Source organism: Marinomonas sp. ef1, assembly GCF_002806845.1.
Lineage (GTDB): Bacteria > Pseudomonadota > Gammaproteobacteria > Pseudomonadales > Marinomonadaceae > Marinomonas > Marinomonas polaris.
Genome location: NZ_NHTT01000003.1, coordinates 288,180 through 344,741 on the forward strand (window position 1 = coordinate 288,180; position 56,562 = coordinate 344,741).

The 56,562-nt window shown below is 42.9% G+C and carries 58 protein-coding genes and 1 tRNA gene (1 of these 59 cut by a window edge); 25 read left to right on the top strand and 34 right to left on the bottom strand.

What is annotated here, in order from left to right; translation table 11 throughout:
• Positions 1-24: 24 nt before the first annotated feature.
• The 4 genes from arfA to uraH form a co-directional block, all read right to left on the bottom strand.
• Positions 25-1,533 carry an arabinosylfuranosidase ArfA gene (gene arfA / locus CCS02_RS06020; RefSeq protein WP_100636096.1) on the bottom strand — a complete coding sequence of 503 codons (1,509 nt, stop codon included), beginning with the start codon at positions 1,531-1,533 and terminating at the stop codon, positions 25-27.
• A 299-nt stretch (positions 1,534-1,832) separates the two neighbouring features.
• Complete coding sequence (locus CCS02_RS06025; protein ID WP_100636097.1) at positions 1,833-2,753, bottom strand: ArsR/SmtB family transcription factor; 921 nt, start codon at positions 2,751-2,753, stop codon at positions 1,833-1,835.
• Between the two features lie 185 nt (positions 2,754-2,938).
• Positions 2,939-4,117 (bottom strand): FAD-dependent urate hydroxylase HpxO, encoded by a 1,179-nt coding sequence (hpxO, locus tag CCS02_RS06030; protein ID WP_100636098.1) that lies wholly within the window; start codon positions 4,115-4,117, stop codon positions 2,939-2,941.
• 293 nt (positions 4,118-4,410) lie between these two features.
• Positions 4,411-4,782: a hydroxyisourate hydrolase gene (gene uraH, locus CCS02_RS06035; protein WP_072840491.1), complete on the bottom strand. Its 372-nt coding sequence runs from the start codon at positions 4,780-4,782 to the stop codon at positions 4,411-4,413.
• Positions 4,783-4,975: 193 nt separating this feature from the next.
• Between uraH and uraD the strand changes: the two genes are divergently transcribed.
• Positions 4,976-5,497, top strand: a complete 522-nt coding sequence (uraD, locus tag CCS02_RS06040; protein WP_100185625.1) for a 2-oxo-4-hydroxy-4-carboxy-5-ureidoimidazoline decarboxylase — start codon at positions 4,976-4,978, stop codon at positions 5,495-5,497.
• A gap of 101 nt (positions 5,498-5,598) precedes the next feature.
• On the opposite strand, the gene CCS02_RS06045 is transcribed toward uraD, so the two are convergent.
• The 10 genes from CCS02_RS06045 to CCS02_RS06090 all read right to left on the bottom strand — a co-directional run bounded on the left by CCS02_RS06045 (position 5,599) and on the right by CCS02_RS06090 (position 12,166).
• The gene (locus tag CCS02_RS06045) at positions 5,599-6,006 is read right to left on the bottom strand and encodes a type II toxin-antitoxin system HicB family antitoxin (protein ID WP_100636099.1); all 408 of its coding nucleotides are present in this window, start codon (positions 6,004-6,006) and stop codon (positions 5,599-5,601) included.
• A 42-nt stretch (positions 6,007-6,048) separates the two neighbouring features.
• Positions 6,049-6,228 (bottom strand): type II toxin-antitoxin system HicA family toxin, encoded by a 180-nt coding sequence (locus CCS02_RS06050; protein WP_012070395.1) that lies wholly within the window; start codon positions 6,226-6,228, stop codon positions 6,049-6,051.
• 183 nt (positions 6,229-6,411) lie between these two features.
• The gene (locus CCS02_RS06055) at positions 6,412-7,398 is read right to left on the bottom strand and encodes an isopenicillin N synthase family dioxygenase (protein ID WP_100636100.1); all 987 of its coding nucleotides are present in this window, start codon (positions 7,396-7,398) and stop codon (positions 6,412-6,414) included.
• A gap of 153 nt (positions 7,399-7,551) precedes the next feature.
• Entirely contained in the window at positions 7,552-8,028 is a 477-nt protein-coding gene (locus CCS02_RS06060) for a nucleoside deaminase (RefSeq protein ID WP_100636101.1), read from the bottom strand.
• Between the two features lie 49 nt (positions 8,029-8,077).
• Positions 8,078-8,869, bottom strand: a complete 792-nt coding sequence (locus CCS02_RS06065) for an ABC transporter permease (protein ID WP_100636102.1) — start codon at positions 8,867-8,869, stop codon at positions 8,078-8,080.
• Complete coding sequence (locus CCS02_RS06070) at positions 8,847-9,689, bottom strand: ABC transporter ATP-binding protein (protein WP_232728831.1); 843 nt, start codon at positions 9,687-9,689, stop codon at positions 8,847-8,849. The genes CCS02_RS06065 and CCS02_RS06070 overlap by 23 nt, the downstream gene beginning before the upstream one ends.
• Positions 9,690-9,693: 4 nt before the next feature.
• A complete protein-coding gene (locus tag CCS02_RS06075) occupies positions 9,694-10,689 on the bottom strand; it encodes an ABC transporter substrate-binding protein (RefSeq protein WP_100636103.1) in 996 nt (331 codons plus the stop codon).
• 312 nt (positions 10,690-11,001) lie between these two features.
• The gene (locus CCS02_RS06080; protein ID WP_100636104.1) at positions 11,002-11,463 is read right to left on the bottom strand and encodes a DUF2127 domain-containing protein; all 462 of its coding nucleotides are present in this window, start codon (positions 11,461-11,463) and stop codon (positions 11,002-11,004) included.
• Positions 11,464-11,637: 174 nt separating this feature from the next.
• The gene (locus CCS02_RS06085; RefSeq protein ID WP_100185618.1) at positions 11,638-11,925 is read right to left on the bottom strand and encodes a type II toxin-antitoxin system RelE family toxin; all 288 of its coding nucleotides are present in this window, start codon (positions 11,923-11,925) and stop codon (positions 11,638-11,640) included.
• Positions 11,915-12,166 carry a type II toxin-antitoxin system Phd/YefM family antitoxin gene (locus CCS02_RS06090; protein ID WP_072840500.1) on the bottom strand — a complete coding sequence of 84 codons (252 nt, stop codon included), beginning with the start codon at positions 12,164-12,166 and terminating at the stop codon, positions 11,915-11,917. The genes CCS02_RS06085 and CCS02_RS06090 overlap by 11 nt, the downstream gene beginning before the upstream one ends.
• Before the next feature lie 300 nt (positions 12,167-12,466).
• On the opposite strand from CCS02_RS06090, the gene xdhA reads away from it, so the two are divergent.
• The 7 genes from xdhA to CCS02_RS06125 all read left to right on the top strand — a co-directional run bounded on the left by xdhA (position 12,467) and on the right by CCS02_RS06125 (position 19,542).
• On the top strand, positions 12,467-13,966 hold the full coding sequence (gene xdhA / locus CCS02_RS06095; RefSeq protein WP_232728833.1) for a xanthine dehydrogenase small subunit: 1,500 nt from the start codon (positions 12,467-12,469) through the stop codon (positions 13,964-13,966).
• Positions 13,959-16,289: a xanthine dehydrogenase molybdopterin binding subunit gene (gene xdhB, locus CCS02_RS06100; RefSeq protein WP_100636106.1), complete on the top strand. Its 2,331-nt coding sequence runs from the start codon at positions 13,959-13,961 to the stop codon at positions 16,287-16,289. The genes xdhA and xdhB overlap by 8 nt, the downstream gene beginning before the upstream one ends.
• Complete coding sequence (gene xdhC, locus CCS02_RS06105; protein WP_100636107.1) at positions 16,286-17,152, top strand: xanthine dehydrogenase accessory protein XdhC; 867 nt, start codon at positions 16,286-16,288, stop codon at positions 17,150-17,152. Before xdhB ends, xdhC begins: the two co-directional genes overlap by 4 nt.
• A 242-nt stretch (positions 17,153-17,394) precedes the next feature.
• Positions 17,395-17,628 (top strand): CopG family transcriptional regulator, encoded by a 234-nt coding sequence (locus tag CCS02_RS06110; protein WP_100636108.1) that lies wholly within the window; start codon positions 17,395-17,397, stop codon positions 17,626-17,628.
• A gap of 201 nt (positions 17,629-17,829) precedes the next feature.
• Positions 17,830-18,099 (top strand): type II toxin-antitoxin system Phd/YefM family antitoxin, encoded by a 270-nt coding sequence (locus CCS02_RS06115; protein ID WP_012070385.1) that lies wholly within the window; start codon positions 17,830-17,832, stop codon positions 18,097-18,099.
• Positions 18,100-18,399 (top strand): type II toxin-antitoxin system RelE/ParE family toxin, encoded by a 300-nt coding sequence (locus CCS02_RS06120; RefSeq protein WP_100636109.1) that lies wholly within the window; start codon positions 18,100-18,102, stop codon positions 18,397-18,399. It abuts the gene before it with no gap.
• A 663-nt stretch (positions 18,400-19,062) separates the two neighbouring features.
• Positions 19,063-19,542, top strand: coding sequence for a hypothetical protein (locus CCS02_RS06125; protein WP_100636110.1), 480 nt, complete (start codon positions 19,063-19,065; stop codon positions 19,540-19,542).
• A 56-nt stretch (positions 19,543-19,598) separates the two neighbouring features.
• On the opposite strand, the gene CCS02_RS06130 is transcribed toward CCS02_RS06125, so the two are convergent.
• A complete protein-coding gene (locus CCS02_RS06130) occupies positions 19,599-21,461 on the bottom strand; it encodes a hypothetical protein (RefSeq protein ID WP_100636111.1) in 1,863 nt (620 codons plus the stop codon).
• Between the two features lie 307 nt (positions 21,462-21,768).
• Positions 21,769-22,011 carry a DUF1127 domain-containing protein gene (locus CCS02_RS06135; protein ID WP_100636112.1) on the bottom strand — a complete coding sequence of 81 codons (243 nt, stop codon included), beginning with the start codon at positions 22,009-22,011 and terminating at the stop codon, positions 21,769-21,771.
• 130 nt (positions 22,012-22,141) lie between these two features.
• Here CCS02_RS06135 and CCS02_RS06140 point away from each other — a divergent pair, with 130 nt between their 5' ends.
• Together CCS02_RS06140 and pssA are read left to right on the top strand one after the other, a co-directional pair.
• Positions 22,142-23,095, top strand: coding sequence for a LysR substrate-binding domain-containing protein (locus CCS02_RS06140; protein ID WP_100636113.1), 954 nt, complete (start codon positions 22,142-22,144; stop codon positions 23,093-23,095).
• 129 nt (positions 23,096-23,224) lie between these two features.
• Positions 23,225-24,562 (top strand): CDP-diacylglycerol--serine O-phosphatidyltransferase, encoded by a 1,338-nt coding sequence (pssA, locus tag CCS02_RS06145; protein ID WP_100636114.1) that lies wholly within the window; start codon positions 23,225-23,227, stop codon positions 24,560-24,562.
• A 66-nt stretch (positions 24,563-24,628) separates the two neighbouring features.
• On the opposite strand, the gene CCS02_RS06150 is transcribed toward pssA, so the two are convergent.
• The 9 genes from CCS02_RS06150 to CCS02_RS06190 all read right to left on the bottom strand — a co-directional run bounded on the left by CCS02_RS06150 (position 24,629) and on the right by CCS02_RS06190 (position 33,363).
• Positions 24,629-25,333, bottom strand: coding sequence for a fumarylacetoacetate hydrolase family protein (locus tag CCS02_RS06150; protein WP_100636115.1), 705 nt, complete (start codon positions 25,331-25,333; stop codon positions 24,629-24,631).
• Between the two features lie 44 nt (positions 25,334-25,377).
• Entirely contained in the window at positions 25,378-26,409 is a 1,032-nt protein-coding gene (locus tag CCS02_RS06155) for a cupin domain-containing protein (protein WP_100636116.1), read from the bottom strand.
• 60 nt (positions 26,410-26,469) lie between these two features.
• Positions 26,470-27,111: a maleylacetoacetate isomerase gene (gene maiA, locus CCS02_RS06160; RefSeq protein WP_100636117.1), complete on the bottom strand. Its 642-nt coding sequence runs from the start codon at positions 27,109-27,111 to the stop codon at positions 26,470-26,472.
• Positions 27,112-27,120: 9 nt separating this feature from the next.
• Positions 27,121-29,064, bottom strand: coding sequence for a TRAP transporter permease (locus tag CCS02_RS06165; RefSeq protein ID WP_100636118.1), 1,944 nt, complete (start codon positions 29,062-29,064; stop codon positions 27,121-27,123).
• Between the two features lie 55 nt (positions 29,065-29,119).
• Complete coding sequence (locus CCS02_RS06170) at positions 29,120-30,082, bottom strand: TAXI family TRAP transporter solute-binding subunit (protein ID WP_072840526.1); 963 nt, start codon at positions 30,080-30,082, stop codon at positions 29,120-29,122.
• A gap of 89 nt (positions 30,083-30,171) precedes the next feature.
• The gene (locus tag CCS02_RS06175) at positions 30,172-30,486 is read right to left on the bottom strand and encodes a non-heme iron oxygenase ferredoxin subunit (RefSeq protein ID WP_072840527.1); all 315 of its coding nucleotides are present in this window, start codon (positions 30,484-30,486) and stop codon (positions 30,172-30,174) included.
• 35 nt (positions 30,487-30,521) lie between these two features.
• Positions 30,522-31,010, bottom strand: a complete 489-nt coding sequence (locus tag CCS02_RS06180) for an aromatic-ring-hydroxylating dioxygenase subunit beta (protein ID WP_100636119.1) — start codon at positions 31,008-31,010, stop codon at positions 30,522-30,524.
• Between the two features lie 2 nt (positions 31,011-31,012).
• Positions 31,013-32,269, bottom strand: coding sequence for an aromatic ring-hydroxylating dioxygenase subunit alpha (locus CCS02_RS06185; protein ID WP_072840529.1), 1,257 nt, complete (start codon positions 32,267-32,269; stop codon positions 31,013-31,015).
• Positions 32,270-32,376: 107 nt separating this feature from the next.
• Positions 32,377-33,363 (bottom strand): 2Fe-2S iron-sulfur cluster-binding protein, encoded by a 987-nt coding sequence (locus CCS02_RS06190; RefSeq protein ID WP_100636120.1) that lies wholly within the window; start codon positions 33,361-33,363, stop codon positions 32,377-32,379.
• Between the two features lie 129 nt (positions 33,364-33,492).
• On the opposite strand from CCS02_RS06190, the gene CCS02_RS06195 reads away from it, so the two are divergent.
• Positions 33,493-34,398 carry a LysR family transcriptional regulator gene (locus tag CCS02_RS06195; protein ID WP_100636160.1) on the top strand — a complete coding sequence of 302 codons (906 nt, stop codon included), beginning with the start codon at positions 33,493-33,495 and terminating at the stop codon, positions 34,396-34,398.
• A 100-nt stretch (positions 34,399-34,498) separates the two neighbouring features.
• On the opposite strand, the gene CCS02_RS06200 is transcribed toward CCS02_RS06195, so the two are convergent.
• Positions 34,499-35,773, bottom strand: coding sequence for an aromatic ring-hydroxylating oxygenase subunit alpha (locus CCS02_RS06200; protein WP_100636121.1), 1,275 nt, complete (start codon positions 35,771-35,773; stop codon positions 34,499-34,501).
• 318 nt (positions 35,774-36,091) lie between these two features.
• Between CCS02_RS06200 and CCS02_RS06205 the strand changes: the two genes are divergently transcribed.
• Positions 36,092-37,216: a hybrid-cluster NAD(P)-dependent oxidoreductase gene (locus CCS02_RS06205; protein WP_269800423.1), complete on the top strand. Its 1,125-nt coding sequence runs from the start codon at positions 36,092-36,094 to the stop codon at positions 37,214-37,216.
• Between the two features lie 277 nt (positions 37,217-37,493).
• A complete protein-coding gene (locus tag CCS02_RS06210; protein ID WP_072840532.1) occupies positions 37,494-38,606 on the top strand; it encodes a GlxA family transcriptional regulator in 1,113 nt (370 codons plus the stop codon).
• Between the two features lie 92 nt (positions 38,607-38,698).
• Here CCS02_RS06210 and CCS02_RS06215 read toward each other — a convergent pair whose 3' ends face one another.
• Both CCS02_RS06215 and CCS02_RS06220 read right to left on the bottom strand, forming a co-directional pair.
• Complete coding sequence (locus CCS02_RS06215) at positions 38,699-40,129, bottom strand: ArnT family glycosyltransferase (RefSeq protein WP_100636122.1); 1,431 nt, start codon at positions 40,127-40,129, stop codon at positions 38,699-38,701.
• The gene (locus tag CCS02_RS06220) at positions 40,129-41,154 is read right to left on the bottom strand and encodes a glycosyltransferase family 2 protein (protein ID WP_100636123.1); all 1,026 of its coding nucleotides are present in this window, start codon (positions 41,152-41,154) and stop codon (positions 40,129-40,131) included. The genes CCS02_RS06215 and CCS02_RS06220 overlap by 1 nt, the downstream gene beginning before the upstream one ends.
• 156 nt (positions 41,155-41,310) lie before the next feature.
• Between CCS02_RS06220 and CCS02_RS06225 the strand changes: the two genes are divergently transcribed.
• From CCS02_RS06225 to CCS02_RS06235, 3 genes are all read left to right on the top strand, one after another.
• On the top strand, positions 41,311-41,991 hold the full coding sequence (locus CCS02_RS06225; RefSeq protein WP_072840535.1) for a response regulator transcription factor: 681 nt from the start codon (positions 41,311-41,313) through the stop codon (positions 41,989-41,991).
• Positions 41,988-43,277, top strand: a complete 1,290-nt coding sequence (locus CCS02_RS06230) for a sensor histidine kinase (protein WP_072840536.1) — start codon at positions 41,988-41,990, stop codon at positions 43,275-43,277. The genes CCS02_RS06225 and CCS02_RS06230 overlap by 4 nt, the downstream gene beginning before the upstream one ends.
• Before the next feature lie 112 nt (positions 43,278-43,389).
• Positions 43,390-44,400 carry a pirin family protein gene (locus CCS02_RS06235; RefSeq protein WP_100636124.1) on the top strand — a complete coding sequence of 337 codons (1,011 nt, stop codon included), beginning with the start codon at positions 43,390-43,392 and terminating at the stop codon, positions 44,398-44,400.
• A gap of 22 nt (positions 44,401-44,422) precedes the next feature.
• Here CCS02_RS06235 and CCS02_RS06240 read toward each other — a convergent pair whose 3' ends face one another.
• The gene (locus tag CCS02_RS06240; RefSeq protein ID WP_100636125.1) at positions 44,423-44,863 is read right to left on the bottom strand and encodes a GtrA family protein; all 441 of its coding nucleotides are present in this window, start codon (positions 44,861-44,863) and stop codon (positions 44,423-44,425) included.
• Positions 44,864-44,953: 90 nt separating this feature from the next.
• Between CCS02_RS06240 and CCS02_RS06245 the strand changes: the two genes are divergently transcribed.
• From CCS02_RS06245 to CCS02_RS06260, 4 genes are all read left to right on the top strand, one after another.
• Positions 44,954-45,469 carry an NADPH-dependent FMN reductase gene (locus CCS02_RS06245; RefSeq protein WP_072840539.1) on the top strand — a complete coding sequence of 172 codons (516 nt, stop codon included), beginning with the start codon at positions 44,954-44,956 and terminating at the stop codon, positions 45,467-45,469.
• 29 nt (positions 45,470-45,498) lie between these two features.
• The gene (locus CCS02_RS06250) at positions 45,499-46,557 is read left to right on the top strand and encodes an NAD(P)H-dependent flavin oxidoreductase (protein ID WP_100185584.1); all 1,059 of its coding nucleotides are present in this window, start codon (positions 45,499-45,501) and stop codon (positions 46,555-46,557) included.
• A gap of 101 nt (positions 46,558-46,658) precedes the next feature.
• Positions 46,659-47,546, top strand: coding sequence for an EamA family transporter (locus tag CCS02_RS06255; RefSeq protein ID WP_100636126.1), 888 nt, complete (start codon positions 46,659-46,661; stop codon positions 47,544-47,546).
• 7 nt (positions 47,547-47,553) lie between these two features.
• Complete coding sequence (locus tag CCS02_RS06260) at positions 47,554-47,907, top strand: VOC family protein (protein WP_072840542.1); 354 nt, start codon at positions 47,554-47,556, stop codon at positions 47,905-47,907.
• Positions 47,908-48,014: 107 nt separating this feature from the next.
• Here the strand turns inward: CCS02_RS06260 and CCS02_RS06265 are convergent, their stop codons facing one another.
• The 3 genes from CCS02_RS06265 to CCS02_RS06275 are packed head-to-tail and all read right to left on the bottom strand — an operon-like array spanning position 48,015 to position 51,927.
• Entirely contained in the window at positions 48,015-49,046 is a 1,032-nt protein-coding gene (locus CCS02_RS06265) for an asparaginase (protein WP_072840543.1), read from the bottom strand.
• Positions 49,043-50,446, bottom strand: coding sequence for an aspartate ammonia-lyase (locus CCS02_RS06270; protein ID WP_100185582.1), 1,404 nt, complete (start codon positions 50,444-50,446; stop codon positions 49,043-49,045). Before CCS02_RS06270 ends, CCS02_RS06265 begins: the two co-directional genes overlap by 4 nt.
• A 53-nt stretch (positions 50,447-50,499) precedes the next feature.
• Complete coding sequence (locus CCS02_RS06275) at positions 50,500-51,927, bottom strand: alanine/glycine:cation symporter family protein (RefSeq protein WP_100636127.1); 1,428 nt, start codon at positions 51,925-51,927, stop codon at positions 50,500-50,502.
• A gap of 234 nt (positions 51,928-52,161) precedes the next feature.
• On the opposite strand from CCS02_RS06275, the gene CCS02_RS06280 reads away from it, so the two are divergent.
• Positions 52,162-52,977, top strand: coding sequence for a helix-turn-helix domain-containing protein (locus CCS02_RS06280; RefSeq protein WP_072840546.1), 816 nt, complete (start codon positions 52,162-52,164; stop codon positions 52,975-52,977).
• On the opposite strand, the gene CCS02_RS06285 is transcribed toward CCS02_RS06280, so the two are convergent.
• Positions 52,974-53,171: a DUF2986 domain-containing protein gene (locus CCS02_RS06285; RefSeq protein ID WP_100636128.1), complete on the bottom strand. Its 198-nt coding sequence runs from the start codon at positions 53,169-53,171 to the stop codon at positions 52,974-52,976. The genes CCS02_RS06280 and CCS02_RS06285 overlap by 4 nt on opposite strands.
• Positions 53,172-53,259: 88 nt before the next feature.
• Positions 53,260-53,344, bottom strand: a tRNA-Leu gene (locus CCS02_RS06290).
• Positions 53,345-53,502: 158 nt separating this feature from the next.
• Between CCS02_RS06290 and queA the strand changes: the two genes are divergently transcribed.
• From queA to secD, 4 genes are all read left to right on the top strand, one after another.
• Entirely contained in the window at positions 53,503-54,564 is a 1,062-nt protein-coding gene (gene queA / locus CCS02_RS06295; protein ID WP_100185572.1) for a tRNA preQ1(34) S-adenosylmethionine ribosyltransferase-isomerase QueA, read from the top strand.
• A 32-nt stretch (positions 54,565-54,596) separates the two neighbouring features.
• Positions 54,597-55,715, top strand: a complete 1,119-nt coding sequence (tgt, locus tag CCS02_RS06300) for a tRNA guanosine(34) transglycosylase Tgt (RefSeq protein ID WP_072840603.1) — start codon at positions 54,597-54,599, stop codon at positions 55,713-55,715.
• A gap of 72 nt (positions 55,716-55,787) precedes the next feature.
• A complete protein-coding gene (gene yajC, locus CCS02_RS06305) occupies positions 55,788-56,114 on the top strand; it encodes a preprotein translocase subunit YajC (protein WP_072840549.1) in 327 nt (108 codons plus the stop codon).
• 78 nt (positions 56,115-56,192) lie between these two features.
• A protein-coding gene (gene secD / locus CCS02_RS06310) for a protein translocase subunit SecD (RefSeq protein ID WP_100636129.1) crosses the window boundary here: on the top strand, positions 56,193-56,562 show its beginning. 1,481 nt of this gene lie beyond the right edge of the window; the window shows 370 of its 1,851 coding nt (coding positions 1-370); the start codon lies at positions 56,193-56,195; its stop codon lies off the right edge, out of view.

Sequence of the window (56,562 nt, forward strand, 5' to 3'; positions counted from 1 at the left end):
TTTTAAACGGAAAATCTTGGGGTATTACACCCCAAGTCGAATCATGCGATAGCTCATAGGAGCAATGCTTGCCGTTAATTGTTGCTGTTTGACTGCTGCGCCTTGGCCATCTTTTGGTGCTACTTGCTCTGCATCTGGACCATTTTTTGCGTCAAGTGCATGGCCCGCCATGACTTTATCCATAATGACTTTCTGATGTGTAAATCCTTGCAGAGACAGATCCAATTCAATGCTTTCGTCTGGGTGACGGTTAACAATAAAGAAAGTTAGTGCGCCATCTTTATCGGATTCCACGGCAGAAATATCCAGATAGGAAACATTACTGGCGAACTCTGTATCGTAGCCTTGGCATTGCACCGCAAGATTGAGTGCTGTGCCGCGGCCGTATTGGGACGCATACAAATATGGATAGTAAGTCGACTGACGCCACGCTGGACCGTCTTTGACTGTCATAATCGGCGCGATAACGTTGACCAATTGCGCCAAACAGCCAATTTTGACCACATCACTATGGCGAATAAAGGTGTTCAGAATACAGCCAACTTGTAGCGTATCGGCAAAGTCATAAATGTCTTCTAACAAAGCTGGAGCATGTGGCCAACCGTCATTGCCACCGAGAATTTTTTTGTCTTGTTCATTGGAGTGATACCAGACGTTCCATTCATCGAAGGAAATATACACATCGTGTTTGGAGCGTTTTTTAGCTTTAGTGGCTTTAATTACCGCCGCGATGGTGTCGATATAGTTATCAAGTAAGCTGGCTTTGGCTAAATAATTGGCGGTGTTTTTTTCGTGATTATCGAAATACATATGCAGTGAAATGTAGTCGACTGTGTCGTAGGTATAATCTAGTACTGTGCTTTCCCATTCAGGGTAAGTTGGCATTTTAGGGGAAGAAGAACCACATACGACTAACTCGATATTTTTATCGAAAGCGCGCATGGCTTTCGCGGTTTCAAATGCTACTCGACCATATTCAGCGGCGGTTTTTTGTCCGATTTGCCAAGGTCCATCCATTTCATTACCCAGACACCAAAGCTTAACGTCCCAAGGTTCTTCACGGCCGTTTTGCTTGCGAAGGTCAGACCAATATGAGCCGCCAGGGTGGTTCACATATTCAAGAAAAGCACGCGCTTCGTCTAAACCTCGTGAGCCAAGATTCACCGCTAGCATCATTTCTGTACCGGCTTGTTCTGCCCATTCAGCGAATTCATGAATACCAATTTCATTACTTTCTGATGTGTGCCAAGCAAGATCTAGGCGAGTTGGGCGATCTTCTTTTGGCCCAATGCCATCTTCCCAGTTATAAGCAGAAACGAAGTTACCACCGGGGTAGCGAGTAACGGGAACATCGATATCTTTGATGAGTTCGATAACATCTTGACGGAAACCATGTTCATCAGCAGTTGCATGACCTGGTTCGTAGATACCGCTGTAAACAGCGCGTCCTAAATGCTCGATGAAAGAGCCATAAAGGCGAGGGTCTATTTTGGCAATCACATAATCTTTATGTGCGGTTACGTTAGCGCGCATGCTTACTCCTTTCTTATTTTTGTAGGATATTAAGATATATTAAGTATCTGAATTTTTGTTTCTTATCTGATAAGTGGATATTAAAAGCATGTTTGACCTAAGGTCAATCAATAAGACGTTTATTTTTTGTGCAACCAAATACCAAAATTGGTATGTATAAGTGTGATTTGTAACGAAAAAAGAAAGGGGTAGGTATTTGGAAAGTTACTAAGATAATGAAATTTATAGATTTTTTAAATTTTGATTTATTAGAGCAGGCTTACTGGTATTTACATCAGAAAATAAGATGCTGTGTGAGATTAAGATTGAAGGCGTAATACAATATCTTGGTCGTAATTGCCAAATTGCTTGCCAAAAATATTGATGCCGCCAGGGTGTTCAGCATCATCGGGAACAGAGATTCGCACACGAATGGATCTATGGTCTTCCAGTGCAAGATCTTTCAAAGAGATATCAGAAACCCGTACACCATCGACGTAAGTGCCATCTTTTGTGACACGAAAGCTTTTTAAATGGCCGTATTGGCTGCCAGCAAGCTTCCACCAATCGGGAGTATGTTTACCACGACGATCGCCGTAATCGCCGGGAGCAGTCCAGATCGCAGCCTTTTTGCCGTTGATAGAGATATGAATATCAGAAGGCCAATTTTCTGACGTGCCAGGCACTTCGGATGACAGCTCCATCACCAGCTCTAGCTCTTTCACTGTCTGACCTGCAATACGAGCATTGTTGGGGAACTGATATTCCACATAGCCTTTGGTAAACCACAACAAACTGGCACGCATACGATCAGGAGAAAGATAAGTATCTGGACTGTCTAAGAAGCCAACAATGCCAGATTCCGAACACAAACCACAAGGCGCCATCACATCAAACTCAGAATATAGGCCCACAGGCATAGCGACTTCGATGACGTTGTTTTGATTTTGTTTGGTGTTACAGAAAGATAAGACGATTTCTTCGTGTGTTGCACGGCAAATTTTCTGGCTGCCTTTACGGCCTTTTTGGCTTTCGGTGGTAATTAAACCGGCACTTTCGAGGGAATTAATATGACTGGAAGTTGATGATTGGGGCAGTTCGAGAAGGTCTGCAATGTCATTGACATTCATCGGCCCTTTTTCATGTAACAAGGACAATATTGCCAATCGTGCAGGCGCTGCTAGGCTTTTTAGAACATCTGCTCCATCTTCGGGGGTTAGCAATAAGAACTTTTTACTCATCGTCATCTCCAGTTGAAGGTGACTTTATATCGAGATTTATGATTCTTATCAAGTTTTAGTTGTTGATTAATTGTTACTAAAAGTAAGTGATGATCGCTTTATTAATACAAGAAAACGATCATCAACCTTTAGTTTTAAATAGCTTTTTTAAATGTTTTTTAGTGATTTCTAAAGAGTTTTTTGAATTAAGCCAACGGTCCACCAATAATAGTAGTACGCAATCCTGCAATAATGTTTTCGCCTGTTTCATGTCTTAGTTCGTCGTACCAAGCTTGGGTTTCTTGCATGTCTTTACCATGGGTAACATCACAACGTTTACGAGCTTTTAGTACAAGATCTTTGACGCGGAAGCGACGAGCTTCTTCGTAGTTTTTCAATGCAGCGATAACACCTGAAACGGTTTTGCCTTTCTCTTTAAATTGATCAGCAAAGCACTGTCCGAGAACAACAGCATCTTCCAGTGCAGAGCATCCGCCTTGGCCTATGTCTGGAGTTGTACTGTGGGCAGCATCGCCGAGTAGGGCAATATTGCCTTTTACCAAGGTATCGAATGGTTCTATGTCATGAATTTCGATGCGGTTGGTGGTTTCAGGATCAATGGCTGCAATCAGTTTTTGAACGGGTTCAGCCCAACCTGCAAAATAACCCGTTAGATCGGCAATCACTGTTGTTCTATCTTCTGCTAGGCCTTTTGGTAATGGCACATCAAAGAAGAAGTAAAAACGACCGTCGGCAATAGGCATAATAGAAACGCGTTTGCCTTCGCCAACAAAGGTTGTCCATTGATTGGCAGGGGCAATACTTTCATCGATTTCTACCAAGCCATTCCAGTTTACATAATTAGCGTAGCGGCGCTCGGTTTGATAACCAATGACATCAGCACGTACGGCAGAATGTGTGCCGTCGGCCGCAATCATAAAATCACCTACAGCACTGGTACCATCGGTAAAATACGCGGTTACACCTGTGTCACTTTGCTCGACTTTCTCAATGCGTTTGCCAAACTGAACTTTATCACGTCCCCACCAATCGATCATTTGGCTTTGTAGGTCTGCTCTAGATACAGGGCAAGGGCGTTCGCCAACAGCGTCAACTAATGGGGCAAGACTGAACTGCGTCATCACGCTTCCGGTTATACCGTCGTGGTACGCCATGTTGTGCATCGGGCCGCCGAGTTTGTCCATAATGCTGCCCATACCTAAATGGTTCATGCATTTTACGCCGTTAGACCAAATAGAGAGCGCGGCACCAACAGGTTTGATTTCTTTTACCGCTTCAAAAATATCGCATTCGATGCCTTGTTGTTTTAATGCTGCTGCCGCTGACATGCCACCGATACCAGCGCCTATAATAAGTGCTTTCATATGATTCCCCTTTAATCTATCGCTCGTTTTCGCGTTGTCTTAGCGAACTTTTAATTTCTTGTTAAAGGAGTAAATGGCAATAAATATGCCATGAAACAAATGAACCTATATTTTAGTGTGTGAAACCTTTGTTTTAGGGCGATACGTAATCAGTGGTGATAGGTCAAAGAAGAAAGAGGCTTATTTTCTTCTTTGACCAACAGGGCAGAAAATGATTTATCTTGGTGCGGATTTTGTAATATTTGCTTCATTCTGGCTCATTAAGCCTTGGGCTGAAGCCTAATTACATAAGACTAGCTGCCACGATAAGTGCTGTAAGAATAAGGCGAGACAAGCAGTGGAATGTGATAATGGGCGTTTTCATCATTGATGCCGAAGCGAATGATGACCGTGTTTAAGAAACTAGGAGCGGTAGGTTTGTTATTGTCTGAGTCTTCGAGAGAGTCAGCGAAGTACTCGTCAATGCCAAACTCTAGTTCGTACACACCCACAGAGAAGCTATCAGCTTGCAGCAAGGGTTGATCACAGCGGCCATCGTTATTGGACACAGTGCTATGAATAAGCTGTCGTTGGCCGTCTGCAGAATGCTGGTAAAGATGTATTTTTACGCCAGCCGCAGCAACGCCTTTTGTTGTATCTAAAATGTGAGTGGTTAAGTATCCCATTGTTTTACCTCAATCTAATGTGAAAGCTTGCCTGATTTTTGCAGTAAGCGTCTTTATAAGTGAAATGGATCTGAAAATATTGTTTCATAGAGATCAATATTTGTGCCATGTGTTTCTGTATAGCGTATTTTGTTATTCATACAGATCTTTTTTATAAGAATTTTTTAGAGCCGTCAGAATTTGGAGTCCTATTATGCAAGACCCGTTAGCTGCGATTAGTCAAATGGAAGAAGTGGATTTTATCGCTTTATTTAGCAGTATTTATGAGCATTCCACTTGGGTTGCAGAAGAATTATGGCGACAAAAAGTCGAGCATCCAAGTGAGTATTTCGACAGTATCGACAAAATCAAAGACACCATGGCTGACATCGTAGAGCAAAGTACTGACGAACAAAAACTCATACTGCTTCGCGCTCATCCAGATTTAGCAGGCAAAGCGGCTTTAGCGGGTGAACTCACTCATGCGTCAACCTCAGAACAGTCAGGAGCAGGGCTGGATCAATGCTCTGAAGAAGAGCTAGCGCATTTTCTACAGCTGAACGATACCTATCGAGAGAAGTTTGGTTTTCCCTTCATTATGGCTGTGAAAGGCGCTACCAAGGATCAGATACTTGCAGGGTTTGAAGCCAGAACGCCCAATGACTGGCAAACAGAGTTTGACCGAGCCATGAGTGAAGTGCATAAGATTGCAAGTTTTAGATTAGCGGACCTCTAAAATCGTTCTGAGTTGTTAAGATAGAAAACGCCATCGGTTTGTATTAATCGATGGCGGTTTGTTGTTTATCTTTCTATTTTTTCTTTGGATAAACAATAAGTTTAAACAACAGAGAAGCTGATTTTTTTTCCTAGTGCCTCTAAGGCAGAGACTAACGTATCGATTTTTGTATTATGGCCAAGGTTGATAATACGTTGCATTTCTTGCTTCTTTTTACCAATACGTTTTGCCAGTTCTGCTTGTGATACATGCTTTTCAAGCATGGTATTCAGCAACAGGACTTTGCTCCAAATACTTAGCGGTACACTGACAGATTCGCCTTTTACTTTAGATGGTAAGGGAACTGAGCGCTCATCTTCAAAATAGAACTCAAAAGCTGTAACCAAGGCGTCTGCAGCTTCGGCTAATGCTTCTTCGTAGGTGTCTGCACAGGTTAGCGCCTCAGGGATATCTGGAAAGCTGACGCTGTAGCCATTTCCGTCTTTTTTAATAATGACTGGGTATTTCATATTCTTCTCCAGCTGTTGGAAAGAGTACCTTTAAGATTGGTTTCAATCGTCTATTCCTAGTTGTTTGAGAATTGCTTTTCTTGTGCCTTCGGCTATTTCTTTACTTGGATGTCTTGGCATAACAGATCGCTTACCTTTGTAATAAAGTTTTAAATGGTTGGTACCTTGTTTGACCTCTACGCCCATTTTTTCCAAATATCGTCTGAATTCACTTTGCTTCATCTTGCCTCCGTGCTGATGAACTGAATATAGAGTAATCAAAAATGTTTACTAAGTAAAATGTAAGGTAAGCTTTTTTGTTTACTAATTGATGCCTTAAAGGTTAATTTTATATTGAGTGAGGCATAAAAAACCGCCATCGTTTTGTAATAATCGATGGCGGTTTTCTTTGTGTAGTATGAAAGATTATTTATCTACAAAATTAGCCTGAATACGTTGGGTCAAAAAGTCTGCCGCACTGATGGGGTGGTAGCGTTTGGCTGGGCCTTCGATGATCTGCGTTTTATTGGCTTGGCAAAAGAAGGCAATGGAATGACGACTGCCACAGTATTCGTCGACACGTGGTTGACGTACTCGGTGCAGGTTGGATTTAAGTTGGTCGTCGCTCCAGCGCATGAGCATATCGCCGATGTTGCAGGTGATCACGCCGCCAAGGGGCGGAATGCTTGTCCAACGTTGAGTTTCAGCTTCCGCACCCGGGCAAACTTGTAAACCGCCGTGGCCTTCGTGTTGAAATAATAAGGTTAAACAATCGAAATCCGTATGCGCGCCAGCACGCCAAATATTACCCTGTTCGGTGACACCTTCTGTGGCGTAATAATGCAACAAGCGTAAGGTACTTTGGTAGTCTGGCTGGCGAGGATCGTGTGCTTTGCTAAAGAAGTCTCGATCAAAACCTAGCTTGTCGGCAAAGCAAGACAATACCTTCATGCCCACTTCCCAACATTGTTTTTCAAAATGCAGCGTATTGGCTTGAAAGTTTGGTAACTCATCTTCGCTCGGCCACAAATTATCCATGTGGTATTGGGTAATCTGATAAGACTCTTTTTGATCTTTGGTGCCAGTAGAAGGGCGTATTTGGCTACGGCTTTCCCAGCCCGCATTGACGCTTTTTGGTCGTGGGTATTTTCCTTTAATGCTTTCTGGAAGATTAAAAAAACGCTCGGATTCTTTGAATGCGGCTTTGATTTCTTGTGGATCAATGCCGTGGTTACTTAATTGGAAAAAACCAATCTCGGTGGCCGCAAGCCAAAGTTGCTCAGTGATTTCTTCTCTGCGATTTTCAAAATCGCTCATGTCGATGATGCGAATTTCTCGTTCGTTGGTGTCTTCGCCTGCACCGCCAAACGTGGTTTCGCGTTGTAGTTCTTCAAGTGAATATGAATTAGTCATGGTTTTCTCCCATTCTCCTAGGTTTAAAATAACTAGGCGTTTTTGCCTAGTGGAAAATGGAGCAATGACCGAACGCACTCTTACTCTTACTCTTTTAATAGAGTAACAGAATAATAGAACGCGTCTGACTGCTTCTACTCCGATTATTTAGTGTTACCAAACACCCTCATGCAATTTCGCTGCCTCTTCTTCAAGGCAAGGCCCAATTACTTCCACTTGTCGTTGTCCCGATTCAAACACGGTACGACAAGGCAAAGCCAAGGTTGGGTTTTCTGGGTGATTCCCGGTGATCTGTTTCAAGCTGTCTTCACTTAATCCATACACAAGGCGTCCTAATCCTGCCCAATAGGCAGAACCTGCACACATGGCACAAGGCTCGGCGGAAACATACATGGTGCATTTCGCCAGAAAGTCAGGACGATAGGCTTTGCTAGCGCGCGTCATTAACTTGCGCTCTGCGTGCCCAGTCATATCGAAATCTGGCAAATAGCCGTTCACTTGTGTCATCAGCACATTGTCTTCATTGTCGACCAAGATCGCCGCAAACGGGTGGATGCCTTGTTGTTTGGCTTCATCTGCAAGGGCAAAGCTTTGGCGTAAAAATTCGGTGTCTTTTGTATTAAGCTTCATATTCATTCCCAGTCTTCAATACGGTATTTAACAGCACAATAATCGCAAACTATTTCTTCTTAGGAAGGCTCCACGGAAAAAACCACGCCTGAATCCACTGTATCGATTTAAATAACAACAAACTAATAACCGACAAGAAGATCAGCCCTGCAAAAGCTTGGGGGATTTTAAAGAAAGAGGTGGAGAATTGAATGAAATAGCCTAACCCTTCTTCGGCTGCGACGAACTCCGCCACTACGGCACCGATAATCGCTAAAGTGATAGAGACTCGAAGGCCACTGAAAATGTGTGGGATCGCATAAGGAATGCGAATCTGCCAGGTTTCACGATAACGCGGAGCACGCAAAGATTGGCTTAGTTCGATCATTTCAGGCGGTGTTTCCAACATGCCCGTCGTCGTTGATACTACAAGCGGGAAGAAGGTGATCAAGCAAGTGATCAGCACGCGAGATGGATCGTCTGTACCAAGCAGTACGATGATCAAAGGTGCAACCGCCACCACAGGTGTCGATTGAATCACGATCAAGGCTGGATAAAGCACTCGGTTCATTAGCTCAGAGCGCATCATGCCAATCGACAGTGGAATAGCAATCACGATAGACAAGGCAAAACCCATTAAAGCCACGCGTAACGTCGCCCAAAGATGCGTTAGCCAGCGAGAAAATTCCACATCAAAAAACGCCATGAATATCGCCGATGGTGAGGGCAGTATGTAGCTTGGCACATTGCCAAAACGACAGACTAATTCCCATAACAGCACAAGACCGATAAAGAACAAGCCAGGCGCGAAGCGATTTGCTTGCTGTGCAAGCCAAGATTTAGGCTGGTACGTTTGGTTCATAAATATAGCCTCTAATTAAATCGGTTAGCTCAGCAAAACGAGGGGAGTTAATGGTTTTCGACGAGCGTGGGCGAGGTAAGTCCACCTCGATCAAATCCAGAACCGTGCCGGGGCGTTTGCTCATCACCAAAATGCGATCCGATAGCAACACGGCTTCACTAATGGAGTGAGTGATAAACAACACTGTTTTTGGATTTTTCTTCCAAATATCCAGTAGATCAAAACCGATTTGCTCACGGGTCAACGCATCCAATGCCGAGAAGGGTTCATCCATCAAAAGAATGTCTGGGTTAAGCAACAGTGCGCGAATAATGCCAACACGTTGTTGCATGCCACCAGATAACTCGTCCGGCATCTTGTCAGCAAACTGGGTTAAGCCCGCCATTTCAAGTAGTTCATTTGCGCGTTTTTCATCTGTGGTGGAGTAGCTGCCGTATTTGTGTTTGAGCGGAAACAAGACGTTTTTACGCACGGTCAACCAAGGTAATAAATTGGCCTTTTGAAATACTATGCCAACGTCATCACGAGGTTCTGTGACTGGCAAATTAAATACAGACACTTCACCATGAGAAGGAATCAGCAGCCCTGCCACCATGCGCAATAGGGTTGATTTACCACACCCAGAAGGTCCCACCACCGCCACGAACTCGTGACGGTGGATGTCGAGATTAATACCTTGCACTACCATTGGTGTTTCTGGACGTGGATCGTATTTATGACCCACGTTTTTCATGCTGACATAAGCTGCTTTAGCGTTGTCTTCAATGGCGCTTTTGTCTTCCATAGCGTTGTTGTTTTCCATATGGCTTTTGTTTTCCATGTGGTTACTCCGGCTTAAAGCTGCTGTTTACTGCTTTTTTGGGATCAATAGCATCCATTTTTAAACCGTTTGCTTCAGCCACGTATTCCCAAGTTTTTTGAATGCGTTCGTCGGTGAAATTACCGAAGCCATCTTTTGTCGTGACATCGTTGTACACCAAATTATAAATGCTCTTAATTTGTGCAGAGACAATACTGGCATCCACTTCAGGCACCATAGCGTGCAGGTCGATACCGGCTTGATCTGGATTTGCATAAGTGAATTCAATGGACTTGGCAAAGGCTTTGATAAAGCGTTTTGCCACATCTGGACGTTCTTCTAAAAAACGTTCAGAGGCTAAAACAGATGAGCTATAAAGTGACAAACCAGAATTCGACCATGGCATTTCGATCAACTCTTTGCCTGCGCCTTTTGCTTGTGCGTCATAAAGTGCCGTGTTGGTAACCCAAGCAATAATGGCATCTGTACTGCCGGTAATCATCATCGGAGCCAAGGCACCTGGATCCGATTTCACTAATTTAATATCGTTTTCGCTCAAACCATTTTGTTTCAATACCAAAGGTAAGAAAGCATTTGATGAAGTGAAAGGCGAAGTCGCGACCTTTTTGCCTTTCAAATCTTTAATGGATTTAATACCGCTGCTTTTCAGCACAAAGAACGCATGAGGAGCTTGTGTGAAGTATGGGAAGACAGCGACTACAGGTACATCGGCTTGTGCTTTCGCTGCCATCAAAGCACCAATATCGGAACTACCAATATCAGATTGGCCCGTTGCCATCTTAGTCAACGCATCGGTAGAACCACGACCGCTGGCAATCTTGACTTCCAAGTCTTCATCAGCAAAGAAACCTTGTTGAATACCCACATAAACAGGCGCTTTATCACCGCCTGGTAGCCAATCTAATTGAAACGTCACTTGATCTGCCGCCATGGCAGAAGTGCTTGAAATGAGACTGGCCAAAAGAGTCAATCGGATTGCTGTTTTCTTTGCCGCTTTCATAAACATGCTCCATACAATTAATAGGGATTAAAGACCCGCTTGTTTCACATAAATGTAAGTTAGCAACATTTGTTCCATAATTTTATGGGAGAGTGAAAATTTCTTTAAGTGATTGAATTTATAAATGAAAATTTAAATATGAGGTTTTGAGTGATAAGGCTTGTAAGGTTCTAAGTAGAGAGAGTGAAACAAAATGGTGCATTAAAAAAGTAATATTGGGTGTAACAGTAGACGGGGAAGTAAATATGATTTGCTTGGAAATGGAGGGTAGATATCAAATCTAGTTCTATGAGGTTTTACTGGGTGTAGCAATTATGTGTCTTTTTTTCGTTTACTGTAAAGCACACTCGCCATGTAGCAAACCACTACGACATTTAGCAAAAATACGCAGACAGTCAAAATGTGTGTATGAAAAATGATTTCATAGATCTCAAATGGTAAATAGATTGCCCCACTTACCAAGGCAAACCATTCAGTCCAAACAAACGCTTTCCATAAACCATAGGCTTCAACGAATCGAACCAGAGAATAAGCTAGGGCACCCAAAGCAATCAGGCTCATATTGCTGTCTGTTATTGAACTCGCAGCATGGAGGAAAATACTTGGAAAATGGCTCGCAGGATTTAGATGAGCGTGAGAGACGATGGATTCAGCTATTTTTTGTAAATTCTCGCCAGCTAAGACATGGATTCCTAATCCTACGATAAGAGACATTAAGCCTTTTAGCGCCTCTATAAATGCGATGGCTTTCAGCCCATTTTTTGGTGATGTCATTTCGACCTCTTAACAAGCCAAATAGTATGTGTACAACAAGTGCATGCTTAGTTATACCAGTATAAAGCCAATAGATTGTTGAAAAATAAATAATATTTACGGTAACTTGAAAAGTGTTGTCTAGCTTGCTTGTCTAGCTTGCTTGTCTAGGCTTTTTTTGCGAAAGAATTAAAATCAATCAATCCGAGAGGCGAGTTTTTTATAAACTGCGTCTTTGTCTCGTTTTCCAATTGCCAGCACATAAACGACGACTTCATCGTCTATGACTTCATAAGCTAGGCGATAGCCTGAGGTTCTTAGTTTTATTTTGTAGACGCAATCATAACCGCGTAGCTTTGAAGCAGGGACATGCGGGTTTTCTAGTCGCTCCGCTAGCTTTTTTTTAAATTGTGTTTGAATTTGTGGTGCTAATTTGCGCCACTCTTTTAGTGCAGCAGGGAGGAATTTTAGTTTATAAGTCATCTAGACTAACTTCGACCGCTTTTGATAAATCAGCACGACGGTTTTCGACAAGTTTTGCCAGTTCAATATCATCTACCATCTCCATCAAAAGCTCATAGGCTTCAGCTGGGACGAGGTAAGCAGCTGGCTTATTATGGTTTAAAATAGCAATAGCAGAGCCACCAGATTCGTTAAGTAAAGCCGTTGGGTTTTTCTTTAGCTCAGAAATGCTGGCGGTGTAATTCGCTAATACTTGTCTCATGGGAACCTCAAATAAGCACTAAATTTAGGTCATATTTTAGATCTTTTTTTTGTGAGGAGCTACATTTTTTTGTGCTTCAATCCTTTCTAGCTTCTTTAGCAGAGAGTGCTTTGAGTGCTAGTCTAGAAAGAAGGTGCATTATTAAAAGAATGCTTATAAAAAGCGTCACGGCGCTTGTTCCGCCTGTATTATTAGTTTTTAATTAAAACTTTGTACGATTGGTCAGCTTTTTGCATTTCAACTACAATCATAACCACCATCATAGACACTATTTTAAATAAGGAGAGCGCTTTGAAATTTATGCTAAACGATGAGCTCATCGAAGATAACACGCTCCCTAGCGACTTTACCGCTTTGCGTTACCTAAGAGAAAAGCGTGGATTAACGGGTACAAAAGAAGGTTGTGCATCTGGCGATTGCGGTGCGTGTACGCTTCTTGTTGGTGCATTGGAAGACGGGGAGCTGACGTATTCGACGCTAAATTCGTGCATCACACCAATGCAATCCTTGACTGGCAAGCATATTGTCTCAGTTGAGTATTTGTCCAAGACGGGTGAATTGCATCCTGCTCAACAAGCCATGGTGGAATCTCATGGTTCTCAATGCGGCTTTTGTACGCCGGGTTTTGTGTTGTCCTTAGCTGGGCTTTATGAAAATAAACAGAGCAGCGAGCAGCCAATCGACCGTGAAGCGGTTTGCGATGCGATCTCTGGTAACTTATGCCGTTGCACTGGCTATCGCCCGATCATTGATGCGGGATTGTCCATGGTTAAAGAGCCGATGACTCAAGAGCCAAAAGAAACGCCTTATGTCGAGCTGATGAGTAAAAACGACAGCATCAAAAACCAGCTTGAAAGCCTACAAACAGAACCTCATGACAGCAGCAACTATTTACAACCTACCGATTTAGAACAACTCGCTCACGCATTAACCTCGAATCCAGAAGCTGTCTTGATCGCGGGTGGAACCGATTTGATGCTAGAGAATACTCAGCGCTATCGTGATTTTGATACCTTGATCGATGTGTCTCGCGTGGCCGAGCTTAAACATCTACACATTGGTGAAACGTCATTGACCATCGGCGCGTCGGTGACTTACAGCGAATTGGAAGATTTCAGTAAGACGCTTTATCCGCATATTAATGCCTTGCTAAGCCGCATTGCTTCTCGACAAATTCGTAACCGTGGCACGATTGGCGGCAACGTTGCGAACGCCTCACCAATTGCCGATTTACCGCCGCTATTATTGGCGTTTGACGCAGACATTCAATTGTTGAAAAACGACGGCAGCACAAGAGTGGTGAATATCGCGGACTTTTACCAAGGTTATAAACAAACGCAATTAGCAAAAGATGAGATGATCGCGTCGTTTGATGTGTCTCTCGATAAGCTCGCTCAATTTCATCGCTTTTATAAAGTCTCGAAACGCATGGAAGACGATATTTCCAGCGTCATGTTGGCAGTTCGCTTCGAAGTCGATAACGGCACGTTAACCGATGTGCGTTTGGCGTTTGGTGGTATGGCGGCCACGCCGATTCGCGGACTGAAAGCCGAAGCGGCGTTGACAGGTAAAGTCATCAATGATGAACAAGCGTTAAACCAAGCCATCGAAGCATTACGCAGTGAATTAACCCCATTGAGCGACATGCGAGCCAGCGCGAAATATCGCTTGGACATGGCGTGTAACCTGATCCGCAAAGCGTGGTTGGAACTGAATGGCACCAACGTGGTGACTTTCTCTGGTCACGCTGTCACTGACTCAATTTTATCGACAGGTTCGGAGGCAAGCACTCATGCGTAAACTTCCACAAGATTTCACTTTAGGCACAAAAAGCGGCGCTAATAATAGACTTTTACCTGTTCATGAATCGGCTATTAAACACGTGACAGGCCAAGCGGTTTACATCGACGATATGCCAGAATGGCCAAATGAACTGCATGTGGCGACCGGTTTATCGACCGAAGCTCACGCGGATATTGTGTCGATCAATTTGGATAAAGTTCGCGCTTATCCTGGCGTGGTCGATGTGATTGTACAGTCCGATATTCCTGGTGAAGTGGATGTGTCGCCTGTGTTAAGTGGTGATTTACTACTCGCTGGCGACTTTGTGCATTTCATTGGGCAATCGATTTTTGCTGTCGCTGCAACTAGTTTACGCGCTGCGAAACAAGCGGCTGCGCTGGCGGAGGTTGTCTATAAACCGCGAGAAGCGACCTTGCATCCTCGTCAATCGCTAGAGCGCCAAGAATTTGTTTTACCCACTCATACCATTAGCTGTGGCGATGCCAAAGGCGCACTGGAAAGCGCGCCTAATAAGCTTAAATCGGATATGTACATCAAAGGCCAAGAGCATTTTTATTTAGAAGGGCAAATAAGTGTCGCCGTTCCCAATGAAGATGGTGGCGTTCAAGTATTTGCTTCGTCTCAGCATCCTGCCGAAGTGCAAAAGCTGGTGGCGCGTGTTCTGGGTTTGCCAGTGGCGCATGTTCTTGTCGAAGTGCGACGTATGGGCGGCGGCTTTGGCGGTAAAGAATCTCAAGCGGCAGTGCTTGGTTGTATGGCGGCAGTGCTCGCCGTACGTAACCGTTGTCCGGTGAAATATCGCATGCCACGCCAAGACGACATGGTGCAAACCGGTAAACGTCATGACTTCTGGAATAGCTACGAAGTGGGATTTTCTGATGCGGGTGAAATCCTCGCGGCAGAATACGACATGGTGGGCAAATGTGGTTGTACGGCGGATTTGTCAGACGGCGTTGTCGATCGCGCCATGTTTCACGCGGACAATGCTTATTTCTTGCCAAACGCTCGAATCAGCGGTTATCGCGGTAAAACGCATACGGTGTCTAATACCGCTTTCCGAGGCTTTGGCGGACCAAAAGGTGTTTTGCTGGCAGAAAATGTCATCGAAGAAATTGCCTGCGCGGTAGGCAAAGACTCGTTGGATATTCGCAAACTCAATTGCTATCAAGCGAATAAAGACACCACACCATACGGGCAAAAAGTAGACGATGATGTGTTACTGACGCTTATCGAAGAATTGGAAACCAGCTCAGATTATCGTGCTCGTCGTGAGGCGATTAACGTCTTCAACAAACAGAATCCTTTCCTGAAAAAAGGTCTAGCGCTTACACCAGTGAAGTTTGGTATTTCCTTTACCTCGAAACACTTAAACCAAGGTGGCGCTTTGCTGCATGTTTACACGGACGGCAGCGTTCATGTGAGCCACGGCGGAACGGAAATGGGGCAGGGACTTTATACCAAGGTGGCGCAGATTGTTGCCAAAGCCTTTGGCATTGATTACCAACGCGTCAACGTTGGCTCTACTCGTACCGACAAAGTGCCAAACGCATCGCCAACCGCGGCATCAGCAGGGACGGATTTGAACGGTATGGCGGCACTGGATGCAGCGATGACGATCAAAGGTCGCTTGCAAGAATTCGCCATGGAGCATTTTGGTATCGCAGCGGATGCCTTCGCTATTGAAGACGATCAAGTGATTCTAGGCAGCGAGACAATGAGCTTTCCTGAATTCATCAAACTGGCGTACATGAACCGCGTGTCTTTGTCGTCTACTGGGTTTTATAAAACACCAAAAATCGGTTACGACCGCAAAGCGGCCAAAGGCCGACCATTTTTGTATTTTGCCAATGGCGCTGCTGTGGCAGAAGTGATCGTCGATACTTTTACCGGCGAATACAAAGTAACGCAGGTTGATATCTTGCACGATGTAGGCGATTCGATAAACGCGGATATCGACATTGGGCAAATCGAAGGCGCGTTTGTGCAAGGCATGGGCTGGCTCACCTCAGAAGAATTAAGCTGGGATGACAAAGGCCGCATTACCACCAACAGCCCTGCTAATTACAAGATTCCGACTTCAGCGGATATTCCAGAAAAATTCACTGTCAAACTGTTTGATCGTGCCAACAGTGAAGAATCGGTTTATCGTTCTAAAGCCGTTGGCGAACCACCATTAATGTTGGGTATCTCAGTTTGGTGTGCGTTAAAAGACGCCTGTGCTTCAGTTGCCGATCACAAGATCTCGCCACCATTGGCCGTGCCAGCCACGCCAGAAGCGGTATTTTACGCCATGCAAGCAGCTAAGGAAGCAAGCCTATGATGTCTTCCATGAGTTGGGTTCATGCTTTACAGGAAGTAGAAAAAGCAGGGCAAGCTTGGGTGATCGCCACCGTGATTGGCACCCAAGGTTCTGCGCCTCGGGAATCATCGAGCAAGATGATTATTACCGAGGAACACAGCTTCGACACCATCGGCGGCGGACAGCTGGAATACGCTGTCTGCCAAAAAGCCCGTGCGATGTTGCAAGATGCGTCTTCGCCTTCTCATGTGTTGGAAAACTTTCCGCTCGCCGCTAAAACCAACCAATGTTGCGGCGGCACAGTAAGCGTATTGTTAGAGTATTTTCCAGAGCCAGCCAACAAAATCACCATCTTTGGCATGGGGCACGTAGCGACCACCTTGGTAAATGTACTGGGAAACATGCAGGCGAAAATCTCATGGGTCGACAGCCGTGCAAATCTTGCTCAAGACCACAGCATCAAAGGCTTACCGAGCAACGTCACGCCGTTTTTGTACGAATCCATGTTGGATCATATCGACCACATGAGCCATAACGAAATCGCCTTGGTCATGACCCACGATCACGCGTTGGATTATCAGTTGGTGGAAGCCTTATTGGATCGAAAAGACTGCCGATTTATCGGCTTAATCGGCTCGAAAACCAAAGCACTACGCTTCAAAAAACGCCTCGTCAGCGCCTCATTTAGCCAAGCGGAAATCGACTCGGTACATTGCCCAGTGGGACTAAACGAAATCGCAGGCAAAAAGCCCTTCGAAATCGCCATCTCCATCGCAGGGCAAATCATCCAAGTCACCCAAACAAAAACACCCACGAAAAAGGGCAGCGGACTGACTTGGAAAGAAATCAACAATGCCCTCAATGATGAAAAGGAACAGGCTTAGCCCTGATTCCTGCGTAGGGCACGATTAGCGAAGCGTAATCTGCCGTTGGTCATTACAGAATAACTAATTCAAACAACGACCAATTTTCTTTGGTTTTGTAAGTCACGGTTTCAACCCGACAACGTCATTACTCCCTCCTCTTATGTCTTCCAAGGGAAGGGTTAGGGTGGGGTTGTTACTTTGGTGCTTCAACGTTATAGCGCTACAATGTAAAGGCTACAAAGGAATCGTCGAGGCATAACATGAGTAATTTATCAAAGCGTTCAATCGTTTATTTTGAACCAGACATCCTCAAAGCGTTAAAAATGCGAGCAGCATCATCGGATGTTTCTGTTTCAGAGTTAATTGATGAAGCGGTTCGTTTGCTTATTGGAGAAGACCAAGAAGACCTTGCTGCTATATCAGAACGAGTGAATGAGCCAGAAGTGTCTTATAAAGACTTTCAGAGTGAATTAAAAATTATTGGCAAATTATAAAACCTGCATCGGAATTACCTCAATAAAGCAAAGGGTCGAACCCCTTTTCCTCCAATACACTATCAGAAACAACAAGCCTTCATGGAAAAGGGCTTTGACCCTGACTTCCAAAACCAGCCTTAAATGCGAGCATTATGCTCCTTGACCGCACCTGTTAACGGGTGCTATTAATAGCACTTGATTGCTCGCTAGGAAGTCACTATGCAGATTAAATTTTCCGAGGATGTTATTCCTCTATCAGACCTTAAGATCAATCCCGGAAAGGTAGTTGGTCGAACACAGGAAACGCATCGCCCAATTTTGCTTACCAGTCGCGGCCGCGGCGTTGCGGTGGTTCAGGGGCTTGAAGATTATGAGAAAACCGCAGAGGAATTGCGATTTGTAAAAGCCGTGGCGCAGGGACTAATGGATGCTCGCGAAGGCAACACCGTATCCTTGGAGGACGCCAAGAAAACCTTGGGAATCAAGTAAATGGAATTACGCATCGCACAGTCTGCTCTTGAAGATTTACAAGCGATTCAGAAGTATTACCGAGAGGAGGGAGTGCCGCATATCGGTGAGGACTTCATCGCTACTATATTGAAGCGTTGTGGCATGCTTCAAATTCACCCTGATGCAGGTCGAATTGTCCCTGAATTCAATATGGATCATATTCGCGAATTAATTCACGCGCCATTTCGGGTTGTCTACCTCAGACAAGCTAAAGAGATTGTGCTAATACGAGTCTGGCGAAGTGAGAGACAGCTTGAACTGACAGAGAATGAAACATAAGCAAACACCACCGCTCGATGTTAATATTCAACATTACCGTTAGACCTCGCTCTTGGCGTTCGCCTTGCTTCCTGCAAGTCATCTCCAAACGTAGGGCACGATAAGCGGAGCGTAATCTGCCGCGAAAGCGAAGCTTTCTTTGTATGACTTCCGTTGGAGATGCGAGCAAGCCGAAACCATCACTCGACACTATCGTTTGACCTCGCTCTTAGTGTTCGCCTTGCTTCACATCAATCTTATAAATCATTGATCTAACATTTTTTTGTAGGTCGCGGCTTCAGCCCGACAATGTAATTAATTTCCTTCCCTTCAGTTAGGCATAAATACATTGCCTTGAAAGCGGATTAGGTCATAAGGCCTGACGGAATTGTTTGCCTCGCTGGTCAAATCGCGTTACAAAAGAGTAAATATAGAACCAACATAGCGGTGATAAAAGGCGATCTGAAGCGGCATAGTCCAAACAGACTTTGGTATTTAGCGAGTTATTTAACAGGGACGTCCCACCATGAAAAAAGCAAATCCCCTATATAGACAACGCAGCCGTTCAACAGTGGGTTATAGCCGCAGCTACGCTGCTGTATAACCCTTAATTGTTATAACACAAGATGCATAGTTCTATATTTACGCATTTCAATAGTGAATTTAGATTAAGAAAAATTTCATATGCACATAAATGAACTAACATCTTCCCCTTTTAAAGAAGCTGAATTAGACAATATTTTAAGTTTAACGGAAGAAAATGAATATCACTTATCTCAATGGAGGCTAACCTCTAAACATCGAGAAAAATTTAAGTGGAGCGCAATCATTAGCTCATTAGCAGTTAGTCAAGCTATATATATGAAGGATGCTTCAATAATAGCTCATGTATTTAATTTGAAATTTGGTATTGTTGCTGGATTTATTTTGATTTTTTATTCATTTTTTCAATGGTATACCCTCAGAAAAAACGCGTCAGAAAGCTATGAACTCGCAAATAAAATACAACGAGATACTGAAGAGAAATATGGTGTACGTCTCATTACTGCGAATTGCGTGGTTGTAGATAGCGATAAATATAGCTATTTCATCAGGCTGCCATCTTTCGAAATTTACAATCGTACAGAGCGAAAGAAGGGGGATTTAGAGTCAGATGAAAAATAGCGTTTTTTTCATCTGACCCTAAATTCGATATGGCGTTGATTTAAGTTCTAATAACTTTAAACATTCTTAGCAATTAGGTCTGCTTTTAACAGACCACCCTTTGTAAAGAGTTTTGCAGAAAAATTCGGATTTCTTCTAGATTTAAATGCATCTAATATCTGCTTAAGTCCAGCAGCTTCTAATAAGGATATATTAATCTCTGTATCCATTTCGGCTGATTCAACAAAGTCGGTAGAAAATGATGGAGCGATGATTAATACTTGAGCCACACGCTTTCCTGAAGATTCGCAACGATTAACATAAGCTTTAACTTGGCGCGAAGTTGTTGAGTATTTAGCGAAATCCCCATTCTTACAGGTTTTAGCTTCGCCGATGATTATATCGTCTTCGCTCAGTGAAAGAATAATATCTGCTTTATCTTTTGCTGTATTGATAGATCTTCTTAAATCTTCATCTACATCAAGGCCAAGTTGTTCGAAGATGGCTTTAGTTACCTCCTCGAACTTAATGCCAATATCGGCTTCTGTGATTTCTATTCCCTCATTTTTTAAACCTGCAAGATCCCTTTTTGCTAACAATGCGTAGTTTTCAATTAGCTTATCTGTAGCATCGGCAAAGCTCTCCAAAATGACTAAGCGTGGATTTCCCCGCTTGCTCACCCCCATACTGTCGCGAACAGATTTAATATCTTCATTGGACAGCATGTAAAGAATATCGTGAGGAGTGATGCTCAATGCTCTAAGTTTATCGACATCTAGTTCCTCATTATCTTCAATTTCAAAATCTTGGTGTAGGACTGATGTTAGTGTTGGGAAGTGGGTTTTTAAGGTGGAAAATAGATCTTTAAAGCCAGTAGCACTGAGTGCATTGAATTCATTTTCTGTAGAGGAGTTTAGAGATGAGATAATTAAATCTGTTCTTTCATCAAGTGTTGTACCTATTTTATCTAAACCTAAATCTAGGTCAGAAATGAGTACTTTTAAACGCTCTTTACGATCGTTAATATTTGCGTCAGGGTTGTTGATGTCTTGTTGTAGTACTAGGGATATCGGTAAGCCCATTTTAATGATTTCACTGATTTTTTCTTTTCGTTCCTTGCCTCTGATACGTTTGCCATGGGCTTTGAGAATATTTGATAGCTCAGAGTCGCTTAGAGTGCGTAATATGCGTAGTAAATGTTTATCCGCCAATTCTTTACCTTGCATTCGGTTGAGCATTGCGACTATTTCATCGGCAATGTAAACGGTTAGGTTTTTTCGGCTTACAAAAACAAGTCCGACTTCTCGTAAAGTGTTGAGGCAGTCTTGGACTCCTGTTTGAGGAATAGCATTGACTAAATGCTCAACTGCGGATTTCTGATCGGCTGTAATGTCCAGTTTGTTAGCTAAGACATTTAAAATGCTTCTTTCATCATCTGTGATTTTGGCTTCTCTATTGTTCCTCTCATCATTAGTGTATGCCTCTTTAAGGCATGAATAATAGATTTCTAAACGCTTAGCTTCATTAAATTCCTCATTATCGAGCGAAGCTTCTATTAAACTATTTATTTCCTTAGCCTTAGAATCTATGGAGGTCCATTCTTTGGTGTAGAGAGCTTCAATCCATGATAGGCGTGCAATGCAGTTTCCATCTCGGCTGACTATATTGATAAGCAAAGATGCTTGTGCTCCAAGCATAGCTAACTGTTCTTTAACACTTTTTTCAAAGTAAGGAAGAACTAACTCAAAGAGTTGAATGATCTCGCCACTGGAGGCATTTTTTATTTGTCCGTCAATATTGTTGACTCGTTTTGCCAGTTCTTTATCGTGTGTAATTGCTTCGCTACAAACACGATCTAAAAAATTTATAAACTTTGATTTTTCAACTTGATTAACTGTAGACAGTATATTTGATAGTTTTACCTTCTCATCCTTTTTCACGGTTTAATTCGAAGTTACCATCAAAAAAACAATAAATCATTGAAAAAGTATTAATAGAGAAATAAGTTTTGTTATTTTCTGTGAGAGGTTTTGATTATTATAGAAATGATTTTTATAGTTTTTTTGATGTTTTTATTAGTTTGTAGGGTGGTATAAATTTAAACTATAAAAAAACGTTGTATATGATATTGGTTATAATTTATAAATATTGTGTCGTTTTTGTTAAAACTAATGGTGTTAAGATTTTTTAACCTTCTTTTCAACAAGGGCACTCCACCAAGCGCCCTTGCTCCCACCCCAATCACATTCACTTCCAAACCGGCTTTCTCACTTCTTGATCCACGTCGGCGGCGGTTAGGCCGAGGTCTTTTAGTTGAGCGTCGTTAAGTTGGCTCAATCTGCTTCTTGTACGCCAGTTGTGGGCTATTTTGGCTAGGCGTTGTTTCCATGTGTTTGCTTCTAGTTTAGCTAATGCGTTTTTGCAGTTAGAGGTTATGTCTAGTTGGTTGTTTTCGAGGTTGTTTAATTCTTCTGATGTGCAGTTTTTCATGGCGCTATCCTTTTCTCTGTTAATTGGTTTGTTTGCTTTGTGTTCAAATAATCGCCTTTTAATTGCGGTGCGACAAATGAGAAAAAGTGTTTTATAGTTAAGAAAATCTTACTTATAAAGGGTGTCTTTCATGTCTTCTAATCGAGCTTTACCGCCGCTGAAATCTTTGCAGGCGTTTCGTTATGCGGCACAGACGTTGAGTTTTAAGAAGGCGGCGGAGTCTCTTTTTGTGACGCAGGCGGCGGTGAGTCAGCAGATTAAAACCTTGGAGCAGGCGTTGAGTGTTGAGTTGTTTGAACGACACACTCGCCAAGTGGTTCTGACATCGGAAGGGCAGTATTTATTTGACTACGTTGAGAAGGCGTTTGGTTTATTAGAAGAAGGGGTAAAAGGCATCACGGAAGATCCGAACCCCAATACCTTGGTGATTAGTTCGGTGCCATCGTTTTCGAGTCGTTGGCTGGTGTCACGTTTGGGTGGGTTTCAATCACAAGAGCCGGAGATTAACCTTCGCCTAAGTCCGAGTATTGATTTATCGACTTTTACTGATAGTGATTTGGATTTGTGTATTCGCTTAGGTCGAGGTGAATATGCGGGGCTGAAATCGCAATTGTTATTCAGGGAGCATTTGGTGCTGGTTTGCCATCCTTCGATGATTAATCTGGACCAGCCAATTAAGGCGCAGTTAATCAATATTCCGATTATTACTGATACTGGGCCAGATGTTCGGCATGTATGGCCTGTGTTGCAGCGGTTTTTGGATCTTTACGATATGCCGATGAAATCGCATTTGCATGTGGCGGATTCGACTTCCTTGGTGGAAGCGTTGTTGTCTCGACAAGGTCTTGCGATGATGCGTTATGGTTTGGTGTATGAGCAGATCGAGAAAGGTCAGCTTATTTGTCCGCTGCCTATTTATATGAAGTCGCAGTATGACTTTTACCTTGTAGCGCCAGCACCGCATTTTAAGTACCAAAAAGTGATGGCGTTCAAGCGCTGGATTGAAGATGAGGTGAAGGTGATTGATTCCTCTTGGAAGGCGTATTTGAAAAATAACCCTGATATGGAAGAGGTTAGGGTTTAAGCCGTATTTGATGTCTCCAATGTTTGTCACTTTTGCGCAGTTTGAGCACAAGTGATTCTTTTTTAGGAAAAAAGCGGCGAATTTGTTACAGTCTGTCGTTAGTTAAAAATAAGGTAGCACCTCTGTATTATGCTCATTAGAAATTTATTCGGTTCATTGCCTACTTTTGCAGTTGAACCTGACCAATTCCAAGTTCTGCAATCTGCCCTTAGTTTTCGAGAATATTTATTAGAAGCGATCCATAACGCTACGTCGAGAATTTATCTTGTTGCGCTTTATCTTGAAAATGATGAAGCAGGCAGGGAGGTTTTGACGGCTGTTTATGAAGCCAAACAGCGTAACCCTGAGTTAGATATTGTTATTTGTGTGGATTGGCATCGTGCTCAGCGCGGTTTGATCGGCGCAGAAAAAGCCAAAGGCAACGCCGCTATGTATCAGGCGTATGCTGAGAAATATGAGCATGCCATTCCTGTTTATGGTGTGCCGGTTCGTAATCGTGAAGTGTTTGGTGTTTTGCATTTAAAAGGTTTTGTCATCGACGATACTGTGATTTACAGCGGTGCGAGTTTAAACAACGTTTATCTGCATTATCAGGATCGCTATCGATTTGATCGGTATCATGTTATTCAGAATCCATCGCTGGCAGATAGCATGGCGGGATTCATTCGTAAAGAGATGATCCAAAATCCTGCGGTGAATAATCTTGCTGAAACGGATTTACCTTCAACGAAAGAGCTTAAATCCACAATTCGGCAGTTTAGAATCTCGCTGGGTAAGTCGTCTTATAGTGGCGAAAAGCAAGTGGTAGGTGATCATCAGGTGGCGGTGACGCCTATGGTTGGCGTGGGTAAGCGTAACAATGTGCTTAACCAAAAAATTACTGCGTTGTTGGCGGATGCGAAACAAGAGATCGTGCTTTGTACGCCGTATTTTAACCTTCCTAAAGTGGTGTTGAGAGAAGTGAAGCGTGCTATTAAGCGTGGCGTGAAGGTTCATGTTGTGGTGGGGGATAAAACCGCCAACGATTTTTATATCGCGCCAGATCAGCCTTTTAAAGCTATTGGTGGTTTACCGTATTTGTACGAGATGAATTTGCGTAAGTTTGCTCGCGCTAATGAAAGCCATATTGCGTCGGGTGGTTTGTCTATTCATTTATGGAAGCACGACAACAATAGTTATCACCTAAAAGGGCTTTGGGTAGATCGTCGTACCATGTTGCTAACAGGCAATAATGTGAACCCAAGAGCGTGGGCGCTTGATTTGGAAAACGGCTTATTGATTGAAGATCCAAATCAGCATTTGCTCGCTAAGTTCACTGCTGAGTTTGACAATATTCATAAGTATACGCAGCGAATCTCATCTTATAGTCAGCTTGAAACCATTCATGATTATCCAGTGAAAATCCAAAGGCTGCTAAAAAAAGTTATTCGAACACGGGCGGATAGATTACTTAAGCGGATTTTGTAGTTTTTGAGTGTGTTCTTTCTTAATTAAAGGGTTGAAGCTGTATGCTTCAACCCTTTTTTATTTGATCTAATTCTGATTAATATCCAGCTGTATAGAGCCAATTCCCTCGATAGCACCGATGATTCTGTCTCCTTGTACTACGGGACCGACACCGTCTGGTGTGCCTGTGTAAATTAAATCACCTGGTTGTAGGTGATAGAACTTAGACAAATGAGCGATGATCTCACGCACGTTCCAAATCAAAAGGTTGATATCCGAGGCTTGTTTTGTCTTACCATTGACTGCTAGCTCTATTTTACCTTGGGTAATGAAGCCCGTTTTTTTAATCGGAATTATAGGGGCCAGTATGGCGGATTCTTCGAAGTCTTTACCTAAATCCCATGGTCGACCGGTTTCACGAGCTTTTAATTGTAGGTCACGACGTGTCATGTCTAGTCCACAGGCGTAGCCGAAGATGATGTTTTCCGCTTGTTCTTCAGTGACGTTAAAACCTTCCTTGCCAATGGCAACAACAAATTCCATTTCATAATGATAGTTGGCAGTTTGTGGTGGATAGTTGATGCTTGAACCACTGGACACGTAAGTACTGGCGTCCTTGATAAAGTAAAAAGGTTCCTGCGTGGTTTTATCAACAGCGACGCCCATTTCTGCTGCGTGGGCGTGGTAATTGCGGCCAACACAAAAAATCCTATGTATTGGAAATAGATTGTCTGAATCAGCAATTTTAGCTAAAACGGGTTCTTTTGCAGGAAACGCAAGTTTGTTCGTCATGATTTTGTCCTTTTATTAAATACAATGGAGGCAGAATAAACCGATTAAAAAATACCAAGATAACGATGAAGAGGAGCTTCGTCAGCGGTAATGATGAAAGCTGGTTCGGTGGTAGAGGCATTGCTTATGGTTATTTCTGTGTAACCAGGAGCGCTAAGGGTGTCTTTTTCTGTCCAATGGATAGAGTCATTGGTATCGACTTTTAGTGAGCCTTGGCCTTCTACAATATGAAAAACGCATGCTGTGGTGCGTTTGGGTAGTGATAAGGTTTCCCCAGGACGTAACATCATGGCGCCAAAACCAATGCTTGGGAATAAGCTGGAACCTGTTTCTGGATTCACATAAGTAATACGTAACGGTCTATCACCATAGTGTTGTGCCATTTCCAGAAGACAAGCGCGGGTTTTTGTCCATGGATATCGCAACATAGGGGAGTCTACACTTGCTCGCTGGAAGTCAAATTCAGGTACTACGCCAGCGGCACTGTATTCAGCAAATGATTTGTCTCGTTCTAAGGTTGTAGTTTGAGGTTTTCCCTCGATTGCCCAAGAGCTTTCTAATTGATACATCAGAGGTAAATCTAAAATATCTAGCCAGATAATAGGCACATCACCAACGTGTTGGTGTTCATGCCACTTACCTGAAGGCGTCAAGATCAGGTCGCCACGTTCCATTATGCAAGGTTCGCCATCGACAATGGTCGTCGCTCCTTTGCCTTCAATGATGATGCGTACCGCATTCGGAGTGTGACGATGGTTAGGAGCGGTTTCACCAGGCAAAATCAATTGCAGGCCCATGTAAATACTCGGAGTAGCTTGCATGTTAGCGAGCCCGTGGCCTGGATTAGCCAATACCAACACTCGACGCTCAGCTTTTTCTATTGGCGTTAAATCACCAGCTTCAATCAACAAGGGACGAAGCTTATCAAAACGCCAATTTAGCGTTTGTGTTTTACGACTTGGGACTTTATGGGGCAAAACTGCTCGCATATTTGGCCACAATGGCACCAAATTCAATTCTGTTAATTTGTCGCGATAGGATTGAGGTAAATCCTCTAAAGTTCCTAATGATTGCATATGACTCTCCTCGTATTTGGATGTGTCGGTGTTTAGATAATGTTGTTTAATTCATGCTCTTTAATTCATGTAATCGGGTTGTTGATCCGGTGCAGCTTGTTGAAAAGCAGGCTGCTGCTGGCAATGCTCATATACAGCTAATACTTTAGGGAAAGTCGATAGATCACAACCGAAGCGCAAAGCATTAGCGACTTGTGGGACCAGACAGCAATCGGCTAGAGTTGGTTGTTCTCCAAAACAATAAGAACCGTGACCATGTCTCGTTAGTAGTGTTTCTACTGCAGTAAAGCCTTCATTAATCCAATGTTGGTACCAGTCATTTTTTTGTTCGTCACTAATGCCAAATTCTTTTTTCAAATACCCTAGAATGCGTGGGTTGTTGACTGGATGCATATCACAGGCAATGACATTGGCTAGCTCTAGTACTCGGCTTCGATCCATGTTGTCTGCGGGAATAAGTCTTGGAATAGGATGGGTTTTATCCAAATAGTCGATGATAGCCAGGGATTGGCTGAGCGTTTGCTCATCATCGGTAATGAGCACAGGTACACCTTTTGATGGATTTATACGCATGTAATCCATGCTGGATTGCTCACCAATGCGGATGTTTATTCCATGGTGCTGATAATCTAGTCCCTTTAGGGCTAAAGCGATACGAACTCGATAGGAGGTCGAACTGTTGAAAAAATTATATAAATACATAGCTGCTTCCTAAGATTGAGTCTGTTTAGATGACGCCTGAGACGTTGCTTTATTAACGAGAAGAGTTGCGCAAAGTAGAGTAGCTAATAGAGCCAGACCTGCCACCTTTGGAGCAATTGGCGTATCACCGCCTTGTAAATTTGGCAGTAAAAATAAGCCTCCCGCGATGACAAAACCAAATCGAAATACGAGGTTTAGTTTATTTTTGAAGTAACCCGCAAAGCCTACCGATACAGCCCAAACACCGATCAGTGCGCTCATCACTGTAATGACAATTTGTGATGTCTCTCCGATTAATAAGAGTGACGGCGTTGTGACAAACAAGAATGGGATAATGTATGCCGTCCAACCGAGTCTCATTGAGGTCAATGCTGTTTTCATTGGATTTGCCTTGGCAATGCTGGCAGCAAAGAAGGCGCCAATGGCTATCGGCGGTGTCACCATGGACATCATGCCCAGATAGAAGATGAACAGATGTGCTGCAATAGGTTCTACACCAACTTGAATTAATGAGGGCGCGACTAAAACAGCGAGCAATAAATACACGCCGACGGTTGGCATTCCCATACCGAGTACGATGCAAACCACAGCAGAAATGACCAGTAAGAGGAATAGATTGCCTTGGCCTAATTCGACCAAGAAATAGGTTAATCCGAAGCCTAAGCCGGTGATATTTAGTATGCCGATAATGAACCCTGCAGCGGCACCAATCATGATGATATCGACAATAGAATGCCCAGTTTCCTCTAGGCTGCCCAAGATGTCTTTAGCGCCCATGCGTTTGCCCTTATAACCTTTTAATACACCAACAATTAGTGCACCAAGAGCACCCCAAAGGGCGGCCGTTTCCGGACGTTGGTTAAAGCTAAAGAGGGCTAAAATTACGGCAGCGAAAGGAATGATAAAAATCCAACCTTGTTGTAGAACCTTTCTTTTAGAGGGAATAAGTGCAGGATCAATCGGTTTGATTTGTTCTTTTGCCGCTTCTAAATCAACTTGGATATACAGTGCTGCATAGTAAAGAATGGCAGGTACCAAAGCGGCAATGACCACCTCGCTATAACCAATTTGCAGGAATTCTGCCATCAAGAAAGCCACAGCACCCATTACAGGAGGCATAATTTGCCCACCCGTTGATGCAACAGTTTCAATGGCGGCTGCCGTGTGAGGTTTGAATCCACCTTTTTTCATCATACGAATAGTGACGACACCTGTAGCCACAATATTCGATACAACGACGCCGGAAATGGAGCCAAATAACGCTGAAGCGATAGTGGCGATTTTGCCTGAACCACCTTTGCTTCGACCCATTAGAGCTAAAGCAATATCATTGAAAAAGTCAGCTCCACCAGAACGAAGTAGCAGCTGCCCGAATAAAATAAAGCCAATAACAATGGTGGCCGCTACGTTAAGGGTTAACCCTAACATACCGTTAGTATCGACACCGAGATAAACGAAGAGTCTATCTAGGTCAATGTCACGTGTTTGTAGAGGGCCTGAAAGATGGCTGCCTAGTAGGGCGAATACCATAAATAGCATGACGACAATGACTAAGGTGAGCCCAACTACTCGTCTTAATCCTTCCAATACCAGAACAAATAGTATGGCGGAAATTGCTAAGGCATCTAAAGGAAGATCGAGTTGTCGCTCAACAAGATCAGGATATTGCACTGCTAAATATAGACTGGTGATCAAACCGAGTAGCGCAAGCAGACCATTTAGGCTGCGTTTTAATTGGCTACTTTGGGGTTTTAGAAAGACCAGCGCTAAGCTGATCCCCAAGATCACCGCTAGATATTGTTCAGTATAAATTGCAATTCCTAAGCGGCTGAAAAGATCAGCGGCAAAAGCAATGGCGGCGAGGGCGATTAACACCCCTAAGCCATTTCTTAATACTGATATCATCGCAGGCTCGTGAATAACAACTTCTTGAGTTGATGATTCCGTGTTCATTTAAAGCACCTTTTACTGAAGTAAATAAGAGTACTGATGGTTAAAAAGAGAGGTATTACTCCTGCCAAAGGCCTTTTTCTTTGAAGTAACGAATCGCACCTGGGTGGTATTGAATTCCGGGATAGTTTTTGTTTGGTGTATTAATAGCTAATGTTTTAAAGCCTGGGTAAAGCTGTACCAAGGCGTCTTTGTTTTCCAAAATGGCTTTTACCATTTGGTAGACTTGCTCATCAGAGACTTTGTCATTGACGACTAAGACGTTATCCCATGTCAGCATGTTTATGGTTTTGTCGATGCCAACTAGATGCGGTGCAGGTTTAATTTCTGAAAAATAAAAAGCAGGGCGTATTTTTAGTACTGCGTCGAGCGCCGCTTGATCCGCGTTGACAGGAAGAAAGGTGACGCCACCAACAGACGCATCAACTTCCGCCACTTTGGGTCCACCTACAGCAAAATAAGTTGCATCTAAACGATTGGCGGAAAGATTGTCAGCAGCACGAATTAAGTCAGGAACAGGAACTTGTTGAACATCGTCCCAAGTTAAGCCGCCAGTTGCCAACATGGCCTCCATGTGAGGACGACCAATTGGAAAAGCATTCCAACCTGATGCAACGCGTTTACCTTTTAAATCTGCAATCGTATTTATGCCCGCGTCTTTACGGACAAAAATGCCAATAGGTTGAGGGCTGATTCGTAGGGCAATTCTTAAGTGGTCGCGTTTTTTACCCTTGTAATCTGCTTCGCCTTGGGCAGCCACTATGGCATCGTTTACATCATTAATGGCAAACTCGGCCAAGCCTTGATTTACCGCATCCATCATGGCGCGGTTGCCGCTATAGGGCTGAACCACTAAATTAATGTTTTCTTTGGATCTGCCTACATTGGCTATGCCATTACTCATCGTGTTCCAAACAGAACCTTGTGGCGGTGACGCAATAGACAAAATTTGTGCAGAGGTATTGGCTGATAGCAGCGTGATTGAGCAAGTAGTAAGAACTGCTAATAGTGATTTTTTCATTGTTTCTCTCCAGATTATTTATATTTATTGTTTGCTGGTTTGCCAGTGATATCACAGCAGATGTTATAAGCATCAGACAGTAAATATCGTTAACTAAATCTTAGGAAAACCTGCCCGTTTTCCGTTCGAGTTACATAGGTTTTAATGTCTTCTGTTAGCGGTTCGCTCATGGCTTTACCGCTTTTTATACAGAACCGTCCTTGATGAAGAGGGCATTCAATTTCCCCATCTTCCAAGAAACCATCGCTTAACAAGGCATGCCCATGTGTGCAGATATTGTCTGTAGCGAAGATTTCATCTTCTACTTTATAAAGTGCTATCTGGTGGCCATTTACAGTGATACCAATAACGTCATCTTCGGGAATATCGTTAATACTGATCGTATTTATCCAATTTTCGCTCATAGGGACCTCGACTTATCCTTATGTTTTTAAGTGAGTTAGATGGGGTAAATTAACGAGTTGAGGATCATCTCGTTATCAAAAATACAGAGGCGGGATTCAATCTGAATACCATCATCTGTTATCCGCAAGCGATCGAGATAACGACCTACGTTGTAGACTTCTGCAATACCATCATTTTTGGTTCGGAAAACGGTGTAATTTGCTTGTGATTCAATAACACCTTTATCAGATTCACTGAGAATTAATGGTGATGACACCATATGCAATTGATGGTAAGGGTCGTGAAATATTGTTTCCGTGATGCCATAAATACGGTCTTTCAGCATGCCTTTACTGGTTAGCGAAAGCGCTGCCATTGGCAAGTTTCTGTCATAGTTTTCACGAGCTTGAATCTTGTAGACACAATCCTCTGCGAACATATCGAGCCATGCAGTCCAATTAGCTTGATCCACTACGGCGGCGTAGGTTTGATAGAACTGAGTCAGCTTTAGATAGTTTTCAGTTGTTATTAGCGTTGTTTTCATGGCTATACTCCCATCACTTTGCGCCAGTAGGCATACATGCCTCGGATTAAGGTTTCAGAGACCATGTGATCGGTTTCTTCTATGTCTTTACCGCCAAGTTCTGCAAGTGACCTATGGAAGGGCTTTTGTTCAAAACCCTGCTGGGAAAATTCAATAACCTCACCGTCATCGGCCGAAACAAAACCTGCTGGGCCAAATAAATTAGCTTGACGTAAACGGCGTTCAGTCATTTCTGGAGTGTCGTCTTCATAACCGAAATGCGTCCAGACAAAATCGAACGAGCCATGCCCATTGGGTTGAATATGGCGCGTACTGACACTGTTAACTTGTTGTTGCAGAATGACACTAGGGAATAGGGTCATCATTACAGCTGTAGGACCGTCCCACCATGGCTCCACTTCAACATCCAGGAAGCTCGGATCATTGAGTTGCATGGATTCTTTAAAACTAGAGACATTGGTGGTTTGGGTGTCTTTACCACCTGAACCGCGAGTTGAAATCATTGCCGCATGACGAAAATGTTCATCCATTTTGAGTTCTGAGCGATTATCTGCGCGCCATAGGCCAAAAGTGACAAACCAAGTATGCAATAAGCCAGGATGATAAGGATCTTTGATATTTTCTTGCATGAGTTTCCAGTTACCTGGAATGCGTTGTTTGTTGTAACCCAATAAAGTGAGTTTTCGACCATTAAACATGCGGTCAAAATAAGACAACATAGTAGGGCCAAGGAAGGCTTCGAAAGATTCCACATCATGATCAAAACTGGCGAATACCACACCACCACGTTCTGCTACTAATAATTTGGTTAGCCCGTGATCGGAGGTTTTAAAGTCTTTTGACATGCCGCCTTTTACTTTGCCGTCTTGCTTGACGCCACGACGAAAAGGAACGCCTTGAAGATTACCTTCTAGGTCGTAATTCCACTGATGATAGGGGCAGGTGAAGCTTTTAGTGTTGCCATGCTTTTCACGGCAAAAACGCATGCCGCGGTGGGCGCAGACGTTTTCTACCACATAAATACTGTTATCTTCATGGCGTACCATAATGACTGAGCGTTCACCAATCACGGTACGTTTGAAATCGCCTGGTTGTGGGATTTCTGCTTCTAATCCTACATAGCACCAATGATTCTTGTAGAAGAGCTTTTCAAGTTCTTGCTTGTGTATGTCTTCGTTTGTGTAAGCCCAAAATGGAATTCGACTCGTGTCTTCATGGTCCCAAATTGGCGTCATTGGAATGCGATTTTCCTGACTCATTTTGTTCACCCTTTTTTGTCTTTATTGTGGGTTGGATTTTGTCCTTTAAAGAAATGACTGGTTTTCTGTAAAGGCATTATTTGGATTCAAAAATTAGAAATACTGGCTTATACCCCACTCGGGTAAAATGCATCGGCGTATATCCGCTCGATGTCTGCACCGCGCTTAGTGCACGCCAAGGACGCAGCTTCTACCATGGCGGGAGCACCAGCTAAGTAGATTCGCCAGTTTTTAAGTTCGGGAAAATGAGCTGCGATGGCATCAGTCACCAAACCACGGAAAGAGGTGCTATTGGGTTTGGTATGATCTAAAGCGATTAGGTATTGGAAATTTGAGTATTCAGTAGCCAAGCAATTCAAATAGTCCAAGCCGTATAAATCTTCTTCGGTGCGGGCTCCAAATACCAAATGAATGTCGTTTTTCATACCAGATTCTAATGCACCACGAACAATTGAAAGAATGGGAGCAAGCCCTGTTCCAGTTGCGACACACAGCATAGGGTCGTTATTTTTATGTCTTAGGTAAGAGGCGCCAAGAGGGCCATTGAGTTTAATCGATGCACCAATTTCGATGTGTTCATCTAGTTTTGATGTGACTCGGCCATTGGGAACAAGACGTATATGGAATTCTAGTAAATCGTCTTCTGTTACCCCTGCCATTGAGTAAGATCGGGTTCCGTCTTCACGCCAGAAAGTGAGGTTAGCAAATTGTCCTGGAGAATAGTCGAAGCCTTTGTTGATTTTAAGCTTAAGGCTGCGAACGTCATTGGATAACACATCGTAAGCAACAATTTGGGCTTTTACTGTTTTGGTTGGATGCGTAATGATTTCATCTGGCTCAGGTATCTCAATGATTGAATCGGTTTCAATACGGCTTTGGCAGGCTAAAACAAATTGACCATGTTGAGCCAAACGGCCTTCTGCAGCGGATGGTCCGCTTACAGTACCTTCAATTACTTTGCAGCGGCAGGTACCACAACGGCCAGATAAGCAACTATAGGAAATAGGAATCTGATTTTCCAAAAACGCTTCTAGCAAGGTGCTGCCTTGAGTAGCTGTTATCGTTTTATTGGTAGGCTTAATTAAAATTTCCATCTTCGCTCTTACTTATTATTGTTTGATTTATGTGCGATGCTTTTGCATAAACGGACTATAGAAGTTGTAGAGATATTCAGATATAAAATAATCCTAATAATGTATATTCACGACAGTGAGATCTCTAACATGATTCGCCTGCAAGATATTGATTTAAACCTGTTGGTTGTTTTTCAACTAATGTATCGAGAACGTAAGACTGGGCTAGTGGCAGAACAGCTTGGATTAACTCAGCCTGCAGTAAGTAATGCCCTAGCCAGATTAAGGTTGGCGTTAAATGATGAGCTGTTTGAACGAACGGCACGTGGTATGAGGCCCACACCATTTGCCGACAGTATTGCGGAGTCTGTTGGCTATGCGTTAAGCACATTACAAGACGGCTTAAATTATCAGGAACGTTTTGATCCGCTTTCGAGTGATCGATCCTTTTGCATTAATATGACGGATTTAGGTGAGATTTATATGTTGCCAAGATTGATGGCGTATCTTGCTGAACATGCACCTAATATTTCGGTCAGTACTGTAAGAGATCAAGGGCAATCACTTAAAGAGGAATTAGAAACAGGAAGTGTGGATCTTGCGATTGGGCTTTTGCCTCAGTTAGAAGCGGGTTTTTATCAACGAAGACTATTTGATCAAGATTATGTTTGTTTGATTCGTAAAGGGCATCCCTATGCCGAAGAGACTCTTACTTTAGAAAGCTTTTCAGAATCGGAACATATTATTATAGAAGCTCAAGATACAGGGCATGGGCGAGTAGAAAAGTTATTGGCTAAAAGTGGTATTTTGCGAGTCAGTAAATTGAAGTTACCGCACTTTATTTCTGCTCCGTACATTGTTGCGAAAACAGATCTAATTGCTACAGTGACCGAGAAACTTGCCTTACAAACAGCCGAAAATCTTGGGTTGATCGTTAAGCCGCACCCAGTTGATATTCCTCCAGCACAGATCAATATGTTTTGGCATCGTCGCTATCACCAAGATACAGGCAACATTTGGTTTCGTAATCTGATTTTTGAATTGTTTTCAGAATAATTTTATAAAAAAGCAAAAAACAAAAAGCGAATCAAACGATTCGCTTTTTGTTTTTCTAGAGGGACTAGAAAAAGATTTGGGCTATTTGAACATGTTCTAATTACTTGGCTTTTAGATTTTTCTGCATAGTGGATGAGTACCAGTCTAAAAAGTTGATAACACCAAATTCATAGGTTTCTGAGTAAGGACCAGGTTGGTAGCCAATAGAGTTGATCCCTAACTGGTTGCGCTCGCCGAGAATTTTGTCTTGTTCGTTGGTGGCGTCCCATACTTTGCGTAGGGTATCTGTCTCGTAGTCTATGCCTTCTACGGCGTCTTTATGGACGAACCATTTGGTGGTGACGATGCTTTCTTGGGCCGAAACAGGTAATACGCGGAACACGATAAAGTGGTCTGACTGCATGTGGTTCCACGAGTTTGGTAAATGCAAAATACGCATGGAACCAAGTTCGCGGTTTTGAATTCTTCCAAGTGGTAACGAGCAAGCGGAAGAGCCGTCAATGGTCATTACTTTTGTTCCTTTTTTGAGCGGCATCCGCACGATGCGGTTACGTTGCACTTCACCAAAGCTTTTTAGCTTGTGAGGAATGCCTTCTTTATCCCATTGTGCAGCTTGAGCATTATAATGATCGTGAAAGTCTTGTGGTGCGCGAGGATCTTCTGTGTCGTCCCATTCTAGTAGTGTTTGTAGTAACTCTGGGTGACTTCCAGCGCAGTGATAACATTCGCGGTTGTTTTCGAGTACCAGTTTCCAGTTAGCGCGTTCGTACATGGTGGATTCGACCGCTAATTTGGTGTTTTCCACGTCGTAGGGCTCCATGTATTCGTCTAGCGTCGCTAAGAATTCGTCAAATTCGTCGGTTGGTTCAGTTTTACCTAGGCAAACAAAGATGAAGCCACCGCCTGTTTTGCAAAACGCGGATTTTAGGCCGTGTTGCTTCAAATCGAACTCTTTATTCATTTCTGTGCCAGCAAACAGTAAGTTGCCTTTTAGATCATAAGTCCATTGGTGATAAGGACAAACGAGGTTGGCAACCTTGCCTCTGTGTTCGGTGCAAAGTATTGAACCGCGGTGTCTACAAGTGTTGTGGAAGGCGTTCACATTGCCTTCGCCGTCACGCAGAATCAACACTGGGTTTTGTCCAATTTCGACGGTTATATAGTCGCCTTTTTTTGGGATCTCACTAGTCATGCCCACAAATAGCCATTCTTTTTGAAAGACTTCTTCCATGTCGATTCTGAACATGTGTGGGTCGTTATAAAGCTGTGCGTCGAGTGAATAGTTGCTAGGACGTTTTTCTAGCAAGTCTGTCATGGCTGTTTTGGCTTCATCTAAGGAAGCATGGCGTACATTCAGTAGGTCGTGTTGATTCATCTTTCTGGGCCTTAATGACAAAAAGATTGATGGAATGCGTCTTTTGACTACGAGGCTATAGTCGCTTAATCAATAGGGAAAGAAATGACCATTAACGACAAGAGTTGATACATAAATCGACTCGCAATAGCTTGAGGTACCTAGTCTTGATCTAGCCTTGGCTGCCCTGAGCAACTAATTGTCGCGCAGAGTTAACTTACATTGATCAACAGGACCCAGAATGGCTCAAAACGGTGCCGCTCTTTGTAAGTCAAAGAGTAGATGCTCAACTTCAGGCACTTTACTTTAGGTGTGTGAATTTAATTAAGAGATTTCAATATGACCAACTCTTCTACTATGGTGAACGCTGATTATTTAGCACCTGTAAATACTCAGACTTGGGTAAATGGACGTCACAATGTTCGTTGTGTGAAGGTGATTCATGAAACATGGGATGTGCGCACGTTTTGCTTTATGGCGCAGCAACCGGTTATGTTCTTTTTTAAACCGGGACAATTTGTCACTTTAGAGTTGGAGATCGAAGGCAGGCAGGTGATGCGCTCTTACACGATTTCGAGCTCGCCTTCTGTGCCTTATAGCTTTTCTATTACGGTAAAGCGTGTGCCTGGTGGGGAGGTGTCGAATTGGCTACATGAGAATATGTCGGTCGGTTCTGAACTGGCAGTACATGGTCCTGTAGGTCAGTTTAATTGCATCGATTTTCCTGCTGAGAAAGTCTTGTTACTGTCTGGTGGTGTTGGGATTACGCCTGTTATGTCCATGGCGCGCTGGTGGTTTGATACTAATGCGGATGTGGATATTACCTTTATTCACAGCGCGCGTTCGCCAAGGGATGTGATCTATTCTCGTGAGTTAGATCATATGGCGGCGCGATTAGACAATTTTGGTTTGTATTTGATTGTTGAACGCATGGAGAACGGTCTGCCTTGGCAAGGATATCGAGGCTATTTGGATGCTTCTAAACTCGATATGATTTCCCCCGATTTTATGGAGCGAGAGATTTACTGTTGTGGCCCTGCGCCTTATATGAAAGCGATTCGTGCGCTGCTTCTCGATCGTGGCTTTGATATGTCGCACTATCATGAAGAATCGTTTGGTGCGACACCTGTCAATGTCGTGGAAGATGCCATTGAGCAAGCAGAAGTGGCTCAGGCGGAAGCCGATGCAGTTAATCAAGAGGACTTATTGCGCGTTGAGTTTATGGGCAGTGGTAAGAGTATTCAGGTCCTTGCGGGGGAAACCTTGCATAATGCTGCAGCAAAACTAGATCTCATGATCCCGAAAGCCTGTGGTATGGGGATTTGCGGAACTTGTAAAGTTTTGGTGAAAGAGGGCGAAACCCAGATGGATCATAATGGCGGGATTACCGACGATGATATTGAAGCAGGTTATGTTTTGTCTTGTTGTACGGTGCCTAAATCAAACGTGGTTGTGGAATATTAGAGATAGGCGATTTTTTATTAAATAAGCGTTCAATAAAAGCGCGATCTTGTTCTATATTAGTGCATGGTGTTATGTTCTACGTGTTGGTCTTTATTGAGGGTTAGGATGATTTACTCTCTAGAGTCGATAGGCATTGTGTGAATATACAATGTGATACCTTGGATTTTGTATCTCCTTAAAAATAATAAAGTGTTTTTACGGTTATTAGGAATGTCATCTAGAAATATGGTCTAGATTTTGCCTAGTAGTTAAGAAGCACAAATATGAGGACACTAATATGGTAATGGCAAATAACGCTACGCTCGCTTTTGATGCAAGAAGCACAACGAAGGTAGGTTTTCTATTGCTTGATCATTTTACGATGATTGCGCTTGCTTCTTCTATTGAACCGCTGCGTATGGCGAATCAGTTATCGGCAGAAGAACTCTATAGTTGGAGTTTGATTTCTGAAAATGGCCAGCCGGTTACCGCCAGTGACGGCTTGAGTTTGACACCTGATATGTCGATTGAAGACAGTACGGAGTTTGACCTCATTATTGTTGCTGGTGGTATCGATATTACTCGTACTTTTACCGCGAAGCAGGTTTCTTGGCTAATGAAACAATCGCGTAAAGGTGTCCAGCTTGGTGGTATTTGTACTGGCGCTTACGTGCTTGCTTATGCTGGCTTGTTAAATGGCTATCAGTGTAGCGTGCATTGGGAGTGTTTAACTGCTCTACAAGAAACCTTCCCCAAAGTTAACTGTAATAACAAGCTGTTCTCCATCGATAAAGATCGTCTGACGTCATCTGGTGGCAGTGCACCAATGGACATGTTTTTAAACATGATGACCAAGCAGCATGGTCCTAAATTATCTAATGCGATCTCCGATATGTTTATTTGTGATCGTATTCGTAATGAATCCGATCAGCAGCGTATGCCAATGCGTCAGTTTAATAGTGCAGGTGTTTGCACGCCGAAGCTGGTGGATGTGATCGAGTTAATGGAAAACAACTTGGAAGAACCCATTGAGCTAGATGAATTGGCGACTTTTGTTGACGTATCTCGTCGTCAAATTGAGCGCATGTTTCATCGCCATTTAGATTGTTCTCCGTCACGCTTTTATTTACGCCTGAGACTCGAACGAGCGCGTAAATTATTAAAACAATCGAATATGTCGATTGTAGAAATCTCCATGGCGTGTGGCTTTATCTCGACACCGCATTTTAGTCGCTGTTATCGAAAACACATTGGCGTATCGCCTCGTGATGAACGAAAAATTGCCTGGAAAGGTGAGGCGTCTGAGTCGCTTAAAATCGAAAAAGATGATGCGATTGTCTATATTCCTCATGCCCATGATGCGTTAAATCATTCGCATACTGAACCGAGTTATGGATCTGTTGCTGTTTAGGTTTACTGACTTAACATATTGAAAAGGAGCCTTAATCGGCTCCTTTGTTTATGTCTTGCTCTAAAACACGTTTAGTAAAGTAGAAATCAAAGTTATGGTTTGTTTTCGCAATACATAAGATCTTCTTTTCCTGTTGTGTTTCTTTCCTCACATAACCAATTTGAATACACAATATGATCATTATTAGATTGCACGATGAAAAACGGCTTGTTTTGTGCTGGTAACCAAGAGCTTAAATCTGTTGAGCGCTGTTTCGCTTTACCAGATGAATAGTATTGACCAGAGAACGGGCGCTTGTGCAGATAAAATAAATCGCTTTGCGTAGCTTCTGGCTGTTGTTTCCAAACGGCAAGTATTTTGTTTTCAGAGCGGTTTGGTATTAAATCAAAATGCAATACGCTGATTAGAGCGATAAGTAAAAATGGCGTTATGAATCCGGCTTTGTAGAGCCAGTTTTGTAATGGTCTTTGCTTATGAAGATGCGCTAATAACAGCGCCATTGCTGGCAATGCCGGCATCACGTAGCTCGCTAAAATGTTGCCGGAAAAACTGAACAGAATCATCGGTGACAACATCCAGAATAATAAGAAAGTGCCGAAACCATCTGAGCTTTCTTCGACATCTTTGTCGTCTCTTATAGAGCGAATCCATTGCCATATAATAAGGGGACTCCAAGGTAGCATAGAAGCTAACGCGTAAACCCAAATAGTGCCGCGTGTTCTTTCGTGTGCGCTGCCATACAAATCCCCTTGCCAGCCGCTGACAATGAAACGCTTAATGTGTTCACCAACGATGAAGTAATCTAGAAAACCTGGCGTTTTATATTCAGCAATGGCGTACCAAGGCACAGTAATAACGAGAAAAAGTAATGTGCCATATCCCCAAGGTAGAATGTTCCATAGTCTTTTCCAGCGGCCATTAGGAGTCAACCAAATAGTTAAACTTATGCCAATCAATACAATCGCCAATGGGCCTTTTGATAACATGCCTAATGCTAAACCGATAAAGAATAAATAACCCCAGATCTTGCCTTTATTACTCCAAGCTTGCCAAAAGCTAATCATGCTTAGGGCGATAGAAAAGGTGAGGGCCGTATCAGTCATTACCGCGCCACTTAATACGATAAACGATACGGTAGAGGCTAATATGCTGGCAGAAAAAATGCCCATTACTGAAGATTGAAAGTGGTCTTTTGCCAACTTGTACACTAACCAAATAACCGCTAATCCAACAATCAGGTGTGGTACTCGTGCGGCAAATTCATTGACGCCAAATAGGCTAAATCCAAGACTACTTAACCAAGTGAAAATTGGCGGTTTTCCCCAAAATGGCACATTGTAGTCAAACATCGGCGTGATCCAGTTGCCAGTTTCAAACATGATGCGTGCCATTTCGCCATAACGTGCTTCGGTGGTGTCCATTAACGGATAAAGAGATAAAGAAATAAAACGCAATGCCAAACAGCTAATTAATAGTATCAGCAGTAATTTGGCCGAGGGTAATGAGTAGGTCGGTTGTTGCATTATTCAGAGTCCGAGTATTTGAACGTGGGTTTTGTCATAGCGTCTTCCATGAGTACATACAACGGTCGTTGTTTGGACTCAATAAACAACCGTCCAACGTACTCGCCTAGTACACCAATGGATAAAAGCTGAATACCACCTAAAAATAAAACTACGAGTATTGTCGATGGATAACCTGCAACTGGATCACCCCAGACGATGGTTTTGGTGAAAATAATCAGAGCCATAATAAAGGCGATAGCCGATGTGGTTAATCCTGCCATAGTCGCCCAGCGTAATGGTTTTGTGCTGAATGAGGTAATGCCTTCCAATGCCAAATGAATCAGCTTTGGGTAATTCCACTTGGTGTCACCGGCCAAACGAGGGTCGCGGTCAAAGGTGAGGACTTTACGAGTAAAACCAGGCCAAGCAAGTAAACCTTTCATAAAGCGGGTCCTTTCTGGCAAAGTGTTAATAACGTTTACGACTTTTTGATCCATCAAACGAAAATCACCGACGTTTTCGGTAATTGGGTGATCGCTTATTTTGGACATAAAACGATAGAAGCAATGTGCGGTGGTGCGTTTTACCCAGCTCTCTCCATGGCGCTCGCGGCGTTGCATTTCGACGACTTGTACGCCATCTTGCCACGCTTGTACCATATCGGGAATGTATTCTGGTGGATCTTGTAAATCCGCATCAAGTAGAATGACACAGCGGCCTGAGGCTGCTTTCATGCCTGCGCTCATTGCGGCTTCTTTACCGAAATTTCTGCTTAATCTTAAGCTGCGTATTTGATGTAAGGGGTGTTTGAACTGACTCACCATTTTCCAGCTGTTGTCATTACTGCCATCATCGATGTAGATGATTTCACAATACTGTTGGAGTTTAGAAAGCGCTTCACAGACACGTCGATGGCAAACTGCCAATACATCCGCTTCATTTAGGAATGGAATGATTACTGATACGAGAGGCTGCGCCTTTACTGTAGGCTCCTTTGCCGCGGATTCAAAGTTCGCGTATTGTCTATATGGAATGGCGCTCATTGGCGTTCTCCTGAAACGGAAAAAAGTTCATGAGTACATCCTAATAACAGTGGTGTCGCAAAAAGGTGATTCACTTTTTTTTCACGCTTTTATGTGACAATTCGGCTTTATTAGCCCACTCTTTTTTTACAGCATTTTTTGATAATTGAGACGAATATGAAATTACTGTTAGTGGAAGACCATAAAGATATTGCCGGTGTGATTTTTGATTACTTTGAAATCAAAAACTATGTGCTAGATTACGCGAATAATGGTTTGCAAGGTTATGAATTAGCAAAAGCCGAACATTATGATGCCATTATTTTAGATGTAATGTTGCCTAAAATGGACGGACTAACGGTATGTAAATCATTGCGAGAAGCCGGTATTGATACGCCTATATTAATGCTGACAGCGCGCGATACCAAAGACGATATATTGACTGGTTTTGCCCATTTTGCTGACGATTATTTAGTGAAGCCTTTTGATTTGGAAATTCTTGATTCTCGATTGCAAGCTCTGGTAAGAAGACGAAAAGGCAGTGTCGCCAACCGTACGTTAACTTTTGGTAATTTGTCTTTGGATATGAATACACGAGTGTTGCAGCGTGAAGGTGGCCGATATTCTTTAAATCCTTCTCAATACACGATTTTAAAATGTCTTATTCAAAAAGCCCCTGATGTGGTGTCAAAAGATGAAATCTGCGATGCCTTATGGGGTGATGAAGAACCAGATAGCAAAGTGCTGCGTAGTCATATTTATCAATTACGCAGTTTGATTGATCGACCTTTTGAGCATGCTTATTTAAGAACCGTATCTAAGGTGGGTTATCGTCTTGTTGCTGAAGGTGATGAATGAAACAAATTAAAACTGCGAAACAGCTAACCTTCACTTATTTCTCAATCGTAGCGTTCGCGATTATAGCGTTTCACTTTTCTATGTTTACCTCAATGATCGAAAACATAGAAATGATTTATGCAGAAAATCGCATGTTAAAAGATAAAAATACGGCTGTTTCTTTATTAAATGGCACTGATTTAACACATGTTTCTGTGCCGCCTTTTTCCGAAGTGTACGTGGGTAAAGAAAATTTACCATCTGGTGTGGTTCTTGCTGCCAACGCCAAAGACGATAAGCCTTATGAATTAGACAAAGAATCAGATACGACATTAGAAATGTTTTCTATGCATTCTAGAGTGATGCTAAATGGCGAGTTGAAAGATATTTATGTGATTCATTACGATGAGATTTATGAAATCTCTGAAGCCCAGATGTTTGAAACACAGAGTACTCAACTTGTGTTGTCTCTGTTGTTGTTGATCGTCAGTTTGTGGGTGGTCATGCGAATCTCTGATCGCTTAACCAAACCGCTTGCCCAACTTTCTAAAAGTCTTGGCGAAAGAACGCCTGCCAATTTGTCTGCTATTGAGTTGCCAGAAGGGGCGGCGACAAGAGAAATTCGCCATTTAGTTGATAGGTTAAATAGCTACCAAAATCAAATTCGAGAGTTGATTCAGCGAGAGAGAGCATTCAACCGTTATGCGAGTCATGAGCTACGTACACCTCTAATGGTCATGAAGGGCGCGACAACGCTGCTTGGTAAATCTGATTCGAAGGAATTTTTAGAACGTCAACGAGTTCGCATGGTTCAAGCCTGTCAAGAGATGGAAGATTACATCACGACTCTGTTGTCTCTAACTCGAGATGAAGATTTGGCTGCTATTGCTTCGCGTGTTGTGCAGACAAGTGAATATGAAGACATTCGACAGACGCATTTGGGGTATCTCACAGGTAAATCTGTTGCGGTTGATATTGTTGAAAATGGTCAAATTATTACTAAATTACCTATTCCTACTTTTCATATTTTAGTGGGGAATTTACTGAAAAATGCCATGGCCTGTACTGAAGAGGGCTATGTGAATCTAGTGATATCAGATAATGAATTATCTATTGTCGATACAGGTTGTGGTTTGAGCGGCAAACCGGGCGGCGAAAGTTATGGTTTGGGGTTGATGATAGTGCGCGATATTTGCGCCAAGTATCATTGTTCGTTCTCTTTGGCGGATAACTGTTCAGCTGATAATGGTGCGCTAGGGTGCACTGCTACAGTCGTTTTTCCAAGTGATACACAATGTTCTCAATGATCTACGTATTTAAAAAATAGATAGATTGGAACCAATATAAGCATAAAACAATCAAGTTTATAGATGTTATGATGTGTGCATCAGTTACACTATTTCTTGATGGAGAAACATAATGAGCTCGTCAATTTTAAAACGAATTCCTCTGCAAATGTTCTGGCCTACATTTGATCCTTTTTTATTTTGTGCTTTCCATAATGATACTTACCCAAAAGCAAACGCATCTATGGGGCCTGATGCACCGCTAAATAATCGTCCATTGGGGCAAGACTTTGGCGGTATTGATGGTTGGCGTATGTATCACGGTAAAAGTATTCCTGGGTTTCCTGCTCATCCGCATCGCGGGTTTGAAACGGTAACCATTGTGAACAAAGGCTTTGTTGATCATGCCGATTCTATTGGTGCGGCTGGCCGTTATGGGGAGGGTGATACTCAGTGGATGACGGCAGGTGAAGGCGTTCAGCATTCCGAAATGTTCCCTTTGTTGAATGAAGAAGATGTTAATCCATTAGAACTTTTTCAAATTTGGTTAAATTTGCCAAGCAAGAATAAAATGGTGCCACCGCATTTCACCATGCTTTGGAATGAAGATACGCCAGTTGTTAAAGTGGCAGACAGTAAAGGTCTGGAAACACAAGTTAAAGTGGTTGCTGGCACGTTTCAAAATGTTGATCCTTCACCTTGTCCGCCTAATTCATGGGCGGCGGATAGTAAAAACGATGTTGCTATTTGGTTGATTGATTTGCCAGAAAACAGTGAATGGAACTTGCCTGCAGCGGTAGCTAATTTGAGCCGTACTTTGTACTTTTTTGAAGGTGAGAAGGTAACGTTAGATGGTGTAAATGCGTCTATTAATGAAGCTTTTGTCTTGAAAAGTGATTCCGCTTTGGTATTGCGTAATCAGGGCAAAAAAGCCAGATTCTTGTTGTTGCAAGGCCGCCCAATCGGTGAGCATGTTGAGCAACATGGTCCTTTTGTTATGAATACACGTGCAGAGCTACAGCAAGCGTTTCAAGATTATCAACGTACACAATTTGGTGGTTGGCCTTGGCCGCGCCATGATCAAGTGCATGATAAATCGAAAGGGCGATTTGCTGAATATAGCGCTGAACAAGCCAAGGCTTGATTGAATTGACAAGCACGGCCGATTAAAGCTTAGCGGGAGAAAACACCCAATAGCGTGAGAAAACATAATTGAGCATCATGCCAATTAATATGCCGGGTATCATGGCTAAATAAGGCCATAAAAGAGTCAGTGTAGAATTGGATGTTGCTGGTGGTTGAGATATTAATATTAGATAGCAACCCCAATTAGGCACAAAGGCAATAACAGAGCTGCCAAGAAATTGCATCCATTGCAGAGCGGCAGCCTTTTTGCTGTCGCTTTTTTTTTCTTGTTTGGGGTCAGTAAAAGTAATAGTGCGATTCCACCACCAGTTCGAGCTGGCTGCGACCCAAAATGCGAAACCACGAGCAACAAGATGCGGCAACCAAATGGAAAGCAGCAGCATACTGGCAAGGTCGACTAGAAAGCCAGCACCACCGACGATAGCAAAGCGTACAAAAGTATGTTTGAAAATTAAGTTCATGGTGGCATTCTAAGCAGCTGAACATCAAAAAAATATGAAACTATTTCTCTTGAAGAAATTTTTAATCTTAACGAAATAAAAGGACCGAAAATGAAAATACTTGCATTTGGTGCTAGTTCAAGCCGCCAGTCTATTAACAAGGCTTTGGCCGGTTATACAGCAAACCTTGTAGAAGGCGCGGAAGTGACACTTCTTGATCTTAATGATTTCGAAATGCCGCTTTTCAGTGAAGACTTTGAGAAAGAATCAGGTGTTCCAGCTCAAGCACAAGCTTTTGTAGATGCTATTGCTCAAACAGATGTAATCGTTGCATCTTTTGCTGAGCACAATGGTTCTTATTCTGCTGCTTATAAAAATATCTTTGATTGGGCATCTCGTATTGAAAAAGCCGTTTATCAAGATAAGCCAATTGCTGTGCTTTCAACATCTCCAGGACCTGGTGGTGCAAGTAGTGTACTTGCTCAAACTGTTAACAGCATGCCGTTTTTCAAAGGCAATATTGTTGGTAGCCTGAGTGTGCCTAACTTCTATAATGTAATGAAAGACGGTGAAGTTGTTGACGCTGCCATTAAGCAAGCCTTGTCGGATATTGTTGCTAAGTTTTAAGCTTTTAGTTTTAAGTATAAGGAGGCCAGATGAAACAATTTCGTTCATGTGATTGGTTGGGAATGGACTATCCGATTATTCAGGCACCTATGGCAGGCGTTCAAGACAGTGCTTTGGCTATTGTGGTCTCGGAAGCGGGTGGTTTGGGGTCTTTGCCATGCGCTATGCTAAGCGTGGATGATATTGCTCATCAGGTTTCCTTAATTAAAGCCTCGACGAATAAACCGTATAATCTGAATTTTTTCTGTCATGACACTTCAGAATACAATGAAATAAAGCATCAACAATGGCTAGCGTTGTTGAAACCGTATTTTGATAAGCTTTCAGGTCAATATGATGCGACCATAAAAGCCGCAACCCGAATGCCTTTCAGTCACGATATTGCCGATGTGATAGAAGACTTTGCTCCCCCCGTTATTAGTTTTCACTTTGGTTTGCCTGACGCTAAGTTGCTTGCACGGGTTAAAAGTTGGGGAACTAAGGTACTGTCTTCTGCGACAACACTTGAAGAAGCGGTTTGGTTAGAAGAAAATGGCGTGGATGGCATCATTGCGCAAGGTCTTGAGGCGGGAGGGCATCGAGGGATGTTTCTGTCGAAAGATGTTTCTACTCAAATTGGTTTGTTTTCACTATTGCCTCAAATTGTCGATCGAGTAAGTGTCCCTGTGATTGCAGCAGGCGGTATTTGTGATGCTCGTAGTATTAACTGCGCTTTGTCTCTGGGTGCGTCAGTAGTACAGATAGGGACTTCCTATTTGTTGTGTCACGAAGCTAAAACATCTCAACTTCATCGTGCTGCTTTAAAAAGTCAAAGAGCCCATCATACGGCTTTAACCAATGTTTTTACTGGGCGACCTGCACGAGGTATTGCTAATCGTATTATGAAAGATCTTGGCTATATGAATTCCAGTGTGCCAGATTTTCCTTATGCATCAATGGAAATGGCGCAATTGAAAAATTTGGCAGAGAAGCAGAATTTGGATGATTTTTCTTCTTTGTGGAGTGGGCAGAATGTGTCAGGTTGCCAAGAAATATCCGCTTTTGATTTGACCAAACAATTCGCTGAGGCCTGTCGAATTGTTTCCTAATTATTCCTATATGGAATCCAAAATATAAGTTTTATTCCTTTTACAAATACATGTCTTAACCTCATGCTAGCGCTTTCAAATTTGTGAGATAAGGCGTTGGCATGTGGATCTTTATTACTCTGTTTGCAGCAGGTTGTCAGTCGGTTCGAACGGCGTATCAAAATACTCTGGCTCGTGAAACTGGGTTTTTACATGCCACTATGTCGCGTTCTTTATATGGCTTGCCATTAGTCAGTGTGTATCTTGTTATTTGTTGGCAGCTATTTGGTTGGGTATCTGTCGAAAAAAATCTAGTTTTTGTCATCGCGGCAAGCATTTGTGCCATTACTCAGATTATGGCGACGTATTTTATGTTGCGAGCCTTTCAGGCTGGTAGTTTCGCATTGGGAACCTTGTTGTCTAAAACAGAAGCGGTTTTGGCTGCGTTAATTGGTTTGCCTCTACTGCATTATACTTTGACCATGGGAGCGTGGTTTGGCATTGCTTTTGGTGTGTTAGGGGCTATTGTAATGAGTGTTAAGTGGAACAATATTAGACAAGCGCACAAGGACGTATCTCTTTTACTTGGGCTTGCTAGTGGTTTGTGTTTTGCTATTACCTCGGTAACATCGTCTATCGCCAGTCATTCTTTATCTGGTTCTCTGATTACTAGTGCAGGCGTCACGCTTTGGTATGTTTTAGCTTTGCAATCTATTATTTTGTGTGGCATTCAGATTTATAAAAGCAAAGATATTTTAGCTCCGTTTAAGCATGAATTTGCGTTAAGTTGTAAGGTAGGTGTCTTAAGTTCTCTAGGGTCAATTGGTTGGTTTACTGGTTTTGCTTTGGTTAATCCAGCTTTGGTGAAAACGTTAGGGCAGATTGAAATAATCGGAACCTTGTATTATTCAAAAGTTCGTTTTTCTGAAAAAATGACGACGCAGCAATGGATTGGTGGCGCAATGATTGTGATCAGCGTTATCTTAGTAGTGACATCGACGATTAAGTGAGGGATATATGGAATCCAATAAGATCAATTATGTTGAATTACCAGCGCGTGATTTGGCGTTAAATAAAGCCTTTTTTAGTCAAGTGTTTGGTTGGGGGTTTAGAGATTACGGCCCAGAATATTCAGCGTTTGAAAATGCAGGATTAGATGGAGGCTTTTTTCAAGCGAACTTTTGTTCAAGACCACAAAATGGCGCGGCGTTGATTATTCTGTATAGTAATGAACTTGAAGTCGTATTTGAAAAAGTACAAGCGGCGGGTGGAACGATTGAACAAGTAATTTTTGACTTCCCTGGTGGTCGTCGTTTTCACTTTCTAGATCCGTGTGGTAACGAATGGGCGGTGTGGAGTGAGCCTGCTTAACATTTTAATCTGCTCGTTTTAATCTGCAAATAAACATAACCGGACTGAATTCAAAAACAAACTCTGTCCGGTTATTGTGCCTGCCTATTTGTTTCCTCTAGTCATCGTTATTGGAGAGTAAACTCGCCACAATAATTAGTGTTCCACTTTTCTAGTATGCCGTAATAGCTTTCACCTGTAGCAATGAGCCAATGGAGCTTGCAGAAGGCTGCTTCTAGGGTCATGTCTCTACCACTCAAAACGTTCATAGAGGATAAGATAGATCCCGCTGCATACGCTCCCTGAGACACTCCACCGTGTAGGCATTGGGTCAGATTTACAATGTTTTTCTTGCGCAGCATAGCCTCTGTTAAGAATGATAAAAACGCTGGGTTTTGATCCGGTACATTACCTGCACCATAAGTTAGCAGAACAATTGCCTTGCAGTTATCGTCGTCCAAGAGGCTTAAATAAATGGCAACTGGTTGACTAGGGTGCAGTGTAACCACTCCAACCGCACCAGTTTTAAAGCTGACAATATTGTTTTCAAGTAATGTTGTTACGCTCTCGTCATTACTTTTAATCATGCGATTTGGATAAAGCTGCATGCCAATCGCTAATTCACCTAACAAATCGTCATTTGGGGTATGGAAGGCTTCAAATCGACCGCTGCTAATTTTTTGGATGCGATTGCCGCGCATTAGTTTGCCATCAAAAACCAAGCTTACGTCTGCTATCCTATGAGAAATTGCCAATGATAGGGCAGCTTGTAAATTTGAAGTGGCATCACTTCGGTTCATCCCTAACGGAATTTGAGAGCCTGTTAGAATGATGTTTTTAGTGCAGGCGCCTAGCATGAAAGACAAGGCAGAGGCTGTGTACGCCATTGTGTCCGTACCATGAAGAATCACAAAGCCATCATAGTCTTGCCAATGAGTTGCAAGAATAGACACTAGTTTGGTCCAGTGCTTTGGCGTTATATTGGCGCTGTCAATTAAAGGTGAAATTTCCAGCACTTCAAAAGAGGGAAGAGTGTTTATGCTCATCCCTAACGCCATTTCTATACGCTCTTGCAAACCAGAAGCAGGGGCTAAGCCCTGCTCTGTTTGAATCATGCCTATGGTACCACCTGTATACAAGATGAGTACTTTTGCGCTCATATTACAACCTTGCTAGGGGAAAGCATGGATTGTGGGCTTAGCAAAATATTCACCTGCTCTTCCGTTAGCAGGTTTTCTTCAATTACCAAGGCTTTTACTGTGTTGCCAGTGTGCAGTGCAGTATTAGCAATGCGAGAGGCATTAGCATAACCAATATGCGGAACCAGTGCAGTAATGATACCGATACTGTTTTCTACGTGGCCAGCGCACACTGCCTCATTGGCTGTGATGCCGCGTATGCAGCGAGTTTCCAGCATTTGGCAGGCTTCTTTAAGCATTTTTAACGAATTTAGTACGTTATAAATGATCATAGGTTCCATGGCGTTCAACTGTAATTGACCCGCTTCAGCCGCTAGAGTTACAGCAAGATCAGACGCGATGACTTGATACGCAGTTTGGTTCATCGCTTCAGGAATCACAGGGTTTACCTTACCTGGCATAATGGAAGAGCCTGGCTGCATTGGTGGTAGGTTTATTTCGCCTAAACCTGTACGAGGTCCACTAGATAGCAAGCGCAAGTCGTTGCTCATCTTGCTTAGTTTAATGGCAAGACGCTTCAAAATGCCGGAGAAAAATACAAACGCACCCATGTCTGATGTTGCTTCGACTAAGTTGCTGGCAGGTACGAGTGGTTTTGTTGAAATAGTTGCTAGTTTTTCTACTACTAGTTTGGCATAACCTTCAGGTGTATTGATGCCAGTACCGATTGCAGTACCGCCAAGGTTTACTTCGCAAAGTAGTGCGCAGGCTTCACTGATGCGGTCGATATCTTCACCAAGGGTAACAGCAAAGGCATCAAACTCTTGGCCTAATGTCATTGGTACTGCGTCTTGAAGCTGCGTACGTCCCATTTTTACGATGTGCGCGAATTCACGAGCTTTGGCTTCTAATGCTTCTTTTAGTGATGCAAGGCTTGGTACAAAGTTGTCGGCAGCAAACTGAATGCCCAAGCATGCTGCCGTTGGGTAAGCGTCGTTGGTGGATTGTGAGCGGTTTACGTCATCGTTTGGGTGTAGGAACTTGTATTCGCCTTTCTCATGCCCTAATTTCATTAGTGCAATGTTGGCAATAACTTCGTTGGCGTTCATGTTGGTTGAAGTGCCTGCACCACCTTGAATTACATCAACAATGAATTGATCGTGATATTGACCTTGGATCAAATCTTGGCAGGCATAGACAATGGCATCGGCTTTTTCAGTTGTTAGTAGTTTCATTTCTTGGTTGGTTCGAGCTGCAGCCGCTTTTACCATTGCCAAGGCTTTAATCAATTCAGGAAAGTGAGAAATAGGAACGCCAGTAATCGAGAAGTTTTGAGCTGCACGCAATGTCTGTATACCATACAACGCGTCAGCGGGAACGTCCATATTGCCAAGTAAATCGTATTCAGAGCGAGTATTCATGATGTTCTTCCTGACGCCTCACCGGATCACGATGAGGCGTAATTTAAGTTGGTTTATTGGTGGTTATTTTCGTTATTTGGCCAAGACTCTTGGTCTAGATCCAAATCGGCGAAACGGTTTGCTTCAAACGTTGGCACTTTATTACCTTGTTTGCGCTGATCATCAAAGTCTTTCATAACGCGTTTAGCAACTTTAAATAACAGAGCTAGAGCAAATAAGTTAACGAGCGCCAATAGACCCATGCTCAAATCTGCAAAGGCGAACACTGTTCCTAGATCAAGGATAGCACCCGTGCAGCAAAGGCAAATGATGATGACGCGGAAGGCATTCATGTAGAAGCCATGATTGTCTGATTTAGTTAGGTAGCTAACGCTGTTTTCGCCTAAGTAGTAGTTGTACAAGATGGTACTAAAACCAAATAGCAGCAGAGCAATACTGACGAACATACGGCCATAATCGCCCATGTGAGTTGCCAATGATGCTTGAGTTAGAGCTACGCCTTGAACAGTTTCAGTGCTGCTTGGATCATAAGCGCTACCAAGAAGGATAATCAGTGCAGTACAAGTGCATAATACGATCGTGTCGATAAATACAGAGAAGGCTTGAACGATACCTTGGTTCGCTGGGTGTGGAATATAAGCAACCGCTGCAACGTTTGGTGCGCTACCAAGACCCGCTTCGTTAGAGAATAGGCCGCGTTTTACACCCATTAATATAGCGGCACCAATACCACCGCCAAATGCTGGCTCTAAGCCGAACGCGCTTTTAACTATCATAATCAAAGTATCTGGAACCGCGCTTAGGTTCATCGCAAGAACGATAAGAGCAATTAACAAATAGCCGCCAGCCATAATAGGGACTAGTATTTCAGCTACTTGCGCAATACGTTTAACGCCGCCAAAAATAATCAGGCCAACAATTAGTGCCATACCGATGCCGCTGTAGTAAGGCTGGATGCCAAATGCGTCTTCTAATGAGGTAGCGACAGAATAAGATTGCAAGGTCGTGAAGGCGATACCGAAAGTGGCTAATAGTAAGATTGAATACAGTACGGATAACCATTTCCAATTTTTACCTAGACCGCGTTCAATATAAAATGCTGGGCCGCCACGGAAAGTACCGTCTTTTTCTGCAGCTTTATAGGTTTGTGCTAGCATACATTCGACAAAGCTGGTTGCCATGCCCATTAGGCCAACAACCCACATCCAGAAAATTGCACCTGGGCCGCCAATCGTAATCGCAACCGCAACACCAGCAATATTACCGCCGCCGACACGGCCCGCTACAGATAAAATTAAAGCTTGGAATGAGCTTAAATGTTTGCCATCAGCTTCATGATGTTTTGCGGTAAGAATGCCGAACATATTGCCGAAATAGCGAAATTGTACAAAACGGGTTGCAATGGTAAACCAGATACCAATGCCGATTAATACAGCGATAAGAACCTTGCTCCAAAGCAAGTCGGTGAGAAGAGATAGCATGGGAACTCCTACTTTTTTAGATTTATTATTTAGTTTTATTTGGTAGTGCTAAGAAGTTCATTGGAACGAAAAATTAGTAGGAAAGGCAGTTCGTAAAAAGTCGCTATTTGGTGCTATTTGATGCTTCTATAGCGTCAACTAGCATCATATTTAGCGTGTTTTTGGTGAGATTATTTATTACACTGCTGAGTTGTTGGGTGAGTGAATTTTGGTATCGATTGAATGGGAATAATCATGGTGCAGCATTTTGCTGATAATCTGCAGTTGTTATGTAGTTACTACAAATCGGTGGCGGATGTATGTCGTCGACTAAATATCAATCGTGCTCAATTTAATCGTTACTTAAATGGGACGACGGTGCCGAGTAGTAGTACTCGGCGTCGTATAGGAGAGTTTTTTGGTGTTGAGCCTAGTGAGATGGCGTTGCCACACGATCAATTTGTTAAATTGGTTCAAGCACGACCTATTCGTCAGAGTGAGGACGTAAAAAGTCTTACGCCTGAGCAGCAGCAATTTAATCAGCTGAATCAATCTGGACAGCATGGTTTAGCTAAGTACTCTGGTTATTACTTTGAATATTATCTTTCCATGGCGTGCCCAGGAAAAATTTTACGCACCTTGGTTCATATAGAGTCTCAAGGTGACAAAACTTACTATCAGCGTACTGAGCGTCTGAATCCTCGTAATTTAAAAAAATCTTTTCATGGTATTTATAATGGTGTGGTGCAGCTCTTATCGGATCGATTATTTTTAATTGATTATGAACGTCAGACTCATGTTGAGATGACGCAGACGATTCTTTATCCTTCTTTTCAAAATCGTGTCGAGCGATTAACTGGATTGCGTTTAGGTGTATCAGGAAGCGGTGAAAGAGCACCATGTTGCGCTCGAGTTGTCTATGAGTACTTAGGTTTGAATATCAATAAAAAGCGTGCAGTTGCTCAATGTGGATTGTATGACGTAGACAGTGATCTGATAGATGAGGATATTTGCCAGTCAATCAAAAATGATATGAAAGAAGGTGACTGGCATTTTAGAGCGAGATTTTAAGCGTCTTTTGTTTCGCTTGTTTCAGAGGCTTCTGCGTCAACATGCGTGCTTGGATTTGCAGCAGCTTCTGCTTCCATTTTTGCGCGCTCAGCTTTAGAAATGTACTTAGGCTTAGCCTTTTTAGGGTTAACCTTTAAGTTAGCTTGCTTCATACGCTTATCATAAATGTCTTTGATTTTTTTGCGGCGATTCATGTTTTGTTCCTAAAATGACGCTGTTGTCCCAGAATAGCATTCAAGGAACGAAAAAAAAGCCCTGATCAATGATCAGGGCTTTTTATGTTGGTACCAGTAGGCGGACTCGAACCGCCACACCCGAAGGCAACGGATTTTGAATCCGTCGTGTCTACCAATTCCACCACACTGGCCTTGAAAAAGGTGAGGCGTATTCTAGAGTATTTATAAGATAAGTCAACGGCTATACGTATTATTTTTTATCTTTTTAACAAGTAGTGGCTTGGAAGTACCTTTTTGAGAGGATTTTCGCTAGAATGCTGGGTCGTTTTTTCTAGGTAGCTTTCTTTTCATGCTCGTTTCCGATTATCACTTTGATTTACCTGATTCACTGATCGCTAATTACCCTATGCCTGATAGAACAGCCAGTCGGTTGTTGCATCTTGATGGTCCTAGCGGTGACGTGGTTCATCGTCAATTTCCAGATGTGTTGGATTTGGTTCAACCCGGTGACTTGATGGTGTTTAACAACACTCGAGTTATTCCTGCGCGGGTATTTGGTCAAAAGGAATCTGGCGGGAAAGTTGAGGTACTGGTTGAGCGAGTTATTAATACGAATGAAGCGCTGGCTCATGTTCGTGCAAGTAAGTCGCCAAAAGAAAACAGCAAGCTGATTTTGGGGCAAGATAAAGGTGAGCAGATTGAAGCGACTATGGTTGGTCGTTCAGGTGCGTTGTTCCACCTTGTTTTTAATGAGCCTGTGTTGGATGTCTTGACGCGTGCTGGTCATATGCCGTTGCCGCCTTATATTGAGCGTCCTGATGAAGACAGTGATCAAGAACGTTATCAGACGGTTTATAATCAAAAGCCCGGTGCTGTTGCGGCACCGACTGCTGGTTTGCATTTTGATGATGCTTTGCTTGAAAAGCTAAAGGCAAAAGGCGTTGAGATAGCATTTGTTACCCTACATGTTGGTGCTGGAACATTTCAGCCAATGAAGGTCGAAAATGTAAAAGACCACATTATGCACGCTGAATACGTAGAGGTTGAACCTAGTGTAGTTGAGCAAGTTAAAGCTGCTAAGGCTCGTGGCGGACGAGTTATTGCTGTTGGTACGACCAGTGTTCGTAGTCTTGAGTCGGCAAGCCAGAGTGGGGAAATAGCGCCGATGCAGGACGACACCAGTATTTTTATTTACCCAGGTTACGAATTTAAAACAGTGGATGCTTTGGTGACGAATTTTCATTTGCCAGAGTCAACACTGATTATGCTAATTAGCGCTTTTGCGGGTTATGACCATGTGATGGCCGCTTATAAAAAAGCAGTTGAGCAGAAATATCGATTTTTTAGTTATGGTGATGCCATGTTTATTACACGAAATGCGCAGGCTAAAGGCCCGCAAGGTGAGGAATAAGACGTATGTCTGATAAGCGTCCAGAATGTTTTATGGATTTTGAACTTCACACTACGTCAGGAAAGGCGCGTCGTGCTACCTTGACGTTTCCGCGTGGAAAAGTTGAAACGCCAGCTTTTATGCCTGTTGGTACTTACGGTACGGTGAAGGGTATGTTGACCAAAGATATCGAAGAAATTGGTGCTGATATCATTTTGGGAAACACTTTCCATCTTTGGTTGCGTCCGGGAACAGATGTTGTGAAAGCACATGGTGATTTGCATGATTTCACTCAATGGAAAAAGCCAATCTTAACAGACTCTGGCGGTTTTCAAGTGTTTTCGCTTGGCGAAATGCGCAAAATTACCGAAGAAGGCGTTAGCTTTCGTTCGCCAATTAATGGTTCGAAGGTGTTTTTAAGTCCTGAAATCTCCATGCAAGTTCAACGCGATCTTGGCTCTGATATTGTGATGATTTTCGACGAATGTACGCCTTATCCAGCGACGCCAGAAGTGGCCGCTAAGTCCATGCGTATGAGTTTGCGTTGGGCGCAACGCTCGAAGGATGAGCACGGTGACAGTCCATCTGCGTTATTTGGCATTATCCAAGGCAGTATGTATGAAAACCTTCGAGATGAGTCTCTAGAGGGGCTGGTGGATATTGGTTTTGATGGTTATGCGATTGGCGGATTGTCAGTTGGTGAGCCTAAAGACGAAATGATGAAGGTGTTAGATCACACCACGCCAAAAATGCCTGAAGATAAACCTCGCTATTTGATGGGCGTCGGCAAACCAGAGGATTTGGTTGAAGGTGTTCGTCGTGGTGTTGATATGTTCGATTGCGTTATGCCAACGCGTAATGCGCGCAATGGTCATCTGTTTACTTCAGATGGTGTAGTTCGTATTCGTAATGCTCAATATCGTCACGATGTTGGCCCATTAGATAAAGAATGTGATTGTTACACTTGTAAAAACTTTTCTCGGTCTTATTTACATCATTTGGATAAGTGTCAAGAAATGGTAGGGGCGCAATTAAATACAATTCATAACCTACGATATTACCAAACACTCATGGCGGGATTGCGTCAGGCGCTCGATGAAGGTAGATTTGACGCCTTTGTTGATGAGTTTTATGCAAAGCGAGGCCTAGAAACGCCAGCTTTGAGTGAATAATAAACAAAATTATGCAAATTCCTTTACAAAAGGGTTCGCAACAGTTTCATAAACCATTGGAGAGTTAACACCATGATCGCATTGATCTCACCAGCTTACGCTGAAGGCGGCGCAGCAGCAGATACAGGTATTTTTAACCTAGTGCTTCTTGCAGGCTTCGTTGTCATTTTTTACTTCCTTATGTGGCGCCCACAAGCGAAACGTGCAAAAGAGCATAAAAACTTGATTGCATCTCTAGCGAAAGGTACTGAGGTAGTAACTGGCGGTGGTGTACTAGGTAAAGTGTCTAAAGTAGACGATAACTATGTAGTACTTGAAGTATCTGAAGGCATCGAAATGAAGTTTCAAAAGTCTTCAGTTGCTGCTGTTTTGCCTAAGGGAACGTTAAAGTCAATTTAACCTTCTTTGAAAAGCGCCTTCCTAGGCGCTTTTCTTCTTTATCGATCCATTTAATTTTTTAGGTGTAAAGGAATTTTCATGCTTAACAAGTATCCCTTGTGGAAGTATTTGCTAATTCTTCTTGTTTTGGCTTTGGGGCTACTGTATGCCTTCCCAAACCTTTATCCGGATGATCCAGCGCTACAACTATCTACCCAAAAAGCGACTGCTGTTGTTGATGAGCAGGCTTTGCAAAAAGCGAAAAGTGCGCTTTCAAAAGCGAATATAGATTTAAAAGAAGCAGAGCTTACCTCTGCTGGCGGTACCTTACGCTTTAATAGCGGTGAGGACCAACTTGCTGCTAAGCCGGTTGTGGCGGCAGCACTGGGTGATGATTATGTAACTGCGCTTAACCTTGTTCCTACGACGCCGGAATGGTTGTCTTCCTTAGGTGCTGGCCCTGCGAAGC

Bases quoted from the DNA above. Each gene is read 5' to 3' on its own strand.
- xdhA (WP_232728833.1), top strand. From the start codon at position 12,467: ATGCTAAACGATGAGCTCATCGAAGATAACACGCTCCCTAGCGACTTT.
- xdhB (WP_100636106.1), top strand. From the start codon at position 13,959: ATGCGTAAACTTCCACAAGATTTCACTTTAGGCACAAAAAGCGGCGCT.
- pssA (WP_100636114.1), top strand. From the start codon at position 23,225: ATGCTCATTAGAAATTTATTCGGTTCATTGCCTACTTTTGCAGTTGAA.
- CCS02_RS06175 (WP_072840527.1), bottom strand. From the start codon at position 30,486: ATGAGCGAAAATTGGATAAATACGATCAGTATTAACGATATTCCCGAA.
- yajC (WP_072840549.1), top strand. From the start codon at position 55,788: ATGATCGCATTGATCTCACCAGCTTACGCTGAAGGCGGCGCAGCAGCA.
- CCS02_RS06080 (WP_100636104.1), bottom strand. From the start codon at position 11,463: ATGACATCACCAAAAAATGGGCTGAAAGCCATCGCATTTATAGAGGCG.
- CCS02_RS06075 (WP_100636103.1), bottom strand. From the start codon at position 10,689: ATGAAAGCGGCAAAGAAAACAGCAATCCGATTGACTCTTTTGGCCAGT.
- CCS02_RS06230 (WP_072840536.1), top strand. From the start codon at position 41,988: ATGAAACAAATTAAAACTGCGAAACAGCTAACCTTCACTTATTTCTCA.
- CCS02_RS06245 (WP_072840539.1), top strand. From the start codon at position 44,954: ATGAAAATACTTGCATTTGGTGCTAGTTCAAGCCGCCAGTCTATTAAC.
- CCS02_RS06275 (WP_100636127.1), bottom strand. From the start codon at position 51,927: ATGCTATCTCTTCTCACCGACTTGCTTTGGAGCAAGGTTCTTATCGCT.
- CCS02_RS06065 (WP_100636102.1), bottom strand. From the start codon at position 8,869: ATGAACCAAACGTACCAGCCTAAATCTTGGCTTGCACAGCAAGCAAAT.
- CCS02_RS06220 (WP_100636123.1), bottom strand. From the start codon at position 41,154: ATGAGCGCCATTCCATATAGACAATACGCGAACTTTGAATCCGCGGCA.
- CCS02_RS06070 (WP_232728831.1), bottom strand. From the start codon at position 9,689: ATGGAAAACAAAAGCCATATGGAAAACAACAACGCTATGGAAGACAAA.
- hpxO (WP_100636098.1), bottom strand. From the start codon at position 4,117: ATGAAAGCACTTATTATAGGCGCTGGTATCGGTGGCATGTCAGCGGCA.
- CCS02_RS06170 (WP_072840526.1), bottom strand. From the start codon at position 30,082: ATGAAAAAATCACTATTAGCAGTTCTTACTACTTGCTCAATCACGCTG.
- CCS02_RS06135 (WP_100636112.1), bottom strand. From the start codon at position 22,011: ATGAAAAACTGCACATCAGAAGAATTAAACAACCTCGAAAACAACCAA.
- CCS02_RS06120 (WP_100636109.1), top strand. From the start codon at position 18,100: ATGGAATTACGCATCGCACAGTCTGCTCTTGAAGATTTACAAGCGATT.
- CCS02_RS06205 (WP_269800423.1), top strand. From the start codon at position 36,092: ATGACCAACTCTTCTACTATGGTGAACGCTGATTATTTAGCACCTGTA.
- CCS02_RS06190 (WP_100636120.1), bottom strand. From the start codon at position 33,363: ATGGAAATTTTAATTAAGCCTACCAATAAAACGATAACAGCTACTCAA.
- CCS02_RS06140 (WP_100636113.1), top strand. From the start codon at position 22,142: ATGTCTTCTAATCGAGCTTTACCGCCGCTGAAATCTTTGCAGGCGTTT.
- arfA (WP_100636096.1), bottom strand. From the start codon at position 1,533: ATGCGCGCTAACGTAACCGCACATAAAGATTATGTGATTGCCAAAATA.
- CCS02_RS06155 (WP_100636116.1), bottom strand. From the start codon at position 26,409: ATGCAATCATTAGGAACTTTAGAGGATTTACCTCAATCCTATCGCGAC.
- CCS02_RS06200 (WP_100636121.1), bottom strand. From the start codon at position 35,773: ATGAATCAACACGACCTACTGAATGTACGCCATGCTTCCTTAGATGAA.
- CCS02_RS06235 (WP_100636124.1), top strand. From the start codon at position 43,390: ATGAGCTCGTCAATTTTAAAACGAATTCCTCTGCAAATGTTCTGGCCT.
- CCS02_RS06255 (WP_100636126.1), top strand. From the start codon at position 46,659: ATGTGGATCTTTATTACTCTGTTTGCAGCAGGTTGTCAGTCGGTTCGA.
- CCS02_RS06280 (WP_072840546.1), top strand. From the start codon at position 52,162: ATGGTGCAGCATTTTGCTGATAATCTGCAGTTGTTATGTAGTTACTAC.
- CCS02_RS06055 (WP_100636100.1), bottom strand. From the start codon at position 7,398: ATGACTAATTCATATTCACTTGAAGAACTACAACGCGAAACCACGTTT.
- CCS02_RS06250 (WP_100185584.1), top strand. From the start codon at position 45,499: ATGAAACAATTTCGTTCATGTGATTGGTTGGGAATGGACTATCCGATT.
- CCS02_RS06045 (WP_100636099.1), bottom strand. From the start codon at position 6,006: ATGAAATACCCAGTCATTATTAAAAAAGACGGAAATGGCTACAGCGTC.
- CCS02_RS06240 (WP_100636125.1), bottom strand. From the start codon at position 44,863: ATGAACTTAATTTTCAAACATACTTTTGTACGCTTTGCTATCGTCGGT.
- CCS02_RS06165 (WP_100636118.1), bottom strand. From the start codon at position 29,064: ATGAACACGGAATCATCAACTCAAGAAGTTGTTATTCACGAGCCTGCG.
- CCS02_RS06185 (WP_072840529.1), bottom strand. From the start codon at position 32,269: ATGAGTCAGGAAAATCGCATTCCAATGACGCCAATTTGGGACCATGAA.
- uraH (WP_072840491.1), bottom strand. From the start codon at position 4,782: ATGGGATACTTAACCACTCACATTTTAGATACAACAAAAGGCGTTGCT.
- CCS02_RS06180 (WP_100636119.1), bottom strand. From the start codon at position 31,010: ATGAAAACAACGCTAATAACAACTGAAAACTATCTAAAGCTGACTCAG.
- CCS02_RS06085 (WP_100185618.1), bottom strand. From the start codon at position 11,925: ATGACTTATAAACTAAAATTCCTCCCTGCTGCACTAAAAGAGTGGCGC.
- CCS02_RS06050 (WP_012070395.1), bottom strand. From the start codon at position 6,228: ATGAAGCAAAGTGAATTCAGACGATATTTGGAAAAAATGGGCGTAGAG.
- CCS02_RS06090 (WP_072840500.1), bottom strand. From the start codon at position 12,166: ATGAGACAAGTATTAGCGAATTACACCGCCAGCATTTCTGAGCTAAAG.
- CCS02_RS06215 (WP_100636122.1), bottom strand. From the start codon at position 40,129: ATGCAACAACCGACCTACTCATTACCCTCGGCCAAATTACTGCTGATA.
- CCS02_RS06125 (WP_100636110.1), top strand. From the start codon at position 19,063: ATGCACATAAATGAACTAACATCTTCCCCTTTTAAAGAAGCTGAATTA.
- CCS02_RS06060 (WP_100636101.1), bottom strand. From the start codon at position 8,028: ATGAAGCTTAATACAAAAGACACCGAATTTTTACGCCAAAGCTTTGCC.
- CCS02_RS06150 (WP_100636115.1), bottom strand. From the start codon at position 25,333: ATGACGAACAAACTTGCGTTTCCTGCAAAAGAACCCGTTTTAGCTAAA.
- queA (WP_100185572.1), top strand. From the start codon at position 53,503: ATGCTCGTTTCCGATTATCACTTTGATTTACCTGATTCACTGATCGCT.
- CCS02_RS06265 (WP_072840543.1), bottom strand. From the start codon at position 49,046: ATGAGCGCAAAAGTACTCATCTTGTATACAGGTGGTACCATAGGCATG.
- xdhC (WP_100636107.1), top strand. From the start codon at position 16,286: ATGATGTCTTCCATGAGTTGGGTTCATGCTTTACAGGAAGTAGAAAAA.
- CCS02_RS06285 (WP_100636128.1), bottom strand. From the start codon at position 53,171: ATGAATCGCCGCAAAAAAATCAAAGACATTTATGATAAGCGTATGAAG.
- CCS02_RS06110 (WP_100636108.1), top strand. From the start codon at position 17,395: ATGAGTAATTTATCAAAGCGTTCAATCGTTTATTTTGAACCAGACATC.
- CCS02_RS06115 (WP_012070385.1), top strand. From the start codon at position 17,830: ATGCAGATTAAATTTTCCGAGGATGTTATTCCTCTATCAGACCTTAAG.
- CCS02_RS06025 (WP_100636097.1), bottom strand. From the start codon at position 2,753: ATGAGTAAAAAGTTCTTATTGCTAACCCCCGAAGATGGAGCAGATGTT.
- CCS02_RS06260 (WP_072840542.1), top strand. From the start codon at position 47,554: ATGGAATCCAATAAGATCAATTATGTTGAATTACCAGCGCGTGATTTG.
- CCS02_RS06270 (WP_100185582.1), bottom strand. From the start codon at position 50,446: ATGAATACTCGCTCTGAATACGATTTACTTGGCAATATGGACGTTCCC.
- maiA (WP_100636117.1), bottom strand. From the start codon at position 27,111: ATGTATTTATATAATTTTTTCAACAGTTCGACCTCCTATCGAGTTCGT.
- tgt (WP_072840603.1), top strand. From the start codon at position 54,597: ATGGATTTTGAACTTCACACTACGTCAGGAAAGGCGCGTCGTGCTACC.
- CCS02_RS06210 (WP_072840532.1), top strand. From the start codon at position 37,494: ATGGTAATGGCAAATAACGCTACGCTCGCTTTTGATGCAAGAAGCACA.
- uraD (WP_100185625.1), top strand. From the start codon at position 4,976: ATGCAAGACCCGTTAGCTGCGATTAGTCAAATGGAAGAAGTGGATTTT.
- CCS02_RS06225 (WP_072840535.1), top strand. From the start codon at position 41,311: ATGAAATTACTGTTAGTGGAAGACCATAAAGATATTGCCGGTGTGATT.
- CCS02_RS06195 (WP_100636160.1), top strand. From the start codon at position 33,493: ATGATTCGCCTGCAAGATATTGATTTAAACCTGTTGGTTGTTTTTCAA.